We start from the raw sequence: 55976 nt of genomic DNA on the forward strand, positions 1-55976 counted from the left end.
CCGCCGGACCCACTCCCTTCATCGGAAGTTGCCGTATTGCACCAGATGAATGGTGCTTTTCTACGTCACAGGTCAGAAAACTAGGGTTTGCGTTGTTGACTGACAACAAAAAACAGGCATCACAGGATCGTCACATTTGGAGGAATTTCGCGTCCAGCTTCTAAACTCAGACCAATTCGCCACCCTTCAAGCAACCATGACCAGCCGCCCTTCACTCTCAAAAATAGACTCGATGCTGGTCAGCGTCGACCATGGTTTGAGGACCGTATTTGGCAAACCAGCCGCCGCTCGCCCATCGCCGGCCGCTTCTCCGAGCGCAGCCCCGGCCTTGAGCCAAGCGGAGGCGAAGCTCGCCGGCGCGCTGATGCGCGTCAATCATGTGGGCGAAATCTGCGCGCAGGCGCTTTATCAGTCTCAGGCGTTGATGACCCGCGACCCTGAGTTGCGCGACCACTTTGCCCAAGCCGCCAAGGAAGAGTTGGATCATCTGGCTTGGACGCAGCAACGCATCTCCGAACTGGGCAGCCATACCAGCCACTTGAGCCCGCTCTGGTACGGCGGCGCCTTTGCCATCGGATGCTTGGCCGGTTTGGCGGGAGACCGAATCAGCCTAGGCTTTGTGGTTGAAACCGAACGCCAAGTCGAACAGCACCTGGCCTCTCACTTGGACCGCTTGCCGCAGGACGACCGGGCTTCCCGCGCCATCGTGGCTCAAATGAAGGAAGAGGAAGCCCGCCACGCGGAAGAGGCGATGGCGGCGGGCGCTCAAGCCATACCCGCACCCATCAAGGGCTTGATGCGCTTGGCCGCACATGTGATGACGCGCACCGCTCACTATATTTAACTAGCGGCTCGGCCCACTCAGATCTCGATCACTTCGACCGAAGTCGTCATCTCGGCGGTCTTGCCCAGCATGATGCTGGCCGAGCAGTATTTCTCATGCGATAGGGCCACCGCGCGCTCAACCACCTCTTGCTTGAGCCCGCGCCCCGTCACGACAAAGTGCATATGGATGGCGGTAAATACCTTGGGCTCGGTCTGCGCACGCTCGGCACTCAATTTGACCTGGCAGCCGGTCACATCGTGCCGCCCGCGCTTGAGAATCAACACCACATCGTAAGCAGTACAACCACCGGTGCCGGCCAACACCGTCTCCATCGGCCGCGGAGCCAAGTTATGTCCGCCGCCATCCGGCGCACCGTCCATAGCCAATAGATGACCACTGCCCGTTTCAGCGACAAAAGCCATGCCATCGACGCCCATCCAATTGATCGTGCACTCCATACAGACTCTCCAAAAATTTGGCCGCTTGAACGGCGGGTTTTTTACAATAATGATAATAATTCGCAAGGAAATATTGCAGCGCAGCATAACTTGCGGCTAAAATTGGTTCCAAGCGAAACACTCAAGTGGTCTGCAAGCGGTCTTGCACAAAAACCACTGGCCTCGCACCGATTGTCTCCTCCACCGCCTCCATGGTGGATTCAGCCCGAGCTTGCAAAAGCTTGGGCTTTTTTTTGCCCAAGCCCGGCGCCTGCGCGCTTCGACTGCTCGCTTATCATGCTGCACCGCAATACTTTCGCATCGGAGAATTCATGGCTGGCCCCGCTCGAGCAAAACCCCGGACCGCAAAGACCGCACATGCCGCCCTGCCAGCCTTGATTCCCAGCGACAACAGCTATTTGCAAAGGATTTTGAACGCCCGCGTCTATGACGTCGCCGTCGAAACCTCTCTGACCCCGGCCAAAAACCTGTCCAAACGATTGGGCAACAAGGTCTTGCTGAAACGCGAAGATGAGCAACCGGTGTTCAGCTTCAAGCTGCGCGGCGCCTACAACAAGATGGTGCACCTGAGCCCCGAAGCTCTGGCCAAGGGGGTGATCTGCGCCTCCGCCGGCAATCATGCGCAGGGCGTCGCGCTGTCGGCCAAAAAGCTCGGCTGCCGCGCCGTCATCGTGATGCCGGTGACAACGCCCAAAGTCAAGATCGATGCAGTGCTTTCCTTTGGCGGAGAAGTCATTCTGCATGGCGACAGTTTCACCGACGCTTACGGGCGCGCGCTGGAGTTGGAGCAAGAGCAAGGCCTGACTTTTGTCCACCCTTTCGATGACCCCGACGTGATCGCCGGTCAAGGCACGGTGGCCATGGAAATCTTGCGCCAGCACCAGGGTGCCATTGACGCGGTCTTTGTCGCCATCGGTGGCGGCGGGCTGATTTCGGGTGTGGCCGCCTACATCAAGGCGCTGCGCCCCGACATCAAGGTGATTGGCGTACAGACCAAGGATTCCGACGCCATGGTGCGTTCGGTCAAGGCCGGCAAGCGCATCACCCTGACCGACGTCGGCCTGTTCTCCGACGGCACCGCCGTCAAATTGGTAGGCGAAGAAACCTTCCGCATCACCCGCGAGTTGGTGGACGACTTCGTGCTGGTGGACACCGATGCCGTTTGCGCAGCCATCAAGGATGTCTTCGAGGACACGCGCAGCATTCTGGAGCCGGCCGGTGCCTTGGGCGTCGCCGCCATCAAGCAATATGCGGCCGAGCATGGCTGCAAGGGCCAGACTTTTATCGCCATCACCTGCGGCGCCAATATGAACTTCGACCGCCTGCGCTTTGTCGCCGAGCGCGCCGAGGTTGGCGAAAACCGCGAGGCCTTGTTCGCCATCACCATCCCCGAAGAGCGCGGCAGCTTCAAGCGCTTTTGTGAGTTGCTGGGCCCACGCAGCGTGACCGAGTTCAACTACCGGATTTCGGACGCCGACAAGGCCCATGTCTTCGTCGGCATCGCCACCCAAAAACGCGAGGAATCGTTGAAGCTGGCCAAGACCTTTGCCAAAAACGGCTTCGAGGCGCTTGATTTGACCGACGATGAGTTGGCCAAACTGCATGTGCGCCATATGGTCGGCGGGCGCTCTGAGTTGGCGCGCAACGAGCGCCTGTACCGGTTCATCTTTCCGGAACGGCCCGGCGCCTTGATGCGCTTTTTGAGCGAGATGCACCCGGACTGGAACATCAGCCTGTTTCACTACCGCAATCAAGGCGCGGACTACGGCCGCATCCTGGTCGGCATTCAGGTGCCGCGCGGTGACAGTGCGGCGCTGCGGGCATTCTTGGACTCGCTGAACTACCCCTTCGTCGACGAGACCAGCAACCCGGTTTACAAGCTCTTCTTGGCTTGAAATCGGCCCTGGGCAGAGGGGCAAGTGCGGATACACAAGGCCCCGCCGATTGTTCAGAATCCAGCCTCTTGCCAAGTTCACTAGGTTTCAATCAGTCTTTGCACGGCCCTTGCCGGCGCGCCCAAGTTCATGCCGATTCAACAGTCCTTGATCAGTCCCACGGCCAATCCCGAGCTGGAAAAAGCCCTGCGTGAAAGGGTTGACCGGCATGCAGCGATTGCCGGCGGCTTGGGTGAACTGGAACCCCTGGCGGTGCGATTGGGGCTGATTCAGAACAGCCTGACGCCGCGTTTTCGAGATCCGGTCTTGGCGATTTTCGCCGCCGATCACGGTTTGGCGGTCGATGGCATAGGCAGCCAATGGGGCCGCAGCACCCGGGAGCAAGCGCTGCTGGCGCTGCAGAATCGTCTGCCGGTGTCGGTCTTTGCACGGATGCAGGGCCTGCAACTGATGCTGATCGACTGCGGTATCGCCGAGCCCTTGGCTCCGCACGCCAAATTGCTGGCCCGCAAGATCGCCCACGGCACGCGCAACTCACGCGTTAGCTCCGCAATGAGCCTGGAGCAAGCCCATGCCGGCGTGCGCGTCGGCATGGAGATTGCCGACAAGCTGCCCGGCAATGTGTTGGCCTGCGCCGGCATGGGCCAAGGCTCGGCCGAGAGTGCTGCCCTGGTCTTGGCCCGCCTGATGGATTGCCCCTTGCGCGACTTTGTCGTCTCAGGCCCCGATATGCGTCAGGATGATTTGACCCATTTGCTCAACGTGCTGCAGGCGGCGCAGGCTCGCCACCGCGATGTCAGCGACCCGATGGAAGTCTTGGCGGCCTTTGGCGGCTTCGAGATCGCGGTGATGGTAGGTGCGATGTTGGTGGCAGCCTCCAAACGCTGCCTGATCATCGTCGACGGCATCACCGCCTGTTCGGCCTTAAAAATTGCCGCCAAGATCGCGCCACCCGTGACCGACTATGCGGTCTTTTGCCGCAGCCATGTGCATCGCGGCCTGGATGAAGCCCTGGCTCTGTTTCATGCTTCGGCCTTGCTTGAATTGGGCATGGACAGCGCCGATGGCACCGGCGCTGCGCTGGCCTGGCCAATGATTCGCAGCGCTGCCGCGTTGTTGACCGACCTGCATGAAGTGGCTGAGCCCGAAGCGCGCGGCCCCAGAACGCCCAGCCAAGAAATCAGCCTCTGAGGCTATAAGTATGAGCCGTGGCCTGCGGCCTCAGCGCGCCGGGGGGCCGGCCGGATCACTTAAGGGCGCCGGCTGGCTGTGCATCGGAGGCGGCGGCGCGTATGAGCCCAGCACCACCGGCGAGGCTTGAGCGGCCGGCAAACTGCCCGTCGCCGCGGACGCCTGCGGCGCAATCTGCAAAATCATGCTGACGACCCCAGCTTCACCCAGGCTGGCCGAACGGCCGTCCACGAGCAGTAGCTGCAAATTGCCGTCCACCAACGCTCCGACACGCACCGTGCGTGCGATGCCGTCAACCGCGATCAAGGCAACGCCTTCGCCTGCTTGGGCGGCTCCCGCCATCTTGGGCGCCACCACGCCCAGCAGTTTGAAGCGACTCTCGGCCACCGGCGCCGCTTCGGCCACTGCGGCCGCAGCAGCGCCGAACAAGCGCGTTAGGTCGGCTTGGCCGCTGCGCAACTCAAGCGCGGGCTGCGCCTGGCTTGGCGCGGGAATAGGCCGCGCCAGCAATTGGATCAACCAATAGCCGCCGCTGCAGGCCAGCAAACCCCACACCACAAAAGCAATCATTCGTGCAAGCATGAGCAGATTATGATTCATGCGCTGCATCACTCACGAGGTGAGCAGTTAGTAGTTTCAATTTTCGCCACAACAAGCTCACGCTCAAATGCATATCCAAGCCACGCCGCTATCACCTCGCAGCCGCAGCAAGCGCAGCAGCTCCGGATTTACCCTGATCGAATTGCTGGTCGTTCTGGTCATCATTGGTGTGCTGGCCGCGCTGGTGGTGCCCAATGTGCTGGACCGGGCCGACGAGGCGCGCGTTACCGCCGCCCGCACCGATGTCAATAATTTGATGCAGGCCTTGAAGCTGTACAAGCTCGACAACCAACGCTATCCGAGCGCCGAGCAAGGCCTCGAAGCGCTGGTGCGCAAGCCCACTACCGGCACGCCGCCACCGAACTGGAAGCCTTATGTTGAGAAGCTGCCGACCGACCCGTGGAAGCAGCCCTACCAATATGCCAACCCAGGCATCAAGGGAGAGATCGACGTCTACAGCTTCGGCGCCGACGGCCGCGCCGGCGGCGAAGGCAATGACGCCGACATTGGTTCGTGGCAGTGATTCCGTGATCCCAGAGAGCCGCCGTCGTGGGGCGCACGGTTTTACCTTGATAGAGTTGCTGGTGGTGGTGGCCCTGATTGCAATCGCGACGGCCACCGTCAGCCTGTCTCTGCGCGACCCGGCTGCGGCCCAGCTGGAACGTGAGGCGGAGCGCCTGACGGCCCTGTTCGAGACCGCCCGCGCCGAAAGCCGCGCCGCCGGTCTACCGGTGCAATGGGCGCCGACCAAGCGAGACAGCGCCGACCACTTCCAATTTATCGGCCTGCCCAAACGCATCAAGCTGCCGCAGCGCTGGTTGGGTGAGCCGGTGACGGTACAAATCGCCGGCGCGAATTTCATCATCCTGGGGCCGGAGCCGATGATTGGTGCGCAGCGCCTGCAACTCAGTCTGGGCTCACAGCAAATCGTCTTGGCCACCGACGGGCTGTCGGCCTTTGAAGTTTCGACAAGCCCCACGCCATGACCCGGCAGCGCGGTTTCACCCTGATCGAAGTCTTGGTTGCCCTGGTGATCGTGGCGATTGCCCTGACCGCCGGCATCAAGGCAGCCGGCGCGCTGACCCTGAACGCCGGTCGCCTGCGCACCATCAGCGCCGCCCAATGGTGTGCCGAGAATCAATTGACCGAGTTGCGCCTATCCAAACAATTCCCCAGCGTCGGCGACAGTGACTTCACCTGCGAACAATTCGGTGAAAGCTATAAAGGCCAAATCATGGTTCGGCCGACACCGAACCCAAGCTTTCGACGGGTCGACGCGGCCATTCGAGACGAGGCCGGCAATCAGATGCTGTCGCTGTCAACCATCATGGGGCGCTACTGAGATGCGGCGCGGCCGTGGCTTTACCCTGATCGAGGTCTTGGTCGCCCTGGTGGTGATGTCCACCATGGCCATGATGGCTTGGCGGGGGCTCGATGCTCTGATCAAAAGTCGCGAGATCGCGCAGACCAATTTGGATCAAAGCGCGCGCCTGCAAACCGTGCTGGCTCAATGGGAACAGGATTTGCGCTCGATTCAAGACAGCGGCAGCGTCGAAGCATTGAACTTCGATGGCGCCAGCCTGCGCCTGACCCGCCAACATCCGCTGGGGCTGCAGGTGGTCGTCTGGGTCGTCCGAGGTGGGGCCCTGCACCGTTGGGAAAGCAAGCCCGCCCAGACGGTCGGTGCGCTGGAAGACAACTTCAAGCGCGGCGCCCAGCTATTGGCCCAAGACAGTGGCCAACTGCGCGCGCTGGAGGGCGTCACTGGCTGGCAGTTGTATTGCTACCGGGGCAATAGCTGGAGCAATTGCCTCTCCAGCGGCAATGAAGAAGCCGCCGCACCTCCAGCGCCACCCGCCTCCCCGGCCTCCGGCGCGGCGCCGCCTGACAAGCAACGCACCACCCTGCCCAGCGGCATCCGCATGCTGCTTCAGTTCGGCCCTGGCAGCGGTTTCGGCGGCCCCTTGACGCGGCAGGTTGAGCTGAGGCCGCAAGCATGATGAAGACTCCGCGCGACGCTAACCGACAAAGCCAGCGGGGCGCGGCCTTGCTGACCGCGATGATCATCGTCACTCTGGTCGCCACCTTGGCCTCGGCGATGGTCTGGCGACAGTACCGTGCGGTGCAGATTGAGGCGGCGGAGCGTGCCCGCGCTCAAGCCAGCTGGATTTTGCAGGGCTCGCTCGACTGGGCGCGACTGATACTGCGCGAAGACGCGCGCGCCGACCGCGACGCACTACGGCGCGGCGAACAGGCCGTCGATCATCTGGGCGAAGTCTGGGCCGTGCCCTTGGCCGAAGCAAGGCTGTCGACCTTTTTGGCGGCCGACAAAAGCAATGCCGACGAAGGCCCCGAAGCCTTTTTGTCCGGCAGCTTGGAAGATGCCCAGTCCCGCTACAACCTGCGCCACCTGCTGGGCGGCAAGGTGGTGCCGCCGCTGGAGCAAAAAGTGCTGGAACGATTGACCGTCAGCGCCGGCACACCGCCGGGCACGGCGGCATTGATCATTGCCAAGCTGCGCCGCGCCTACGCCGGCAAAAGCGAGTCAGACGCTCCCGGCGACGCGGCAGCTACCCCCTTACAACCCCGGAATATCGATCAACTGAGCTGGTTTGGCCTCAGTGCCGACGCGATCGACCGCCTGCGGCCGCTGATCACCCTGTTGCCCATCGCCACGCCGGTCAATTTGAATACCGCCCCGCGCGAAGTCATTGCCGCGCTCTTCGACGGCATGGATCTGGCGTCGGCCGAACGTTTGGTCCAGGCCAGACAGTCCAAACCCTTGACCAAGTTGGAAGAAAGCGCCAATTTCTTTCCAAATGGCGTGGTCGTCGCAGCCGACCGGGCCTCGGTCAACTCGGCCTTTTTCATCGTCAACGGGCGGCTGCGCCTGGAAGAACGCGTGCTGGATGAGCGCTCTTTGGTACAAAGGCGCAACTTGGAAATGCTGGTGCTGGACCGTCAACGCGTAGTGCCCCCAATTGAAACGAAACCTTGATGCCTCAGAATCGCCGCGAAAGGACTACAAATAGCCGCTCTAAGTCTTTGATTTCAGAGCAATTGACATTTTCAGACTTCTAGAATGCGCTAGGCTACACCGCTTCCATGAGTACGCTACTCCTCTTTTTACCCGCCCGCAGTCGACTGCATGCCCAGGGCCGCAGCACCCAGACCATCGAAGGACTGGGGCGCGGCGTGCCTGGGCGTGACTACGACTATGTGCTGACCAACGACGGCAGCAGCATCTCGGCGCAAGGCAGTCGCGCCGCCGCCCAACTTCCGCATGCCGATTTGGTGATTGCCATTCCGGCCGAATCCGATCTGTCGTGGCAACGCGTGACGCTGCCCCGCGCCGGCCGACAAATGCGCTCCGCCCTGGCCGGCATGATGGAAGAGTCGCTGCTCGACGACGCCGAAGGCTTGCACTTTGCGATCGAGTCGGAGGCCTCCGGCGGCGATGTTGCCTGGGTCGCCATCACCTCGCGGGCCTGGCTGCAACAGCACTTGAGCGCGCTGGAAGCCGCGCAGGTCTTTGTCGACCGTGTGACGCCGCTGGCCTGGCCCGATGCACCGCCGCGCGGGCATTTTTACGAAACCGACAATGAGCTGAGCCCGATCGGCCTGCGTTGGAGCCACCCCGAAGGCGTGACCAATTTGCCGCTCGACGGCAGCCTGCCACGCCAATTATTCCCCGCCTCCTTGGTGCAAATGTCCCAATGGACAGCGACACCCGAGGTGGCCGCCCAATCCGAGCGCTGGCTGGGCACCGCAGTCAACGTGCTCACGCCCGCCGAACGGGCGCTGACCGTCATCGACTGCCCGTGGAATTTACGCCAATTCGAATTGGCGCCGCGCACCCGCGGCATTCGGGCTTTGCGCCATCTGCTGCGCGGCTTGATGCGCCGCAACTGGCAGCCGGTTCGCTGGGGTTTGGCAGGCTTGGTGACCGTGCAATTGCTGGGTTTGAACCTGCTCGCCTGGCAGCAAAATCACCAACTGAAAGCCAAGCGACAGGCGATGGACAGCACCCTCACTGCCAGCTTCCCGCAGGTGCGCGCCATTCGTGATGCGCCGGTTCAAATGCAGCGTGAAACCGATTTGCTGCGCGCCATTGCCGGGCGCAGCAGCGACCAGGATCTGGAAGCCTTGTTGGCCGCAGCGGCGACCGCTTGGCCGGCCGAACGCGGCCCGGTGGATTCCCTGTCATTCGAAGCCGGCAAACTGCTGCTGTCCTCCACTGGTTGGAGCGATGCCCAAATTCAACAATTCCGCAGCCAATTGCACAGTGAAGGCTGGCAGCTAGATGCCAGCGAAGGTCGCATGACGCTCAGCCGCGCGCAAAGCCCGGCCTTGGTCGGCGGCAACAAAACATGAATCAGCCCAAACTCCCCAACTGGCAAGCGCTGAAGGCACAGGCGCAAACACGCTGGCAAGCCATGGCCGACCGCGAGCAGCTTGCGCTGCAATTTGTCGCATGGATCTTGGCCCTGCTGATGGTCTGGCTGCTCGGCATCCAACCCGGCTTGCGTACCCTTCGCCAAGCCCCCGCTCAGCTGGAGGCGCTTGAGCTGCAACTGCAGGAGATGCAAGCGCTGGCCGCCGAAACCCGCGAGTTGCGCGCCACGCCGCCGGTGCCGATAGCGCTCGCCGCCCAAGCCTTGCAGGCCGCCAGCGAACACCTCGGTGCCGGCGCCAAACTGAGCGTCAATGGTGACCGGGCGGTGTTGAGCGTCAACGGCGTTGCCGCCGAACCGCTGCAGGCCTGGCTCGGCGAGGTGCGCAGCGCCGCACGCGCCCGGCCCCTCGAGGCCAAGCTGCAGCGCAGCGCCAATGGCTATTCCGGCACCATTGTGCTGATGCTCAGCGGGGCGGCACCATGAGTAGTTTTTCACTTAAATCCTGGTTCAACCGGCGCCGCCGCGTTGACGCACCCTTGACCGAGCTGGCCCCGACGCAGTGGCAAGACTCGCGCCAGGTGGAGCCCAGCTGGCGCGGTCGCAATCAAAGCACCTTGCGCTGGAGCATTGCCGGCGCCTTGCTCGGTGGCCTGCTATCGCTGGTGTTATTTGCCCCGGCCAGCTGGCTCGCCCATGGCCTGGCCTCGGCCAGCAATGGCCATCTCTTGATCACCGACACGCGCGGCAGCATCTGGGACGGCAGCGGCGTGCTGGTGCTGACCGGCGGCGCAGACAGTCGCGACGCCAGCCTGTTGCCGGGGCGTTTGCGCTGGTCCATGCATGTCAAAGGCATGGCGCTGGACTTGCGGGCACGCCAAGACTGCTGCATCAACGGCGAGCTGCAATTGCAAATCCGCCCCGGTTGGGGGCGTTTCGAAGTCGCGTTGATCAGCCACGCCGATTGGCTGGCGCGCTGGCCGGCCGGTTTGTTGGCGGGCCTGGGTACGCCGTGGAATACCCTGCAGCTCGGCGGCTCGATCCGTTTGACGACACGGGACTTCAAGCTTGAGTGGGTGCAAGGGCGCTGGCGCCAATTTGGTCAACTCGACCTGGAGCTGATCAATTTGTCCTCGCGCATTTCCACCTTGGCGCCCTTGGGCAGCTACCGCTTCACGCTGGCGGCGCAGTCCAGCGACGAATCCAAGGCAGGGGTCAGCACCATCAAATTGATCACGCTGGATGGCGCCTTGCTGCTGTCCGGCGAGGGCACCATTGGTTCCGGCAAGGCCCGCTTCCTGGGTGAGGCCTCGGCCGCGCCCGGCCGCGAGGCAGCCTTGAACAATTTACTGAATATCATCGGACGGCGCCAAGGCGCACGCTCCGTCATTTCGATCGGATGAGTATGAAAATGCGCCCGCAAATTGCGTTAAAAAAGAGAAGGGCCGCCCCGAGCTTTTTTGCCCCCCTCGGGGGGCGGACGGCGTACCTCGCCGGCCTGGGGGCTTTCAGTGGTCGGCAGCTTGGCCTCTCCATCTTGGCCTTGGCGATTGCTAATCCGGTTTGGGCTCAGCCCGCTGCGTCCCAAGCCCCCGCCGGCAATCGCTCACGCGGCCCGGCCTTGAAAGCCCAAACGCCGGTGACGCTGAACTTCGTCAACGCCGACATCGAGGCCGTCACCCGCGCCATCGGCGTGATGATGGACCGCCAGTTCATCATCGACCCGCGCGTCAAGGGCCAGATCACGCTCTATAGCGAACAGCCCCTGACCGTGCGCGAGGCTTATCTGAACTATCTCGCGGCGCTGCGCGGCCTGGGCTTCACCGTGGTGGAGAACACCGGCATGTACAAGGTCGTGCCCGAGGCCGATGCCAAGCTGCAAGCCAGCTCGGTCGAAGTCGGTGCCAACAGCACGCGTGGCGATCAAATCATCACGCAGATCTTCCGCCTCAACCACGAGAACGCCAACAATTTGGTGGCCGTGTTGCGCCCGCTGATCAGCCCCAACAACACCATCAATGCCAACCCGGGCAATAACAGCCTGGTGATCACCGACTACGCCGAAAACCTGCAGCGCCTGGGCCGCATCATCGCGACCATGGACACCCCCGGCAGCACCGACCTCGAGGTGGTACCGCTCAAACATGCCGTCGCCTCCGACCTCGCCGCCTTGGTCCAAAAGCTCGCCGATGGCGGCGCAGCCACGGTACCGGGCCAGGCCGGCGGGACCTTGAGCGTGCTGGTCGATCCACGCAGCAATGCCTTGATCCTGCGGGCCTCCAATCCGGCCCGGATGGCGATGGCCCGCGCGATGATAGACAAGCTTGATCAGCCTGCCAGCGACGGCGGCAGCGGTAGCAATATCCATGTCGTTTACCTGAAGAACGCCGACGCGACCAAGCTGGCCACGGTGCTGCGGGCCGCTTTTGCCACAGGTGCCGGTGGCGCCGCTGGCAGCGGCACGAGCAGCGGAACTGGTTCAAGCAGCAGCATTGGCGGCTCACCGCTGACCGGCGCGCCGCAAGGCGGCAACAGCAGCGGCCAGTCCACCGCCGCCACCACCCCGGTGGCGCAAAGCCAAGGGCCGTCGACCGGCGGTTTTGTACAGGCCGACCCGTCGACCAACTCGCTGATCATCACCGCCAGCGCACCGTTCTACCGCCAGATCCGCGGCGTCATCGACCAACTCGACTCGCGTCGTGCGCAGGTCTATGTGGAGACCATGATCGTCAAAGTCGACGCCACCAAGGCGGCGCAATTCGGCGTGCAATGGCAGAACCTGTTCAACGGAAACGTCGGCGTCGGTACGAATTTCCGCAACAATCCGGGCAATATTCTCGACCAGTCGGGTGGGCTCGCGTCCGCCATTACGCCAGCACAAACCAGCACCATCGTCAGCAATGGGGTTGTCACCAGCACGTCTACCCCGAGGCAAATCGACGTCAAGTCGGCGGCATCCTTGCTGGGCTCGGTCGGCGCCGGTCTCAATGTCGGCGTCGTCAAAAAGATCGCCGGTTTCCTGACGCTAGGCGCGGTCGCCAACTTCCTGGAGTCCGAGGCGGGCGCCAATGTGCTGTCGACACCGAATCTGGTGTCGCTGGACAACGAAGAAGCCAAGATCGTGATCGGCCAGAACGTGCCCTTCCTGACCGGCTCCTTCTCCAATACCGGCGGAGCCGGCGGAGCGGTCAATCCCTTTCAAACGGTTGATCGCAAGGACGTTGGTCTGACCCTGCGCATCCGCAGCCAGATCGGTGAAAACGGCACCGTGCGGATGACCGTGTTTCAAGAGAATTCATCCGTCGTGCCGGGCACGTCAAGTTTGGGACCTACCACCGACAAGGCTTCGATCGAAACCACGGTGGTGGTCGACGATGGTCAGATGATTGTCCTGGGTGGCCTGCTCAAGGATGAATACAGCGACGGTGACGACAAGGTGCCCGGCCTGGGGAATCTACCCCTGATCGGCAGCCTGTTCAAGAGCGAAAAGCGCTCCCGCATCAAGACCAATTTGATGGTTTTCTTGCGCCCGGTGGTGATGCGTGACCAGCAATCGGCCGACCAAATGACGCTGGACCGCTACGAGTCGATTCGCGCCGTTCAGCAAAAATCGCAGCCGGCGCCCAGCTGGGTGCTGCCCGATACCGGCGTGCCGGTGCTGCCGCCTTCAACCGCCACATCGGGCGGAGGGCAAAGCCTGACCCCGCCCAAAGCGGTGATCGCTCCGGCGCGCCAGCAGCCCTGATCGTTTTTTAAGATTGACATCCGATGGCCATCCGCCACCCCCTGCCCTACGCCTTCGCCAAGGCCAACTCCGTACTGATGGAGGACGACGGCAGCACCCTGGTGCTGTGGGCGCCGCCCGAGGTCAGCCTGGCCACCTTGTCCGAGGTGCAGCGGCTGTATGTTGTCGACCGTTTCGAGCAAGAACCGCGTAACACCTTGAGCGAGCGCATCAACGCGGCCTATGCCGGATCTGAGTCCAGCGCGGCGGTGGTGATCGGCGAGGTCGAGAGCGCCGTCGATCTGTCGCGCATGATGCAGGACCTGCCGGCGGTGGAGGATTTGCTGGAAGCCGCCAACGACGCGCCCATCATCCGCATGCTTAACGCATTACTGACGCAGGCCGCCAAGGACGGCGCCAGCGACATCCACATCGAACCCTATGAGCGCGCCAGCTCGGTTCGCTTCCGCGTCGACGGCACGCTGCGCGAGGTGGTGCAACCAAATCGGGGCCTGCACGCCGCACTGATCTCGCGGCTGAAGATCATGGCCGAGTTGGACATTGCCGAGAAGCGCCTGCCCCAAGACGGCCGTATCTCACTGCGCATCGGCGGCCGCGCCATCGATGTGCGGGTCTCGACGCTGCCCTCGGCGCATGGCGAACGCGCGGTGCTGCGCCTGCTGGACAAGAGCGAATCGAAGTTCACACTTGAAGGTCTCGGCATGAGCGGCGATGTGCTGACGAGCTTCAAGCGTTTGGTCCAGCAACCGCACGGCATCGTCTTGGTGACGGGCCCGACCGGCAGCGGCAAGACCACCAGCCTCTATGCCTCGCTGCAGACGGTGGACACCGGCACGACCAATGTGTTGACGGTGGAAGACCCGATCGAATATGAGCTGGGCGGCATCGGCCAGACGCAGGTCAACGCCAAGATCGACCTGACCTTCGCCAAGGCCTTGCGCGCGATCCTGCGGCAGGACCCGGACGTGATCATGATCGGTGAAATCCGCGACCATGAAACCGCGCAGATTGCCATCCAGGCCTCGCTGACCGGCCACTTGGTGCTGGCCACCTTGCACACCAATGACGCGGTCAGTGCGGTGACGCGTTTGACCGACATGGGGATTGAGCCCTTCTTGCTCAGTTCCAGCTTGTTGGGTGTGCTCGCGCAGCGCTTGGTTCGCAAGTTATGCCCGCTGTGCAAGCGGGTCGATGAAGACGGCAAATATCATCCGGTGGGTTGCGACGCCTGCAGCCAGACCGGCTACAAAGGCCGCACCGGCGTTTATGAGTTGATGATTGCTAACGACAAGGTGCGTGGCCTGATCCATGCCCAAGCGCCCGAGAGCGAATTGCTGGCGGCGGCGCAAGCGGGCGGTCTGCGCTCGATGCGCGACGACGGCGCCCGCCTCGTGGCCGCCGGCATCACCTCCGCCGAGGAAGTCTTGCGCGTGACTCGTGAATCATGACAACCCCCACGCTCACTTTGTTCGCTGCCCCCCGAGGGGGCGCTGGCCTGCCTTGGGGCGGCCCGGCGGCTGGCCACTCCCGATATTGGCTCTCTGAGCGGGTTTGAAATGCCGGCCTATAAATACGAAGCCCTCAATGCCTCCGGGCGCAGCGTCAGCGGTCTGATCGAGGCCGACACGCCACGTGCCGCGCGCGCTCTCTTGCGCACGCAAGGCCAGGTGCCCTTGACGCTGCAGACGGTGCAACAGCATGGCCAGGCCAGCGGCAGCCGCTTCACGCGGCGGGTTTTCAACGCCACGGCGCTGGCAGTCTGGACGCGGCAACTCGCCGGTCTGGTCGGCTCGGGCCTGCCGATCGAGCGTGCACTGACCGCCTTGACCGATGAATGCGAAGACCCGCGCCAGCGTGAGTTACTGTCGCAGCTGAAGGCCGAGGTCAACGCCGGCGCACCGTTCGCGCGCGCGCTGGCCAGCGCGCCGCGTGAGTTCGACGAGGTTTTCTGCGGCGTGGTCGCGGCGGGCGAACAAAGCGGCGCCTTGGGTGCCGTACTGGACAAGCTTGCCGACGACCTCGAAGAGCGCCAGGACCTGTCCGGCAAGCTCGTGGGCGCGATGGCCTACCCCGCCATCGTCTCCTTGATCTCGGTGATGATCGTGATTTTTCTGGTCACCTATGTGGTGCCACAGATCGCCACCGTCTTCACCAATTCCAAGCGTGCCTTGCCGTTTTTGACGGTGGCGATGCTGGCCATCAGTGCCTTCGTCAGGGAATGGGGTTGGCTGATGCTGTTGACCCTGGTTGCTGCCGGCACGGGTCTTTCGTTCGCCCTGCGCGATGAGGCCTTTCGTCAGCGTTTTGACGCCGGCATCTTGCAAGTCCCCTTGATCGGCCGGCTCGCGCGCGGCTATAACGCGGCACGTTTCGCCGGCACCTTGGCGATGCTGGCCGGCGCCGGTGTGCCGATTCTGAAGGCCTTGCAGGCCGCCGCCGAGACCCTGTCGAACCGCGCGATGCGGGCCGACGCGCTCGACGCGCTGGTGCAGGTGCGCGAAGGCGCGCCACTCGGCTCGGCGCTGGCCGGCAAGAAACGTTTCCCCGGCATCTTGGCCATGTTCGCACGCCTGGGCGAGCAGACCGGTCAGTTGCCGCAGATGCTGGAGCGCGCCGCCAAGCAACTCAGCGTCGAAGTGCAGCGCCGCGCAATGGCCGCCGCGACCTTGCTGGAACCCATCCTGATCGTGGTGATGGGCGCGATCGTCTTGATGATTGTGTTGGCCGTACTGATGCCCATTATTCAACTCAATACCTGGGTCAAGTAAGACATGGCGGCCAATCTGGACGGACAGTTGGTCGTTGCCATTTCGTCCCGCGCGCTGTTTGATTTTGAAGCCGAGAACTTGCTGTTCGAGGCCGGCGATGACCGCGCTTATATGGCGCTGCAAGAAAGCCGGCTCGACCTGCCGGCCAAGCCGGGCGTCGCGTTTTCGCTGGTCAACAAGCTCTTGGCCTTCAACCAGCCGGCGCATCCGAGGGTCGAAATCGTCGTGCTATCGCGCAACGACCCCGTGTCGGGCATGCGGGTATTCCGCTCGGCGGCGCATTACGGCCTGGGCATTCAACGCGGCGTGTTCACGCGCGGCGAGTCGCCCTGGCGCTATTTGCGCCCCCTGAAGGCGCAGCTCTTCTTGTCCACCAACGAGACCGATGTGCGCTCGGCGCTGGCGGCCGGCGTGGCCGCAGCAAGAGTGTTGCCGCTGTCGGCGCGGGCCTCGGGCGAGCATCCGTTTGAAGTGCGCATCGCTTTTGACGGCGACGCCGTGCTGTTCTCCGACGAGGCCGAACAGGTATTCCAGCGCGACGGACTGAATGCGTTTCAAAGTCACGAGAGGACGCACGCCAACACACCCTTGGCGGCCGGACCGTTCAAGCCGGTGCTCGAAGCCTTGCAGCGTTTGCAACAAAACCCCAGCGGCCCGATGCGGGTGCGTACCGCGCTGGTGACGGCGCGCAGCGCACCAGCCCATGAGCGCGCCATTCGCACGCTGATGGACTGGCAGATCGAGGTCGATGAGGCGATGTTCCTGGGCGGCCTGGCCAAAGGCGAATTCCTGCGCGAATTCGAGCCGGACTTCTTCTTTGATGACCAAGCCGGCCATGTCGCTAACGCCTCGCCGCATGTGCCGGCCGGCCATGTGGCCTCGGGCATCTCGAATCTTTAAACCCGACCGGCACTGCTGAACAAACCGCGCTGCCGGCGCTCTGACATTCCCACAAGGAAGATGATGAAGAAGCTACGTCTACTGGCTGCGGCCTGTCTGGTCGCAATGCATGCCCCGCTGCTGGCGCAAGCCGAGGGCTTCTACCGCCAACCTGCGCTGCGCGGCAATCAGCTCTATTTTGTCGCCGAGGGCGATATCTGGCGCGCCCAGGCCCAAGGTGGCCAGGCCCAAAGGCTGACCACCCACCCCGGCGCCGAGAGCATGCCGGCGGTCTCGGCGGATGGCCAATGGCTGGCCTTTGTCGCCCAGTACGATGGCCCCGGTGATGTCTATGTGATGCCGGCGCAGGGCGGCCTGCCCAAGCGCCTGAGCTGGGAAGGTTCGGCACAGCGCGTCTGGGGCTTCAGCTCGGCGGGCGAGGTGATCTATAGCGGCCCGTCCCAGTCGGGCCAGCCGATCAGCCAGCTTTACGCCGTTGACCCGAAAACCCAGCAACGCCGCGCCTTGCCGGTCGGTCAGGCCAGCGATGGTGCGCTCAGCGCCGACGGCAAACGCCTCTACTTCACCCGCAACGGCCTGCGCGGTGACAACGCTCGCCAGTACCGTGGCGGCGCGATTGCCAGGCTCTGGTCGCTGGAGCTGAATGGCGCGGCCGAGGCCAAGCCCTTGATCGCCGAGGGCGCCAATGATTCGCGCCCAATGCCTTACCGCATTGCCGGACCCGAGCGCATTGCTTTCCTGTCCGACCGCGACGGCACGGTCAACCTCTGGTCGGTCAATGCCGAGGGTCAGGACTTGCGTCAACACAGCCGCTTCAAGGGCTGGGACATTCGCCACGCGTCAATTGACGGCACAAAAGTCAGCGTCGCCGTCGGCGCGGACATCTATCTTCTCGACTTCGAAGGCGCCACAGCCGGCCAAGGCGAGCGCCTAAAGCTGAGTTTGAGCGGTGACTTTGACCAACAGCGTGAACGCTGGATCAAGAAACCGCAAGACTTCTTGACCGATACCGCGATGGCCCCCAATGGCGAGCGCGTGCTGCTGGCCAGCCGCGGCCGCCTGGCCACACAAGGCATCGGGGCCTTGCGCCGTGCCGAGCTGATGCAGCCGGCCGACGGCCGCTGCCGCAAGGGCGTATTCAGTGCCGACAGCACCCAAGTGTTCGCGCTCTGCGACTTCAGCGGCGAGCGCGAGATCTGGCGCTTGCCGGCCAATGGCCTCGCGGCTGCCGAGCAAATCACCTTTGGCGCCAAGGCCATGCGCACCCAGCTGCTGCCTTCGCCCGATGGCCGCTTTCTGGCGCATACGGACAAAGAAGGGCAACTTTTCCTGACCGACCTGAAGGCCAGTGGCGCCGCAGCCACCAGCCTGATCGGCCATGACAAGCTGTCCGCCGACATCAAAAATCTGACTTGGTCGCCCGACAGCCAGGTACTGGCCTTCACGCAGCCGATGCGCGCCAACGGCCGCGACCAAGTGCGCCTCTACAAGCTGGCCGACGGCAAGACCCATACCGTCAGCAGTGACCGTTACGAGAGCGAGGCCTTGGCCTTCACGCCGGATGGGCGCTGGCTCTACTTTGCCTCGCAGCGCAGCTTCGCGGTCACCGGCAACGGTGGCCCTTGGGGCGACCGGAATATGGGGCCCTTCTTCGACAAGCGCAGCAAGCTCTATGCCTTGGCGCTACAGCCGGGCCTGAGCTTTCCGTTTGCACCCAAGGATGAGCTCACGCCGGCCGAAGCGAAGGCAGACAGCAAACCGGACACAAAGACCGAGGCCAAACCGGCCACCAAGCCTGCCATCGTCTGGGCCGGCCTGGCCGAGCGCCTGTTCGAAGTACCGCTGCCGGCCGCTAACTACAGCGCCCTGCGCAGCGACGGCAAACGCCTGTGGTGGTTGGAGAGCGAGCTCGGCGCCGAGCGCAAGAGCAGCCTCAAGACGGTCAGCATCGACCGCCTGGGGGCCAGCCCCGAGACCGTCGCCACCGATGTGCGTGAGTTCGACCTCAGCGTCGATGGCAAGAAGCTGATGTTGGTTCGCGCGGCAATGTCCAATTCAGCGGGAGCGGCGCCGGAGATCTTGCTGGTCGAGGCGGCGCCCAAATTGCCCACCGAGACGGCCAAGTTCCAGGTCAAGTGGAGCGACTGGCAAATCGCCACCGACCCCAAGCTGGAATGGCAGCAAATGTTTGCCGACGGCTGGCGCATGCACCGCGACTACTTCTACGACAAGGCCATGCACGGCGTTGATTGGCTAGCCATGCGGGCCAAGTACGAACCGCTGGTCGCCCGCGTGACCGACCGCCTTGAGTTGGCCGAGTTGATGGCACAGATGGTCGGCGAGTTGAGCGCCTTGCACAGCCAGGTCAATGCCGGCGATGTGCGGGCCGCCGCCGAGGAGCCCGGCCTGGCCGGCCTGGGCGCCCAACTCATGCGCGCGCCAAACGGCTGGCGCATCGATCAGATCTACCGCAGCGACCCCGAACTGCCGAGCGAAGCCTCGCCCTTGGCCGCGCCCGGCCTGAACATTCAGCTCGGCGACGTGATCACCGCCATCAACGGCCGCAAGGCGCTGGACGCCGCCCACCCGTCCGAGTTACTGCGCGGTCAGGCCGGCAAGCAGGTCTTGCTGCAACTGCGCAGCGCCGATGGCAAGGACAAGCAGGCCGTCGTCACCCCGGTGGCGCAGCGGCGCGAACAGCAAATGCGCTTCGGCGATTGGCGCTATGCGCGCGGCCGCGCCGTGGAGGCCGCATCAGAGGGTCGGATTGGCTATTTGCACCTGCGTGCGATGGGCCGTGACGATATTGCCGACTTCGCGCGCGAGTTCTACGCCCAGGCCGACCGCGAGGGGCTGATCATCGACGTACGCTTCAACGGCGGCGGCAATATCGACAGCTGGATTCTGGAAAAACTCTTACGCCGGGCCTGGGCTTATTGGCAGCGCCGCTCGCCCGATGGCGCACCGGCCAGCTCGAATATGCAGCACGCCTTCCGAGGCCATTTGGTGGTCCTGGCCAACGAGGAAACCTACTCGGACGGCGAGACCTTTGCCGAGGGCATCAAACGCTTGGGGCTGGCACCGGTGATAGGCAAGACCACCTCGGGCGCGGGTGTCTGGCTGTCGGATCAGAATCGCTTGATGGACAACGGCATCATCCGGGCCGCCGAAACCGGCCAGATGACGGCCGAAGGGCAGTTCATCATCGAGGGCGTCGGCGTCAAGCCGGACATCGAGGTCGACAACCCTCCGCGGGCCACCTTCCTCGGCGGCGATGCGCAACTGGACGCGGCGATCGCGCATTTGAAGCAGGCGATGGCAGCCAAACCGCGAGTCTTGCCAAAGCCGGGTGCTTATCCACGCCCCATCCAGTTGCCTTAGCTGAGTTCGACCCGGGCAAACTTGCGTTTGCCCACTTGCGCGACAAAGCTGCCGGCTTGTAACTTCAAGGCCTTGTCGCTGATGGTGACGCCGTCGATCTTGACGCCGCCCTGCTCGATCATGCGGGTGGCCTCGCCGCCCGAGGCGACCAGGCCGGCTGCTTTGAGCATCGCGCCGACGCCCAGCGGCGCGCCGCTCAAGGCGACTTCGGGGATGTCATCCGGAATGCCGCCGCGCGCGCGATTATTGAAGTCGGCCTCGGCCGCCTCGGCCGCCTCGGCGCTGTGGAAGCGCGCGGTGATCTCCTTGGCCAGCAAGACCTTGGCTTCCTTGGGGTTGCGCCCCGCCTCGACCTCGACCTTGAGCGCGGCAATCTCGGCCTCGCTCCTGAAGCTCAGCAGCGCAAACCATTTCCACATCAGCACATCGCTGATCGACAAGACCTTGGCGAACATGCTGTTCGCCGGCTCGCTGATGCCGATGTAGTTGTTCTTGGACTTGGACATCTTCTCGATGCCGTCCAGGCCTTCGAGCAGCGGCATGGTCAGGATGCACTGCGGCTCCTGGCCGAACTCTTGCTGCAGATGCCTGCCCATCAAGAGATTGAACTTCTGATCGGTGCCGCCCAACTCGATATCACTCTTCAAGGCCACCGAGTCATAACCCTGCATCAGCGGGTACAAAAACTCATGTACAGAGATCGGCGTCTGCGCGGCGAAGCGCTTGGTGAAGTCATCGCGCTCCATCATCCGCGCGACCGTGTATTTGGCCGCCAGTTGAATCATGCCGCGCGCGCCCAGCGGGTCGCTCCACTCCGAGTTGTAGCGGATCTCGGTCTTGGCCGGGTCCAGCACCAAGCTGGCCTGCGCGTAATAGGTCTCGGCATTGGCCTTGATCTGCTCCTGCGTCAGCGGCGGGCGCGTCGCGTTGCGCCCCGACGGGTCGCCGATCATCGAGGTGAAGTCACCAATCAGGAAGATGACCTGATGACCCAAGTCCTGCAACTGGCGCAGCTTGTTGAGCACGACGGTGTGGCCGAGGTGGATGTCGGGCGCGGTCGGGTCCAGGCCCAGCTTGATGCGCAGCGGCACGCCGGTCGCTTCGGACTTGGCCAGCTTCTGCAGCCAATCGGCCTCCGGCAAGAGCTCATCACAGGCGCGCTTGCTTACGGCGAAGGCCTCACGCACGCGGTCGGTGACGGGGAAAACAGGCGCGACGGGAGTTCGAATTTCGGACATGGCAGCAGTCTGGCCTCGGCTAAAGCCTTGATGTATGGGGTTTTCTAGGATTTGACGCACCGATCGACTCGGTATACTCGCGCCTAGTTTTTAGCAAACACCCCCAAAAGCAGGGGTGTCGCGACAAAGATATTAATTCTAGTGGACGCGACTCGAGCAGAGTCGCGCCGCTTTTGTCAGGCGCAGGCCTAAACGGCTTCGCCCTGAGCAACGAGGGATTCGACAACGTGACCGACCGGATGATTGAAGTGAAAGTGGCTCTGGCGCGAGCCGAAGCCTTTGCCGCCAAGCATCCGCGTGCGCTGACCGGCACCGTGGTGGGTCTGTTGACCGGCTTTGCCATCACCGCCTTTGGTATCGCACCACTCGCGCCCGATGCGCGCGATCTGCCCCAGCGCATGCTGGCCGAGACGGTGCAAACCAACGATCTGGAAGCGCAGTTGACGGCCTTGGCCGAACACCAGATTGGCCTCAGCCGCAGTGAGTTGACCCGCAGCAGCGACACCGTCGAAAGCCTGTTCAAACGCCTCGGCGCGTTTGACCCGGTGGCCGCTCAATTCCTGCGCAACGACCCGCTCGCTCGCCGCACATTGCAAGGCCGCGCCGGTAAATCGGTGCAGTTGACCGCCGATGCCTCGGGCGTTGTGCAGGCGATGGTGGTGCGCTTTCCGGCCGAAAAATCCGAACAGCAGGCGACGCATTTCAGCCGCTTGAGCATCACGCGCGAAGGCAAGGCCTTTGTTTCCAAGCTCGAAACCGCGCCGCTGCAGGCGCAGATCCGCTTGGGCAGCGGAACCATCCAAAGCTCCTTGTTTGCCGCCACCGACGAAGCACGCATCCCGGATGCCATCGCCTCGCAGATGGCCGACATGTTCTCCGGCGAAATCGACTTTCACCGCGAACTGCGCAAGGGCGACCGTTTTTCCGTCGTCTACGAAAGCCTCACCGCCGATGGCGAGAGCATCAACTGGGACAGCGCGGCCGGCCGCGTGATTGCCGGCGAGTTCGTCAACAACGGCCGCAGCCATTCGGCCGTCTGGTTCAAGGACAGCGTCACCGGCAAGGGCAATTTCTACGCCTTCGACGGCCAAAGCAAGCGCCGCGCGTTTTTGGCCAGCCCGATGGAGTTCTCGCGCATCACCTCGGGTTTTGCGATGCGCTTCCACCCTATTCTGCAAAGCTGGCGCCAGCACCTTGGCGTTGACTACGGCGCACCGACCGGCACGCCGGTTCGCACCGTCGGCGATGGCGCGGTTGAATTCGCCGGTTGGCAAAATGGCTTCGGCAATGTTGTCCATGTGCGCCACAACGGCGATCGCACGACGGTCTATGCCCACCTGAGCCGCATCGACGTCAAAAAGGGCCAACGTATCGAACAGGGCCAAAAGATTGGTGCCGTGGGCGCCACCGGCTGGGCGACCGGCCCGCATCTGCACTTCGAGTTTCGCGTCAAGGGCAGCCATCAAGATCCGCGCGTGATTGCGCGTGCGTCCGAAGCTGTGACCCTGCCCAATTACGCTCGCAATCAGTTCCGTCAAACCGTCGCCAGCGTGCAGTCGCAGCTGAGTGTCGCGCAATCGATGGACGGCGGCGTCAGCGGCGCCGACTGAAACCCTCGACCGCCTTCTCGCCGCAGATGGGCAGCGAGCTCTTCATTGGCCTGATGTCCGGCACCTCGCTGGACGGGGTTGACGCGCTGCTGGCGCGCTTTCCCGCAGGCGACACAGGCATGCATGTGCTTGGCCACCTGCACCGCCCTTTTTGCCCGTCCTTGCGCGAGGAATTGCTGGCACTCAACAGCCCCGGCGACAACGAATTGCACCGGGCCGCCCTGGCCGGCAACGCAGTCGCGAGAGACTATGCGGATCTGGTTTCCCAGCTGCTGGAGCTTTGCGGCGTCAAAGCGGGCGAAGTGGCCGCACTCGGTGCCCATGGGCAAACCGTCAGACACCGCCCCGGCGAATTCGATGGCTGCGGCTACAGCATTCAACTCTTGAACGGCGCCCTGCTGGCCGAACAGAGCGGCATTGCCGTGGTGTGCGATCTGCGCAGCCGCGATGTGGCGGCGGGCGGCCAAGGCGCGCCGTTGGTGCCGGCTTTTCACCGTGCCCAATTCGCTCAACCCGGCCGCGACATTGCCGTCGTCAATATCGGCGGCATCAGCAATATCAGCCTGCTCAGCGGCGCCGGCGGCACGCTGGGCTTTGACTGCGGGCCCGGCAACTGCCTGATGGACGCTTGGGCCAAGCAGCATCTGGGCCATGAATTTGACGCCGGCGGCGCCTGGGCCGCCGAGGGTCAGGTCTTGCCAGGCTTGCTGGAGCAAATGCTCGGCGAGCCCTTCTTCGGCCTGACCCCACCGCGCAGCACCGGCCGCGACCTGTTCAACCGCGCCTGGCTGGACCGGTGCCTCGATGCGGGTATGCAGGCCGTCGATGTACAGGCCAGCTTGCTGGAGCTGAGCGTACAAGCGATTGTCCAGAGCCTCGGCCACCATGACCCACAGACGCGCGAGTTGCTGGTCTGCGGCGGCGGCGCCTTGAATACCCAGTTGATGCGCCGCCTGCAAGCATGCTTGCCCGGCATTCAGGTGATGCCGACCGATGCGCGTGGGCTGCCCGTGATGCAAGTGGAGGCCGCGGCATTCGCCTGGCTGGCGATGCGCCATCTGCGCCGGCTACCCGGCAATCTGGCTGGCGCCACCGGGGCTCTCGGTCCCAGGCTGCTGGGCGCACTCTATCCGGCCTAAAAGCAAAAAAGCCACCAGAACCTAGCGGCTTTTCTTGGGAGGCTAAAAATCAGGCCGAGAAGCTCGAGCCGCAACCGCAGGTCGTAGTGGCGTTCGGATTCTTGATCACGAACTGCGCACCCTGCAGGTCTTCCTTGTAATCGATCTCGGCACCGGCCAAGTATTGCAAGCTCATTGCATCGATCAGCAGGGTCACGCCGTTCTTGTGCATCTGCGTGTCATCTTCGTTGACGGCTTCGTCAAAGGTGAAGCCGTACTGAAAGCCCGAGCAACCGCCGCCTTGCACGAACACGCGCAGCTTCAACTCGGGGTTGCCCTCTTCGGCCACCAGGTCGGCAACCTTTTCGGCCGCACTGTCGGTGAAGATCAAGGGCACGGGCATTTCATCGGCATCGGCCGCTGGAGATTCAAGAACTGCGTTCATAGGGATTCCTGATGTAATTGCACTGCAGCCGCCATTGTCCACGCAAATACCGGACAAGTTTCAGGCTTATAACTCAATGATCCCACGCAAGATGAGACCGTGCTGGAACAGGGTTATTAGGAGACGGGACGAAAGGTCCAACTCAAAAAAACAAAGCCGCTCGAAAGCGGCTTTGTTGTGAATTCGCTGCCACTGAACAAAGCCCAGGGCAGCAAACCAGCGAGATCAGCGCTTGCTGAACTGCTTCCTGCGACGAGCACCGTGCAGACCGACCTTCTTACGCTCGACTTCACGCGCATCACGCGTGACGAAGCCGGCGCGGCTCAGTTCGGGCTTCAGGGTTGCGTCATAGTCGATCAGCGCGCGGGTGATGCCATGGCGCAAAGCACCAGCTTGGCCCGACTCGCCACCACCATGAACGTTCACCTTGATGTCAAACGTCTCGCCATGGTTCGTCAGCAGCAAAGGCTGCTTGGCGATCATGATCGATGTTTGACGACCAAAATAGTCAGCAATGGCTTTGCCATTGACAACGATCTGGCCAGTGCCCTTCTTGATGAAGACACGTGCGACCGACGACTTGCGGCGGCCTGTACCGTAGTTCCAGTTTCCGATCATCATCGTTCCTTAGATTTCCAGAGCCTTGGGCTGCTGAGCGGCATGCGGATGCGTGTCACCTGCGTAGACCTTCAGCTTCTTCACCATGGCATAGCCCAAAGGACCCTTGGGCAGCATGCCCTTGACAGCCTTCTCCAGCGCGCGGCCTGGATGCTTGGCTTGCATGTCCTTGAACTTCGTGGCGTGGATGCCGCCTGGGAAGCCCGAGTGGCGGTAATACACCTTGTCGTTGGCCTTGTTGCCAGTGACACGCAGTTTTTCTGCGTTGATGATGACGATGAAATCGCCGGTATCTACGTGAGGCGTATAAATGGCTTTATGCTTGCCGCGCAAACGGAGTGCCACTTCGCTGGCAACACGTCCGAGCACCTTATCGGTGGCGTCAATCACAAACCACTCGTGCGTCACTTCTGCCGGTTTGGCGCTGAAGGTCTTCATGAGTTACTTTCGAATGCTGAAATCCAAAACGGAATCCAGCGGTCGGATGGCTGATTCAAATTTTTGCGTCCGCTTACCTTCGACTACCGGTTTATCACCAGCAGATGAATCGACACCGCTCGGTGTTGCTTATTGGGAAGCAAGCCTTCGCTGCGGCATAAATCCGCATCAAAAACACCTGTTCTCGCAACCTCTCACGCCAGACGCAAAACGTCTTCCCCGCAGCCAAATACGGAAAAGCCGATCATTCTAGCAGAGAGCGTGCAAAGATGGCTAGTCTTTGCTTCCTAGCGACACGATCGCCGAACGTGGATGTCGTGAAGCTAAAATCAGGGTTACTACTTATGGCTCGGTTTCGAGTCCCTGCATGAAACCGACGCTCGACCCCAACAGCAGCACAGCACCGCCAGACCAAACCGACACCAAAATTGGCGGCTTGGCGATGTGGGGGCCGGCGTCTGCATTGAAGCGCATGTCTGCCTGGATTCCGATTCGCTCGCTGGGGCGGCGACATCGCAAGCGGATTGCGCTGCACTTGCTCGCTTTGGGCGAGCGAGACCGCTATTTACGCTTCGGCTACGCGGCCGCAAATGAGCAAGTCAGCCGTTACGCCATGTCGATAGACTTCGAGAGGGATGAGGTCTTCGGCATATTCAACCGCAGGTTGGAGCTCGTTGCCATGGCTCACCTGGCCTACTCGCCGGAGCCACAACGACCCGGCCAACCGGCGATGGCCGAGTTTGGCGTCTCGGTACTGAGCCAAGCTCGCGGCCGGGGCTTGGGCGCCCGCCTGTTCGAGCGCGCCGCCTTGCATGCCCGCAACCGCGGCATCGACACGCTATTCATTCACGCCCTGAGCGAAAACGGGGCGATGCTGAAAATTGCCCGCAATGCCGGCGCCACCGTGGAGCGCGAAGGCTCGGAATCAGAGGCTTGGTTGCGACTCCCGCCCGACACCGTCTCGTCCCATGTCGGCGAAGCCATCGAGCGCCATATGGCCGAACTGGACTTCCAGTTCAAAAGACATGTGCGCGTCATCGGACACATCATTGACGGGGTCGGCGAGGTGAAGTCCAAGTTCGAAGAGGCCGGCAAGGCCGCAAAACAATAGCCTTGCCCTAAATTATTTACACAAGCCACCACCCAGACCGGGGGTAGGTACGGGGCCCTTTTGTCACAGTGATGCGCTACATTGCTCGAATAAGCACTGGATATACGGTGCAATACCAATAACGGCGGACGAGGGCAATGCAAATTACCATTCCTTGGATAGTCGCGTTGATGACGGGCAGCAGTCTGTTAGCGCTTGCCGCAGCCTGGGCGCTGCGTCGACCAAGCGGCGCCAGCAACAAACCATTACCGACCGAATGGGCACTCACCGCTCGCCCGGTATTTAACGCCGATGAGCGCCGGGTTTACCGGCTCCTCAAAGAAGCGCTGCCTCATCACGTGATCCTCGCGAAGCTGCCGATGGTGCGGTTTTGCCAACCAACCGAAGCCCAGGAAGTGCGCTACTGGTTCGAATTGCTGGGGGCCATTCATGTGACCTTCGCGATTTGCAGCCCCAATGGCCGAGTGCTGGCCGCCGTTGACCTGGACAGCGAGCGTGGCATTTCCGGGCGCAGCCTGCAAATCAAACAGTCGGTATTGGGGGCTTGCCGAGTGCGCTATTTGCGCTGCCCGATCGACAAGCTGCCCAGCGCAGCCGAGTTGCAACTGCTGGTGCCATTTAGCAATAACAGTTCGCGCGGCCCACAACCGGCCCCCACACCCAGCAAAGCCACCTCCTCGCGCAGTGCCATCAACGGCGCTACGCCGCGCCGCAGTGGCCTAATGACGCCACACAAATCCAGCAACAACGCAGCTGCCGTGAAGGTAGGTCGCCATGGGCTTTGGCAGGATTCCGCCGTCTTCCACGACTCCTTCTTTGCCCCAGATAGTCGATTTGACACCGCAGCCGGCCAGGACCTGCCCCGCATGGCGCGCAGCAACTCGGCCGGCGCCCACAACGCAGCACCGTTTGGCGAGCCCCTAGGTACAGAGTCCCGTTATCCCGATGAGGCGCCGAACGACATCGTCGGACTGGTGGTTGACTCGCCTCGCTATGGTGGCCGCCTGCCCCGCTAAGCAAGGGTCTTTCTGAGAGTTTTACGCTGATACTACGGCGTCGGGCCATTCGGTTCGACGCCGTTTTCTTTCGCCATTCAATGACCCCAGACCTAGACCGCAGCTTCGGCAACTTGACACCCGAATTCATGCTGGACGCGCTCGACGCAGCCGGCCTTTACGGCGACGGCCGCATGCTGCAGCTGAACTCCTACGAGAACCGGGTGCTGCAATTGCATCTGGAGGACGGCCGCATCGCCGTGGCCAAGTTCTATAGGCCGGGCCGTTGGAGCGATGCACAAATTCTCGAAGAACATGACTTCGCCTTGGAACTGGCCGCAGCGGAAGTGCCGGTGGCCGCGCCTTGGACGCTCGACAACATCAAGGGCCTGTTGCAGCTGACCGGTACGCCGGCGACCCTGGCCCATTTCGGCGACCAACGCTTTGCCGTCACGCCGCGCCAAGGCGGGCGGGCGCCCGAGCTGGACGACCCGGAGGTGCTGACCTGGATAGGCCGACTGCTCGCCCGCTTGCACCTGGTCGGCCAACAGCGGCCGTTCCAGCACAGGCTGCGCTGGGTTGGCGCCGAGCCGGGCAGGATCGCTCGCGACTGGCTGCTTGAGCACGAGACGCTGCCAATTGAAATCGCGCCCGCATGGGGGGCCGTGGTCGAGGCCTGCCTGAGCCGTATTCAAAACGCTTTTGATGCCATTCCAGACTTGCAGCTGCTGCGTCTGCATGGCGACTGTCACCCCGGCAACATCCTCTGGACGCCCGACCATGGCCCGCATTTTGTCGATCTCGACGACGCCGTCACCGGCCCGGCGGTGCAGGATCTATGGATGCTCTTGTCGGGCGACGCCATCGCAACGCGCCAGCAACTCGCCTGTGTGTTGGAGGGTTATGAATCGGTGGCCAAGTTTGACCGCCGCGAGCTGAAGCTGATCGAGCCACTGCGCACGCTGCGCATGATTCACCACAGCGCCTGGCTGGCCAAGCGCTGGGGCGACCCGGCCTTCCCGCTCGCCTTTCCCTGGTTCGGCACGCCGAACTATTGGCACGACCAGGTCGCCAAGCTGGGAGAGCAACTTGAAGCGATGCGGCCTGCGGACGAAATCGTGCTGGACAACTTCAAAGACGAGGACGTCGGTTTCGACGAGGGCTTCAAATAGCGGCATGGGGCGCATCACCGGGCCACCTTGGCCTTGCGTCGCCGCCCAAAAGTCGTATTCTTGCGTGTCGGCTTACCACCTCTTGCACCGCCCCGGGGCTCTGGCCTACAGGGGATGCTCACGGAGTCAGCACATGCCCCTCGCCATCAGCTTCTGCGATCGGAAAAGCGCCCTCTGCGCAAGCCTGCGGGTTTTGGCACTGGGGGCGGCCGCCCTGCTATCGCCCGCAACGATGGCGAACAGCAGCGACGCCTACCCGGAGCGCCCGATCACGCTGATCGTCCCATTCGGTGTAAAAAGCGACTCGCAAACCTATGCACAGATTCTGGCCAAACACCTCAAAAAGTACTTGAACACCACCGAGTTGGTGATCGAGAACCGAGTCGGGGACTCCGGTGCCAAGGCTGCATCCGAGGTGAAGTTGATGCGGCCCGACGGCTACACCTTGCTACTGGCCCGGGTGGGCTCGCAAGTCGTTGCACCGGCGCTGAAGCCCAGCCTGCCCTATCGCCACACCGATTTCACGTTTCTGGGCGTCTTGTTGATCGAACCGCTGGTGTGCGCCGTGCGTGCCGATGCGCCCTTTAAAAGTCACCATGAATTGACGCAGGCACTGCGCAAGTCTCCCGGCACGCTCAAGTTCGGCCACGCCGGGCCAGGCACGATTCACAATATGAGCGCGCTCTATTTGATGCGTTTGGCCGGACTCAAACTGGACTCCGCCACGGGGGTGGGTTTCAACGGCGCGATCGAAGTGAAGGAGGCCTTGTTGAACGGCCAGATCGACTTCATGTGCATCAACGCCGGCAGCTTTATTTCATTGATCAAGGACGGCAAGATACGCGGGCTCCTCACGACCGCCCCGGGTCGCATGCCACAGCTGCCCGAGCTGCAAAATTCACGCGAAGTAGGCATGCGGGATTTGGGCTCGATTCTGGGATGGACCGCCTTGGTCGGACCGCCAGGCATGCCGCCCAAGCTTGTAGGCAAGTGGAGAGCCACCCTCCAGGCCTTGGGCAAAGACCCGCAATGGCTGGCAGACCTGGCCGCCATGGGCGCGATATCGGCCCTAGGCACCAGCAAGGATTCAGACAAATTCATGCAGGAGCAGTCCGAACTCTACCAGCGCCTGGTGCCCATCATGGGCCTGCAGGAATGAGCGCCGCGCGCCCGTCCGAAGCAGCCAGCGCGCCCGCCAACCCTGGCCTCGCCCGCGCCGGCGAGAACAGCAAGAACTGGCGCGACAACACCCTGGACACGCTGGTGCTGATCCTTATTCTGGCTCTTGGCGCGAGCGCGACCTGGTACGCCACCAAGACGATAGAGGCCGCCCAAACTCGCCAAAAGCAGGATCAGTTGAATGCGATCGGTCAGTCGGTCGTTGACAGCTTCTACCTTGATTTGGTGCGTTCGATCGAAGCCATCCGCGCCGTCGGACAATTGGTGGCCAATCACCCGCAACTGAGTCGCAGCGAGTTCTCGGATTTTTCTGAAGCGATGATGGCGGCGGCGCCCACGCTGAGTTCATTGCAATGGCAACCCACCGTCTCGGCGCAAGCACTCGCGTCTTTTGAGGCCAAGGCGCAATCGCAGGGTCTGATCGGTTTCCGGGTGCTTGAACTGGAAGGCAGTTTGGCGAACGAGCGAACCGTGCCGGTTCAGCCTCGCGCGGAGTACCTACCGGTCTTATTTGCCTTTCCGGAAGCCTCGGCCATCCTGGGCTTGGACCTGGCCTCCTTGCCGGGGCGCATGGAGTCCAAGCTCTTGGCCCGCAAGACCAAGCAGCCGGTGGCTTCGGCCACTTTCGAGTTGCTGGGCGACGCGGCACGCTCCGCCAGAAAAGATGGCCTCATCATCTCGACGGCAGTGAGCAACGCGGGGCAGCACCTCGGCTATGCGGCCGGCATCGTCCGGGTCGAGGATGTATTTCGCGAAGCCGCCTTTCGCGCCGATGCGGTCGAGCTTGACCTGCTGGTGTTTGACCAGGCTAACGAGCCCCCCAAGCTGATCTATAGCGCGCTGGACGAGCCCGCCAAACCGGCCGACCCAGCAGCACTGGCGAATTCACCCGACGTGCTGCGCCTGACCGTCGATGTGGCCAGCCGCCCCTGGGAGTTGGTGCTCGTCCCGCGTGGGCAGTTCACCAGCCATCGGGTCGGGCACGCTCGCCAATGGGCGTTATGGGGCGGCAGCGGCGCGACCCTTTTACTGCTGGCTGCCGTCGGCATTACCCAGCGCAGCCGCCGCATGACAGCACATATGCAGGCCAGCAGCGCCTTGGCCGAACAAAGGCTAAGCAATATCATCGACGGTACGCAGGCGGGCACATGGGAATTGCACTTTCCTAGCGGGCAGCGCTTCATCAATACACGCTGGGCCGACATGCTGGGGTATAGCCCCGCCGAGCTGGAACCCATGGACCTCAAGCAATGGGCTCGCCTGTGCCACCCGGATGACCTGCTGCGGTCCGACGCATCCTTGGCAAGCCTGCGGCGGGGCGAGAGCGAGAGCTATGACTGCGAGTTGCGATTGCGGCATAAGCTGGGCCACTGGGTCTGGGTCCTGGCGCGCGGCGGCCTGGTCTCCCATGAGCTCCAAAAAGCCGATTCGGATTGGGTCGTCGGAACCCATCAGGACGTCAGCGAAAAGAAGCAACAAGACGCGCAATTGCTGGCGGCCAAGGAGGCGGCGGAGTCGGCCAGTCGCGCCAAGAGTGACTTCCTCGCCACCATGAGCCATGAGATCCGCACGCCGATGAATGGCATCCTGGGCATGCTCAAGTTGCTCGAGCACACCGAACTCAGCCCCCGCCAACTCGACTACACCCAAAAAGCGCAATCGGCCACCTTGGCCTTGCTGGGCTTGATCAATGACATTCTGGATTTTTCGAAAATAGAAGCCGGCAAAATGGCGCTGGATGTCCATCCCTTCGTGCTCGGCGACATGATGCGCGATTTGTCGGTGATTGTGTCGGCAAACCTGGGCGCCAAGGATCTCGAAGTGCTGTTCGCCATCGACCCGCGCATCCCGCAGCGCTTGATGGGTGACGCCATGCGCCTGCGCCAAGTGCTCCTCAATCTCAGCGGCAACGCCATCAAGTTCACCCAAGAAGGAGAGGTGCTGATCAGCCTGCGGCTGCTTTCACAAACAGCTACCACGGCCGATTTGGAGTTCTCGGTACGCGACACCGGCATCGGCATTGCAAGCGACAAACTCGCCAGCATCTTCGAAAGCTTCAGCCAGGCCGAGACATCGACAACACGCCGCTTTGGCGGCAGCGGGCTTGGCCTGTCCATCTGCAAACGCATCATTGCGCTGATGGGCGGCGAGTTGCAGGTCGACAGCAGTCTGGGCCAAGGCAGTCGCTTCCACTTCAGCGCGCGGTTCGACATCGAGCCCACGCCCGAATCTGCGCCGGCCCTTGACGAGATCCATGAACAGCGTGTGCTGATCGTGGATGACAACGCCCTGGCGCGCGAGGTGCTGCAAGAAATGACCAAGGCCATGGGTTGGCAAAGTGTCTGCGTCGATAGCGGCGAGGCCGCGCTGAGGCATTTGCAAGAGCCTGCCGCCAGCGCGTACCAGATCATTCTGATGGACTGGCGGATGCCGAATCTGGATGGCTGGGAAACCACCAAACAAATTCGCCAACTCAAAGCCGGCGACCAAGCACCGGTGATCATCATGGTTAGCGTGCATGGTCGCGAGGTGCTCGCCGAAAAATCCAAGCACGAGACTCGCCTTTTAGACGGCTACCTGGTCAAGCCCGTGACCGCGTCAATGCTGTACGACGCTGTACTGATGGCCACGTTTGAGCGCAGCGGGAAATTGCCTCTCAAGCAAGGTGCCGTGAGCACCAGACAGTTGGAGGGTTTGCGTCTGCTGGTGGTGGAGGACAACGCCTTGAACCAGCAGGTGGCCAAGGAGTTACTCGGCAACAACGGCGCCGAAGTGGAGATTGCCGGCAATGGCCTGGACGGCGTGGCGCAGGCCTTGGCGGCAAGACCTCCGTTTGACGCCATCCTGATGGATCTGCAAATGCCCGATATTGACGGTTTTGAAGCGACCAAGCGTATCCGAGCTGCAGCAGGCATAACTGCCCCCCCCATCATTGCCATGACCGCCAATGCGATGGACTCCGATCGGGCCGCCTGTCTGGCCGCCGGGATGGTGGATCATTTGGGCAAGCCGGTGGACTGCGACGATTTGATCCGCGCCGTCTTGCGTCACACCCAGCGCAAGGGGCGAAGTCGGGCGCTCGCATGGTCGGCGTCTTCGCCGCAGCCAAGTGGCGGAGACCAAGTTATCGATATTGAGCTGGCCATCCAGCGACTGGGCGGCAACCGAGCCTTTTACGCCAAGGTGCTGGCGTCGTTTCGCGCCGACGCCATGAGCCATTTGGCGCAATGCAGGCAAGCCCTGGCCGAAGGCCGCCTTGCCGATGCCCAGCTGAATTTGCACACGATGCGGGGCATCGCCGGCACCGCAGGGGCGAGCGCGTTGCAACAAACGCTGGCCAATGCGGAGGCCATGCTGAGAAGCAATGATGGCGTCGGCTTGGCCAGTGAAGCGGCCGGAGTGGCTCGCTTCATGCTGGACATGGAGACTCAGTTGGCGCACACGCTAGGGCAGATAGACAACGTCCTCGCGTCGGCGGCCGGTCAGCCCCCGGCCACCGCCAAATTCGAAAACCTTGCCGCCAAAGCGCCAGAAGTTTTGCTGCAGCAATTGCGCGCCCTGCTGATCGGCCAAGACTTCATCCCGTCAGAAGCCATGAGTGAGCTCGAGCAAGCCATGGCGCCGATGAATTGCCAAGCGCAGTTGCTGCTTTTTCGGCAGCAAGTGGATAACATCCACACCGAAGATGCCTTGACGACCTTGTCAGAACTCGAGCGTATCTGCGCCGTACACGCCCCGAAAGACGAGGCCAACCATGCAAGAACCTGATGCCCGGCTGCTGGTCCTGATCGTCGATGACACGCCGGTCAACGTGAATGCATTGGCCGAACTCTTGCGCGCCGACTACCGCATCAAGGTGGCCACCTCGGGCCAAACGGCCATCGCGATTGCCAACAATCCCGAGACCCGCCCCGATCTGATTTTGCTCGACGTGATGATGCCGGGAATGGACGGGCATCAGGTCTGCCGGAGGCTGAAGGACGACGCCCAAACCTGCGGCATCCCGATCATCTTCGTCACCGGTCAAAACGACCCTTTGGATGAAGTGCTGGGATTGAAGCTCGGTGCGGTGGACTTCATTACCAAGCCGATCAACGCCGCCGTCGTGCAGGCGCGTGTGCACACTCACCTGCTCTTGCATCAACTCAAGCTCAATCTCGAGGCCAAGGTTCGTGAACGCACGGCGGAGTTCGAGTTGGCGCTGAGCTGCCTGGAGGAGTCTCGCCGTCAACTGACTCGCAGCGAAGCCAAAGCCACCCTCAGCACCTTGGTCGCCAGCGTCACACACGAACTGCGCAGCCCGCTCGGCAACGCGGTGATGACCGCCAGCACCTTGGCCAATCAAGCGCAGAAGCTTGATGTTGAAGCTCAATCGGGCACCCTGAAACGCAACGACTTGAGCGAATTCGTCAATTCAATGCAGGAGGGCTGTGGCCTGCTGTTGCGCAACCTCGAACGGGCGGAGCAATTGCTGTCTCAGTTCCAACATGTGGCGGCCGACCAGGCCAGCGAACAACGGCGCGAATTCGATCTGGCGGAGACGGTGCGGGAGGTGCTCGCCACCTTGGCGCCCAGTCTGAGCCGGCACGCGCATCGGGTGCTGGTCGAAATACCGGCCGGCATTCGAATGGAATCGCAGCCCGGACCGCTGGGGCAAATCGTCATCAACCTGGTCAACAACGCCTACCTGCACGCCTTCGACGGACGCGAGCAGGGACTGCTGACGATCAGCGGAGAACTCGTCGGCGACAGCGTACGACTGAGCTTTGTCGATAACGGCGTCGGCATTCCAGAAGAGAATTTCGCGCTGCTTTTCAAGCCATTTTTCAGCACCAAGATCGGCAAAGGCGGCACCGGCTTGGGCATGACCATCGTCTTGAACCTGGTCAAGAAAACTCTCGGCGGCGAGCTGCAAGTGAGCAGCAAGCTGGGCCAAGGAACTCGCGTCGATATTCGCTTGCCAAGGGTGATGACCGACAGCCAAAACGCTGCGACATAGAAAAGCCCACTCAGGCCGGACCTGAGTGGGCTTTGCAAGGCGCCTGACTTAGACCTTAGCCCAGCAACATCGCGTTGACCCGCCGCACATAGGCAGCCGGATCTTCCAGATGGCCGCCTTCGGCCAACACGGCCTGATCAAAGATCACGTTAGCGAGGTCGTCGAACTGGGCCTCGCTGTTGCTCAGCTTCTTCACCAGCGCATGCTCGGCGTTGATCTCCAGCGTCGGCAGGCTGCTCGGTGCGGCCTGGCCGGCTTGCTTGAGCAAGCGCGCCAAGTGGCCGCTCATATCGCCCTCTTCGACGACGATACAGGCGGGAGAATCGACCAGACGGGTCGACACGCGCACATCCTTGGCGCGGGCCTTGAGCGTCTCCTTCAGGCGGTCCAGCAGCGGCTTGAAGGTCTCGGCAACTTCCTCTGCTCGGCGCTTCTCGTCCTCGTCCTGCAGCTTGCCCAGATCGATCGAACCCTTGGCGACCGACTGCAGCGCCTTGCCTTCAAACTCATACAGATGCGAGAGCATCCACTCATCGACGCGGTCCACCAGCAGCAAGACCTCAATGCCCTTCTTGCGGAAGATCTCCAGCTGCGGACTGTTCTTGGCGGCGCTTAAAGAGTCGGCGGTGATGTAGTAGATCGCTTCCTGATCGTCCTTGGCGCGCTTCAGGTAATCGGCCAGCGACACGCCCTCGTCGGCATGCGTCGAGGCAAAGCGCAAGAGCTTGGCCAGGCGTTCCTGGTTGGCATGGTCTTCGCCAATGCCTTCCTTCAAGACCGAGCCGAAGTCCTTCCAGAAGTCGGCATACCTTGAGCGCTCGGCGGCGTCTTCGCTGTCGGCCAGCGTTTCCAGCATCGACAGCACGCGCTTGGTCGAACCCTCGCGGATCGCCTTCACGTCGCGGCTTTCTTGCAGCAACTCACGCGACACATTCAGCGGCAGGTCGGCCGAGTCGATCACGCCCTTAACAAAGCGCAGATAGACCGGCATCAGCGCCTCGGCATCGTCCATGATGAAGACGCGCTTCACATAGAGCTTGACGCCGCCGCGCTTGTCGCGGTTCCACAGATCAAACGGCGCCTTCTTGGGGATGTAGAGCAGCTGGGTGTACTCGCTGCGGCCTTCTACGCGGTTATGCGTGTGGGCCAGCGGCGCCTCGGTGTCGTAGCTGATCTGCTTGTAGAACTCGTCATACTGCTCTTGCGTGACTTCGCTCTTGGAGCGCGACCACAGCGCCGAGGCCTTGTTGACCGGCTCCCACTCGTCCTTCAAGACTTGGGTGGACTTCTCAGGATCCCATTCTTCCTTGCGCATCAGGATAGGCAGGGAGATGTGGTCCGAGTATTTGCTGATGACGGACTTGAGGCGCCAGGTCTTGAGGAATTCCTCCTCGCCTTCGCGCAGATGCAGGATCACATCGGTGCCACGGCCGGGCTTGCTGATGGTCTCGACCTCGTAGTCGCCGGTGCCTTCCGACGTCCAGCGCACCGCTGCATCGGCGGCCACGCCGGCACGGCGGGTCTCGACGGTGATGCGGTCGGCAACGATAAAGCCCGAGTAGAAACCGACGCCGAACTGGCCGATCAGGTTGGCGTCCTTCTTCTGGTCGCCTTCGAGCTTGGCCATGAACTCGCGCGTACCGCTCTTGGCGATGGTGCCCAGGTGCGAGATCGCCTCTTCCTCGCTCATGCCGATGCCGTTGTCGCTGATCGTGACGGTGCGGGCGGCCTCGTCAAAGCTGACGCGTACTTCCAGGTTAGGCGTGTCTTCGAACAAGGCGGCGTTGTCCAGCGCTTCGAAGCGCAGCTTGTCACAGGCGTCCGACGCGTTCGACACCAACTCGCGCAGGAAGATTTCCTTATTCGAGTAGAGCGAATGGGTGACCAGGTGCAGGATCTGCTTGACCTCGGCCTGGAAGGCATGGGTTTGCTTTGTCATGATTTGCGCTTCTTTCAAATGGCTGAAAACGATGATGAGCGGCCAAGAGCTTGCGGCCACCCACCTGAGCTTGCGCCCGTGCACACGATGTGGGGCCGCCTCGCCCAGCTTCAAGCCCTTTTTCAGCACTTGCCCACATCGCTGCCAGAATGCCGCCCATGAGCAATTCCCCCAATGAGTCGCTGACCCCCAAGGCGCGCATCGTTTTGTACTGGATGGACCTGGCCGGTGTGGCCGTTTTTGCCATCAGCGGTGCGCTGGCCGCCATGCAGTCGCGGCTTGACCTGTTCGGCGTGCTGGTGCTGGCCGCCATCACCGCAATCGGCGGCGGCACGTTGCGCGATCTGCTTTTGGGCCGCCACCCGATCTTCTGGATGCGCGATACCCGCTACATCAAGGTGATCGCCTTGACCGCCATGCTGACCGCGCTGGCCGCCAGCGGCTGGGGTCAGGTCTTGCAGAGCGGCAACGGCGCCCTGGTGATCGCCGACACTCTCGGCCTGGCCCTGTTTGCGCTATGCGGCGCCGAGATCGCCGAGGAGGCCGGCAAGCCGCGCCTGGTGGTCGTCTTGCTCGGCACCATCACCGCCAGCGGCGGCGGCGTGCTGCGCGATCTGCTGACCGGCCAGGTGCCGCTGCTGCTGCGCCGCGACATCTATGCGAGCGCAGCGATCGGCGGCATCGCCGCCTACTTGCTGCTGCGTGCCTTGGGGCTGCCGCGTCAAGTGGCCTTCATCGCCGGCATGCTGATGGTGGTGGCCTTGCGCTTGGCCGCCCTGCACTTTGGTTGGCAGTTACCGGCGCCACAGCTGAGCCAATAACAGCCAATCAGTAAGACAGCGTTCGCTTCGCCACATCCACCCGCAGCAAGGCCTTGCTCAAGGCGCCGCTGGTGGCGCGGGCGTAATCAAGCGCCCAAGCGGGGTCGGCAAAAGCCTCCGGCCCGGCGACCGAGGCAATGCCGAGGATCTTGTCCGCCAGCAAAACCTTGCCCGACCCCCGCATCGGCACGCAGTCATGCTTGACGAACTGCTCGTCCAGCCATTGACGGGCGGCCTCGAAACTCAAGACCTCCGCCCCATCAACGAGCAGATCGAACTGCTGAATCGGGCTGAATACCACCTTCACTTGACTGCGCATCGCTGGCCTTTCTGGCTGCTGATGCGCGGATTCTGACTTAGAAATCAGCCGCGCGCCGTTTTCACCGCCTCGCTCAAGACCTTCAAGACCTCGAGCGAATCATCCCAGCCCAGGCAGGCGTCGGTGATGCTCTTGCCGTATTCCAGCTTCTTGGCGTCGTCCTTGCCGGGGGTGAACTTCTGCGCGCCATCGACCAGATGGCTCTCGACCATCACGCCGAAAATGCTTTTGCCACCGGCCTTGATCTGCTCGGCCACATCGCGAGCCACATCGACCTGACGCAGATGCTGCTTGGAGCTATTGGCATGCGAGCAGTCCACCATCAGCGTCATGTCCAGCTTGGACGCGGCCAGGTCCTTGCAGGCGGCGGCCACATTCTCCGCGTCGTAATTGGGCGCCTTGCCGCCGCGCAGGATCACATGGCAATCCTTATTGCCCTTGGTCTCGACGATGGCGACCTGACCGTTTTTGTGCACCGACAAAAAGTGGTGCGGGCGGGCCGCCGCCTGGATCGCATCGGTGGCGATCTTGATATTGCCGTCGGTGCCATTCTTGAAGCCGATTGGTGCGGACAGGCCCGACGCCAACTCGCGGTGCACCTGGCTTTCGGTCGTGCGCGCGCCGATCGCGCCCCAAGAAATCAAGTCGCCAATGTATTGCGGCGAGATCACGTCGAGGAACTCGGAGCCGGCGGGCATGCCCAGCCGGTTGATCTCCAGCAGCAACTGGCGGGCGATGCGCAGGCCTTCGTCGATGCGATAGCTCTCGTCCAGGTAAGGGTCGTTGATCAAGCCCTTCCAGCCGACCGTGGTGCGCGGCTTCTCGAAGTAGACCCGCATCACGATCTCCAGCGTGTCGGCGTACTTCTCGCGCTGCACTTGCAGTTTGCGGGCGTACTCGATCGCGGCGGCCGGATCGTGAATCGAGCAGGGGCCGATGATGACCAAGAGGCGGTCATCCTTGCGCTGCATGATCTTGCGGATCTTGCCGCGCGTGCCGGCAATCAGCGGCTCCATCGGCGTGCCTCGAATCGGGAAGAAGCGAATCAGATGTTCGGGCGGCGGCAGCGGCGTAACGTCGACGATGCGCTCATCATCGGTCAGGCTGGTCTTGTCCTGCGGCGAGTACCAGCGTTCGGCGGCTTGTTCGGCTTTGGCGTTTTTGGCATTCATGTTTTGGGTCTCTTGCTAGATCTGATTCGAGGAGCAAAAAAAAACCGCCGGGGTGAACCCGGCGGTTTTCAGAAATTTGATTTGCGTTTTTGGTTTACGCGTTCGCCTCTCTGCCGCCGGTGCGGTGTGAGAACCAAAAGAAAGAATAAAACTTTGGTGAAGGCATGGCTTGAATGTAGCACGCGAATATTGCGTAGCCGCCGTACTGCTGCGGCCGAACAACAATCAGGCCGTGCCGCCGACCGTCAGCCCGTCGATCCGCAGCGTTGGCTGACCGACGCCGACCGGCACGCTCTGGCCCTCTTTGCCGCAGACGCCGACACCGGTGTCGAGCTGCATATCGTTGCCAATCATGGTCACGCGGGTCAGCGCCTCGGGGCCGCTGCCGATGATGGTCGCACCCTTGACCGGGTACTGGATCTGGCCGTTCTCGACCCAGAAGGCCTCGCTGGCCGAGAACACGAATTTGCCCGAGGTGATGTCGACCTGCCCGCCGCCGAAGTTGGTCGCGTAGATGCCGCGCTTGATGCTGGCGATGATTTCCTTCGGCTCCTTGTCGCCTCCGAGCATATAGGTGTTGGTCATGCGCGGCATCGGCACATGGGCATAACTCTCACGCCTGCCGTTACCGGTCGGCGCCACCTTCATCAGGCGCGCATTCATCGCGTCCTGGATATAGCCCTTCAGGATGCCGTCCTCGATCAAGACATTGCGCTGCGAGGCCCAACCTTCGTCGTCAACGTTCATCGAGCCGCGGCGGTCCGGCAGCGTGCCGTCGTCCAAAACCGTGACGCCCTTGGCCGCCACGCGCTGGCCGATGCGGCCGGCAAAAGCGCTCGAGCCCTTGCGGTTGAAGTCGCCTTCCAGGCCATGGCCGATCGCTTCGTGCAAGAGCACACCGGGCCAGCCGGGGCCGAGCACCACGGTCATCTCGCCGGCCGGGGCCGGGCGCGAGTCCAGATTCGTCAGCGCGGCATTGACGGCCTGATCGACATAGCTGGCAATCATCTCGTCGGTGAAATAGGCCAGGCCAAAGCGCCCGCCGCCACCGCCCGAGCCGACCTCGCGGCGGCCATTGCTCTCGGCAATCACCGTCACGCTCAGGCGCACCAGCGGCCGCACATCGGCGGCCAAGGTGCCGTCGGCGCGCGCCACCAGAATCACCTCATGCTCGGCGGCCAGGCCAGCCATCACCTGCGCCACACGCGGGTCTTTGCCGCGCGCCATGCGTTCGGTGCGCTCCAGCAAGGCGACCTTTTCGGTGCTGTCGAGGCTGGCGATCGGGTCGGCCGGGCCATAGAGCGAGCGGCTCTTTGACACGGTGGGATTGGCGGGCACCTTGACGCGGCGGCTCTGGCCGGCGGCAGCAATCGAGCGCACTGTCAAGGCGGCGTCGATGATGGCGGCCTCGGAGATATCGTCGGAATAGGCAAACGCGGTCTTCTCGCCGGCCACGGCGCGCACGCCCACGCCCTGATCGATGCTGAAGCTGCCGCTCTTGACGATGCCCTCTTCCAAGCTCCAGCCCTCGGAGCGGGTGTGCTGGAAATAGAGGTCGGCGTCATCAACGCGGTGCTCGGTGATCAATCGCAAGGCTTTGGCCAGCAAGGGCTCGCTGAGGCCGTAAGGCTCCAGCAATTGGCTACGGGCTGCTACCAGGCGGGCAAGGGTGGGTTCGCGCGAAATCATGACTTGATTGTAGGAGGGCTGGCGGGAGCCCGCTCGAAGCAAATTCAAGGGTTCGCACCGACCCAATCCGCCAAGGCATCAAACACCAAACGCAGGCGCGGCGTGTCGCGCAATTCGCGGTGGGCGGTCAGCCACAGTGGCAGCGGCGGGATCGGTATTTCGGGCAGCACCTGCTGCAGATTGAGGTCGCGTGCGGCCAGGCTTTGCAGGCCCACAGCGATGCCGCAGCCGGCCCGCATCGCCTCCCACATCGCCACATGGCTGTCACTGCGCAAGCAAAAAAACTCACGTTCGACGGCGAAGCCCGCAGCCGCGAAGCCGCGCAGCAACTGATCGGCCCGGTCGAAGCCCAACCAGTGATGCTGAGCCAGCGTCGCCACCGTCGGCACACCATGGCGGGCCAAATAACGTCTGTGCGCGTACATGCCGAGCGGCCAATCGGCCAGCTTGCGCGCTACCAGCATGCCCTGCTCGGGACGTACCATGCGCAGCGCGATGTCGGCGCTGCGGTCCAGCAGATTTTCGACCTCGTCGCTGGCGACAATCTCCAGCTGAATTTCTGGATGATCGAGCCGCATCCGCGCCAGGAACTCGGGCAAAAAGTAACAGCAGACGATCTCGCTGGCGGTCATGCGCACCGTGCCGGCCAGACTTGTTTCACGCGCAGCCAAGGCCAGGCTCAGCTCTTGCGCACCTTCGCGCATGCGCCTTGCGGCGGGCAGCAAGGCCTGGCCGGCCGCGGTCAAAGTGAGGCCACGCGGGTGGCGCTCAAACAGGCTTTGACCGAGTGAGGACTCCAAGGCCGTCAACTGCCGGCTCAGCGTCGGTTGGCTCTGGCTCAGCAGCGCAACGGCTCGGCTCAAGGAGCCCGCCTCGGCCAAGCCAAGAAATATCTGCACCTGCGACCAATCGAGCACTTTTCGCCCCGCTATTCATTTTTGAATATCCAGCGTTCATGATAGTCGCTTCCGAATTGCGGCAAAAACTTTGACACTTCAGCCCAAGCAATTGCAAGCAAAGGACCACACATGAAACCCTCCCTCTTGATTCTTGGCGCCGCCGGCCGCCTGGGCCTTTGTTTGACTCGCGCCTTCGCCGAAGCCGGCTGGCAGGTGATTGCGCAGGCTCGCAAGCCGCTGCCGGCCGATCTGCTCGGCCTGGACCATGTACGGGCGCTGAACTGCGACGCCTTGGACCGCGCCGCCCTGATCAAGGGCGCGCAAGGCGTCAGCGTCGTCATCAATGCCCTGAATCCGCCCTATACCGAGTGGCATCGACTGCTCTTGCCGATGGCCGACGCGGCGCAGGCGACGGCCAAGGCCTTAGGCGCTTTACTGATGCTGCCCGGCAATGTCTATAACTTCGGCAGCGAATTGCCCGCTGTGCTGACGCCCCACACGCCCGAGCGAGCCAACACGCCCAAGGCCGGCCTGCGTATCGAGATGGAAGCGCGCATGGCGGCCGAGCCGGGGCTGGATTCGGTGGTGCTGCGGGCGGGCGACTTCTTCGGCGGGCCGGGGCGCGGCACCTGGTTTGATCTGGCCCTGATCTCCAAGCTCAAGAGTGGCCGTTTCATCTACCCCGGCCCGCTGGATCAGACCCATGCCTGGGCCTATCTGCCCGATCTGGCCGAATGCTTTGTACGCATCGCCGAAAAGCGCGCCGAGTTGAAGGGCCATCACCGCCTTCATTTCGCCGGCCATTCGGTGGAGGGTCAGGTCTTGCACCAAGCTTTTGCGCAAGCCTGGGGCCAGCCCTTGAAGGCAGGCGACTTGCCTTGGTTCTTGATTCGCCTAGGCTCACCCTTTGTTGCCAGTTGGCGTGCCATCGCCGAGATGCGCTATCTGTGGCAGAAGCCGCACCGTTTGGACGACGCCGAACTGCGCCGGTTGATCGGCGAGCCGCCTCAGACACCGCTGGTCCCGGCGCTGCGCGCCAGCCTTGAGGCCTTGGCGCTTGTTGCGCCGACTTCTGCTGCTGCAAGCGCCGAGGTGCTGGCATGAGCGGCCCGGTGCTGCGCGAGCGCCTGACGGCCCGCCTGGACGGCGACTATGTGGTCTTCTTGATCGGCATGCGCATCAACAAGCCCTGGCTCGTCCACAAATGGTGGCCGGTGGTGAGCGCGATGCCGCGCATGCAACGCGAACTGCAGTCGCAGCCGGACTCAGGCCTGCTGCACGCCGAGACATGGTTCTCGCGCACTCTTATCCAGGTTCAGTATTGGCGTTCGATGGAGCAACTGATGGCTTATGCCAAAAACCGTGAGGCCCAGCACCTGCCCGCTTGGGCGGCCTTCAACAAGGCGATCGGCACCGATGGTTCAGTCGGCATCTGGCATGAAACCTACGCCGTCCGGCCGGGCAGCTCGGAGAGCGTCTACGTCAATATGCCCGCCTTCGGCCTGGGACGCGCTGGCGAACTGGTGCCGGTCAAGGGCCGGCTGGCGTCGGCCGCTCAACGCATGGCGGCAGGAAAGTGAACAAGCCCGCGTCGAAATCAGTCGGCGCGGGCATTCTTCAATGCCAAGGCATGGTCGTAGAGGCGGTTGCGCGAGCTACCGCTGATCTCGGCCGCCAGCGCCACCGCCTGCTTCAGCGGCAACTCGGCGCTCAGCAGCGCAAGCACCCGCAGCGCCTCGGCCGGCAACTCGCCCTCCGACGCCGCCTCGGGTTTGAGCGCATGCAGCACCAACACAAACTCACCGCGCTCGCGCTGCGCATCCGCCGCCATCCAAGCCGGCAACTCGGCCGCCAGCGCGGTGTGGACGGTTTCGAACTGCTTGGTCAACTCGCGGCTGACGGTCACCTTCTGCGTCGGGCAAACCTCGGCCAGCAGTTCGATCACCGCCTTGATGCGATGCGGCGCTTCAAACAAAACCTGGCTGCGCGGCCGGCCACAGAGCGTCAGCAAGACCGTGCGGCGCTCGGCCGCCTTGGTCGGCAAAAACCCGGCGAACTCGAAACCCTGCGCCACCGTGTCGCCGGCCACGCTGAGCGCCGTCACCGTGCTGCTGGCGCCGGGAACGGGGAACACTCGTAGGCCTGCGGCCGCCACGGCCGCCACCAAGACCGCGCCGGGGTCGGAGATGGCGGGCGTGCCGGCGTCGCTGATATAGGCGATGCGCTCGCCTTGTTGGAGCCTGGCGACCAGCGCTTCGCTGGCCTCATGCTCGTTGTGCTGATGCAGCTTGAGCAGCGGCTTGTGCAGGCCCAGATGGCGCAGCAAGCCGGCGCTGACCCGCGTGTCCTCGCAGGCCACCGCATCGACCAGTCCCAAGACATGGGCGGCGCGGAAGGTGATGTCGGCCAGATTGCCAATCGGCGTCGCCACCACATAGAGCGTGGACGCGGGATACTGCTGATTACCAGCCGCAGCTGCGGCGGCCTGTTGCATCAGCAGGGAGGCATCGGCGTTCATGTTCAAGTGGGGCTCTCCCAAGACTCTCGGATCGGAGGCGGAAGACCTTGCCTTGCAATACTTGCAGCGGCAGGGTCTGCGCCTGGTGGAGCGCAATTATCGGGTCGCCGCCGGCCCCCGAGCGCGCGGTGGCGAAGTCGATCTGATTCTGCGCGACGGCGCGGGCACGCTGGTGTTCGTCGAAGTGCGCGCCCGCGCCGGTCTTTCGCATGGCGGCGCGGCGGCCAGCGTGACGAAAACTAAGCAGCGCCGGCTGATCTATGCCGCCCAACATTACCTCCTCAACGTCGCCACGCCGCCGCCCTGCCGCTTCGATGTGCTGGCGATTGATGGCGATGTCATCGAATGGATTCAGGCGGCGTTTGATACCGGGCCTACTGGCTCCTGAGTGGGTTCGGGGTGGCTTCGGGGTGGCTTCGGGGTGGCTTCGGGGTGGGCAAGCCCCGGTCGCTTATGATCCGGCCCCATGCTAGAGCAACGCATCCAACAACAATTCTTCGAGAGCGCCGACCTGCTGTACCAGGCCGCCGAGACCCTGTCACGCCCACTGGCGACGGCCGCACAAATGCTGCTTGACGGCATCACCGGCGGTGGCCGCGTGCTCTGCTGCGGCCTCGGCCTGTCGGCGCTTGACGCCAGCTATATGGCCGCCTTGCTGGTCGGCCGCTTCGAGCAAGACCGGCCCGGCCTGGCCGCCTGGAGCCTGGACACCCAAGCCCATGGCAGCGACTCCGAGGTGGCGGCGCTAACGCGTCAAGTCCAGGCCCATGGACATCCAGGCGACCTGCTGCTGCTGTTCGAATCGCGGCAAGCCGGCTTGGGCAATTGGGCCGAGGTACTGGCCGCCGCGCACGAGCAAGACATGAGCGTGATCGCCATCACCGGCAGTCAGGGAGACGAGTTGCGCGGCCTGCTGCGCGACACCGATGTGCAGATTCGCGTTCAACACCCGCGCAGCGCCCGCGTCGCCGAGGCGCAGCGTTTGCTCGCCCATTGCCTATGCGATGCGGTCGATGTGCAGCTGCTGGGTGCGGGCGAATAAGCCTAAAAACAATTCAGGACGGATATGAGCACCTTCAACGATTTCCATAAGTTTTCACGCCTCTCGATCTTGCTGCTGAGCCTCGCGGGTGCCCTGGCCAGCACGGCCTGTGTGCCGCTGGCGGTTGGCGGCGCGATGGTCGGCGGCGGCTTGATGGCAACCGATCGGCGCACCTCCGGCACCCAAGTCGAAGACGAAGGGATCGAGTACAAGGCCGGCGCGCGCGTGCGCGAACAGCTCGGAGACCGCGTCCATGTCAACATCAATAGCTATAACCGCCTGGTCTTGATCACCGGCGAAACCAGGACCGAGGCCGACCGCCTCAAGCTCGAGCAAATCGTTGCCGGCGTCGAGAACGTCAGCCATGTGCTGAACGAGACTGCGGTGACCTTCCTGAGCTCCTACACCAGCCGCTCCACCGACGTCTTGATCGCCGCCAAGGTCAAGGCCAGCCTGGTCGACGCGCCGGACCTGATCTCGAATGCCTTCTACGTCGTGGTTGAACGCGGCGCCGTCTTCATCATGGGCCGGGTCACCGAACGCGAAGCGGCGCGGGCCGTCAATATTGCGCGCGGCGTCAGCGGTGTGAGCAAGGTGGTGCGCGCCGTCGAGATCATCAGTGAAGAAGAGCTGGCGCGGCTGGTACCACCGCAAAAGCCAGCCACCGACGCCGCCAAGTAGGCCTCAAGTCAATCGTTTGATCAGGCTGGAGGTGTCCAGCCTGCCGCCCCCAGCCGCCTGTACATCGGCGTAGAACTGGTCGACCAGGGCCGTCGCAGGTAGCCTTGCACCATTGCGCCGTGCCTCATCCAGCACCAGCCCCAGGTCCTTGCGCATCCAGTCGACGGCGAAGCCGAAGTCGAACTTGGCGTCGACCATGGTCTTGCCGCGGTTGTCCATCTGCCAGCTCTGCGCCGCGCCTTTGCCGATGACGTCGAGTACCTGCTTCATGTCCAGGCCGGCCTTGTCGCCAAAGGCGATCGCCTCGGCCAGACCTTGCACTAAGCCGGCAATGCAGATCTGATTGACCATCTTGGCCAGTTGCCCGGCGCCGGATTCACCGACGCGCGTGACCGCTTTTGCGTAGGCCATCGCGACCGGCTGCATGGTCTCGAACGGTGCCGGGTCGCCGCCGCACATCACCGTCAGCGCACCATTGACCGCTCCGGCCTGACCGCCCGACACCGGCGCGTCGACAAAATGCAGGCCGCGTTTCAGCGCCTCGGCATGTAGCTCGCGGGCGACTTCGGCCGAGGCGGTGGTGTGATCGACAAAGATGGCGCCCGGCTTCATGCCGGCAAAAGCGCCCTGCTCCCCCAGCACCACCGAACGCAAATCTGAATCATTGCCGACGCAGGCAAACACGATGTCGGCGCCCGCCGCCGCCTCGGCCGGCGTGCTGGCTATTGCGCCACCGTACTCAGTCACCCAAGCCTGCGCTTTGGCTGCCGTGCGGTTATAGACCGTCACCGCATGGCCGGCACGCTGCAAATGGCCGGCCATCGGGTAACCCATCACGCCGAGGCCGAGAAAGGCGAGCTTGAGGGGGGAGATCCCGTCGTAGCTTCTTGTATTCATAACTATTTAAACAATCGTGAAATGCTCGGTACCAGCGGACATATCTTCGGAGCGCGCGCGCTCGCTATTGAGCTTGATCTGCAGACGCAGATCGTTGACCGAATCGGCATTGCGCAGCGCGTCTTCATAGGTGACCTTGCCGGCCTCGTAGAGATCAAACAAGGCCTGGTCAAAGGTCTGCATGCCTTGCTCGCGCGAGCGCTTCATGATTTCCTTGATCTCGCCGATCTCGCCCTTGAAGATCAGGTCCGAAATCAGCGGCGAATTCAGCATGATCTCGACCGCCGCGACCCGCCCCTTGCCTTCGCGGCGCGGCAGCAGGCGCTGCGACACCAGCGCGCGCAGGTTCAGCGACAAATCCATCAGCAACTGAGCCCGCCGCTCCTCGGGAAAGAAATTGATGATGCGATCAAGCGCCTGGTTAGCGCTATTTGCATGCAGCGTGGCCATGCAAAGGTGGCCGGTCTCGGCAAAGGCGACCGCATGCTCCATCGTTTCGCGGTCGCGCACCTCGCCCATCAGGATCACATCGGGCGCCTGGCGCAGCGTGTTCTTCAGCGCCAGCTCCCAGCTGTCGGTGTCGATGCCGACCTCGCGCTGGGTGATGATGCAGTTCTTGTGCGGGTGAACGAATTCGATCGGGTCTTCGATCGTGATGATGTGGCCAAAGGTCGTCTGATTGCGCTCATCGACCATCGCCGCCAGCGAGGTTGACTTGCCCGAGCCGGTCGCGCCAACCACGATCACCAGTCCACGCTTGGCCTGCACCACCTCGCGCAATATCGGCGGCAGGTCGAGCGAGGCGATGGTCGGCACCTCGGCCGGAATCGTGCGCAGCACCAGCCCGACCGAGCCCTGCTGAATGAAGGCGTTAGCACGGAAGCGCCCGACGCCCTGCGGCGAGATGGCGAAGTTGCATTCCTTGCTGCGTTCGAACTCGGCCGCCTGCTTGTCGTTCATGATGGCGCGCGCCAACTGCAAGGTGTGCTGGCCGGTCAGCGGCTGAGGCGAAACCTTGGTGACCTTGCCGTCGACCTTGATGGCCGGCGGGAACTCGGCGGTCAAGAACAGGTCCGAGCCCTTGCGCGAAATCATCAGGCGCAAGAGGTCATTGATGAATTTCGTGGCTTGATCGCGTTCCATAGTTTTTGTTTCCTGAGCGAAGCATCAATAGACCCGCAACACTGTAGCGGCGCCGGCACGCGTCGGTCCTGCGATCAACCCGGGAAATTCTCCGGAAACTTTGCCTTCGAGCGCGCTTCGGACGGCGCAATGATGTTGCGCCGCACCAGGTCGGTCAGGTTCTGATCGAGGGTCTGCATGCCCAGGCTATTGCCGGTCTGTATCGACGAATACATCTGCGCCACCTTGTTCTCGCGGATCAGGTTGCGGATCGCCGAGGTGCCCAGCATGATCTCGTGCGCGGCCACCCGGCCCGAGCCGTCTTTGAGCTTGCAAAGGCTTTGCGAGATCACCGCCACCAACGACTCCGACACCATCGCCCGCACCATTTCTTTCTCGGCTGCGGGGAACACATCGACGATACGGTCGACCGTCTTGGCCGCCGAACTGGTGTGCAAGGTACCGAACACCAAGTGGCCGGTTTCGGCGGCGGTCAGCGCCAGCCTTATGGTCTCGAGGTCACGCATTTCGCCGACCAGCACCGCATCCGGGTCTTCGCGCAGCGCCGACTTCAGCGCGTTGGCAAAACTCATCGTGTGAGGCCCGACCTCGCGCTGATTGATCAGACTCTTCTTCGACTCATGCACGAACTCGATCGGGTCCTCGATGGTGAGGATGTGGCCGTACTCGTTTTCGTTCAGATGGTTGACCATGCCGGCCAGCGTGGTCGACTTGCCCGAACCGGTCGGCCCGGTCACCAGCACCAGGCCGCGCGGACGCAGCGCGAGCTCGGCAAATATCTTCGGCGCATTGAGCTGCTCAAGCGACAGAATCTTTGACGGAATGGTCCGGAACACCGCACCGGCGCCGCGATTCTGATTGAAAGCATTGACGCGAAAACGCGCCAAGCCCTGAATCTCGAACGAGAAGTCAACCTCCAGCGACTCTTCGTAAATCTTGCGCTGCGAGTCGTTCATGATGTCGTAGACCATATCGTGCACATCTTTGTGCTCGAGCGCTTCGACATTGATGCGGCGCACATCGCCGTTGACCCGGATCATCGGTGGCAAGCCGGCCGAGAGGTGCAGGTCGGAGGCCTTGTTCTTGACCGAGAATGCCAGTAGTTGAGTAATGTCCATGGGTACGGGGCAAATGAGCTGAGGGCCATTATGGCGACGATCGCAGAGAACATACAAGAACAGCACGAACGGATTGCCGCAGCCTGCGCCCAGGCCGGTCGCGCCGTGCAAAGCGTCACATTGCTGGTGGTTAGCAAGACTCAGCCCCCCGCCGCGATAGCAGAAGCCTTTGCGGCCGGCGAACACCGCTTCGGCGAGAACTATGTGCAGGAAGGTCTGGACAAGATTGCCGCGCTGAGCGCAATCAACACGCCACGCGGCCAACTTGAATGGCATTTGATCGGGCCCTTGCAAAGCAACAAGACCCGCCCTGTGGCCGAAAACTTCGACTGGGTGCACAGCGTCGACCGCTTGAAGACGGCGCAGCGCCTGGCCGAACAACGCCCCGCCGAGCTGCCTCCCTTGAACATCTGCCTGCAAGTCAACATCAGCGGCGAGGCCAGCAAAAGCGGCCTACTGCCGGGCGAAGTGGCTGCGCTTGCATTGGCCGTTAGCGCCCTGCCAAGATTGTGTTTGCGAGGCTTGATGGCCATCCCCGAGCCGGCCGCTGACTTCGAGTCTCAACGCCGCCCGCACCGCGCCCTGGCGTCCTTGTTGGCCGAGCTGAACCAGAGCCTGGGCCTGACCATGGACACCTTGTCGATGGGCATGAGCGCCGATCTGGAGGCCGCCATTGCCGAAGGCGCAACGCTGGTGCGCATCGGTACGGCAATCTTCGGTGCGCGCAACTACACATGAATATCGGGCCAGCCATTGCGGTGGCGCTCGGGCTGCTGATGTCGGCCCCGCATGCCGAGCCGGCCAAGGTCGAGGATTCGATCGCACAGCGCGCGCAAGCCTGCACGCTCTGCCATGGCAAAGAAGGCCGCGCCGCCGCCGACGGCTATTACCCGCGTCTGGCCGGCAAACCGCAGGGCTATTTGTACAAGCAGTTGCTGAATTTTCGCGACGGGCGGCGCCACTACGGTTTGATGAGCGATTTGATCGACCCCTTGAGCGACGCCTATCTGTCCGAGCTTGCCGGCTACTTCGCCGGCCTGAGCCTGCCCTATCCGCCGGCACAAAAAGCCGGCCTGCCGCCCGCAGCCTTGGCCAAGGGCAAGCAACTGATTTTCAACGGCGATGCAAGCCGCAAATTGCCGGCCTGCGTGCAATGCCATGGCCAGGCTTTGACGGGCGTGCAGCCCTTTATCCCCGGCCTTCTGGGCCTGCCGCGCGACTATCTGAACGGTCAACTCGGGGCCTGGCGCAGCGGCCAGCGCCGAGCAGTGGCGCCCGACTGCATGGCGCATATCGCCAAGACGCTGGACAGCGACGAGATCAACGCGATCTCGCATTGGCTGGCCGGGCAAGACCTGCCCCCGGGCGCAAAGCCGGCGCCGCATCTGCCGGCCCCCTTGCCGCTTGACTGCGGGGGGCTGCAATGAAGCGCCGCTTCGCAGTTGCTGCGGCCCTGCTGGCCAGCTTGACTCTGGCGGGCGGCGCGGTCTACCAACTCAACCATTTGGATGAGTCGATTGAGCCCAAACCGCCGGCGCTGGCGACCCCCGCCTTGCTCGCTCGGGGCGAGTACCTGGCCCGCGCCGGCAACTGCATGGGCTGCCACACCCGGCGCGGCGGCGTGCCTTATGCGGGAGGGCGGGCGATCCCGACGCCGTTTGGCGATGTTTTTGCGCCGAACCTGACGCCCGATCTCGCCACCGGGCTTGGCCAATGGAGCGAGGCCGACTTCTGGGCCGCGCTGCACAACGGCCGCAGCAAAGATGGCCGCCTGCTGACGCCGGCCTTCCCGTACACCAATTACACGCTGGTCACGCGCGACGACGCCGACGCCTTGTTCGCCTATTTGCGCAGTTTGCCCGCCACCGCCCAGGCAAACCCTGCGCATGAACTGCGCTTCCCCTACAACACCCAGCCCGCCTTGGCGCTTTGGCGCGCGCTCTATTTCCGGCCGGCCGTCTTCCAAGCCGAGCCCAGCCGTGGCGCCGAATGGAACCGCGGCGCCTACCTCAGCCAGGGCCTGGGCCACTGCAATGCCTGCCATGGCGCGCGCAACAGCCTGGGCGCCACGCAGGGCCCGGACGACTTCTCCGGCGGCATGTTGGAGTCCTTGGCTTGGTATGCGCCGTCCTTGCACGACCCGGCCGAAGCCAGCGTGGCCGCCTGGAGCCCATCGGCGCTGCGGCAATGGCTGAAGACCGGCAGCAGCCCCTCAGCCAGCGCCTTGGGGCCGATGGGCGAAGTGGTGCTGGGCAGCACGCAGCATTTGACCGATGCCGACCTGAAGGCGATGGCCGTCTATCTGCAAGGCCTGCCCCAGCACAGCGCCTCCGAGCCCGCGCCAAAGCGCCCCGACTTGGCTCTGCGCGAACAAGGCCAAGCCCTGTATGGCGACCATTGCGCGAGTTGCCATGGCGAGCAGGGCGAGGGGAAAGCGGCCGCCTACCCGGCGCTGGCCGGCAACCGCGCGCTGCTGATGCAAAATCCGGCCAACCTCTTGCGCATCATTCAGCGCGGCGGTTTTGCGCCGGCCACCGCGAGCAATCCGCGGCCCTACGGCATGCCGCCGTTTGCCGGCATCTTGAGCGACAAGGAACAAGCCGCATTGGCCAGCTTTGTGCGCAATGCATGGGGCAACAAGGCCGCCGATGTGCGGCCGCTTGATGTCCTGCAACTCAAGACCCAAAGAGTTGACTGAAGACCGCTGAGCGCCACCCCGGCAGGTATGCTTTGCTCGCCCTGGCAAGCCCCCATTCGGGGGTTTCCCCGGCCCAAACCAGGCACTTTGTCACGGCGCGCCCAAACGCAGCGAGACGAAAGTCGGGCAAAGCCGCCGACACTGCTTCTGCGCTGCGTTGGCGCAAGCGCCGAGCGTCCGGAATTGACTGTTTGGCACCTTGTGCGACAAATATCACGGCCCTGGCCGAGAGCAATCAATACCCCCCTTAAGTCCTGTCAAAGCCCGGCCGAAACCGCAACAGACGCTTTACGGCGCCGGCGTGACCCAACTTACGGCCCAAGCGCCAAGCTCGATGCAAAGCGCACAAAAAAACAAACATAGACGAGAAACAGCCCCAATGAACCTACTGACAAAACTACGCATCAGCCAGCGCTTGGCCGTCAGCTACGGCCTGCTGATCCTGCTGCTGATTGCCATCGGCAGCTACGGCGCCGCCACGGCCAGCCGCCTGGCCAAAGACCTGGACCACACAGCCAACACCAGCCTGGTCAAGATCGCCTCGGCCAATGGGCTGGAGAGCCAGGTCAATGTAATCGCGCGGGCCGCCCGTGACCTGTTGCTGCTCGACGAAGCACGCCAGATCAAGAAGCAAAAAGCCGCCATCGAAGGTGCGCTGCAGGAAAGCGAAAAACAGTTGAGCGCGCTGGAATCAACGTTGGACGGCGCCAAGGAAAAAGAGCTGATCACGCAAGTGCGCGCCGCCCAGACCAAGTTCATGACGGCAGTGGCCAAGTTTCAAGGCGTGCAAAAAGACGGCAGCCCGGATGAGGCACGTGAGAGCCTGATCACCGACGTTCGCCCCGCCCAGCAAAGCTATCAAGACGGCCTCAAGGGTCTGGTTGACCTGCAGTTCGACACTGCGCGTGATTTGGCCGTTAACGGCGGCGAGTTGGCGCGCAGTTCGGTGCTGCTGACCGCCGTTTTGGTGGTGGTGGCTGCGGTGATCGGCGTCGGCGGCGGTTTTGTGATCGCCCGCTCCATCGTGCTGCCGGCGCAGCAAGCGCAAGCCGCCGCCGAGGCCATTGCCGCCGGCGACCTGACCCAGGTGATCCATGCCGAAGGCCATGACGAATTGGCGCAAATGCTCAAGGCCATGAAGGAAATGCAGCGCGCCTTGTCCGGCGTGGTCAACAGCGTCAGCGAAGCCGCCGGCGAAGTGGTGCAGAACAGCTCCGACATCGCCGACAGCAATGTCAACTTGTCCGACCGCACCGCCCGCTCCGCCGCCAATCTGCAAAACACCGCTGCCTCGGTGGAACAAATCGCCGCCAACTTGAACGGCGCCAGCGACCTGACCCGCCGCGCCGCCGGCATCGCCACCAAAGCCCGCCAGTCGGCCCAGGCCGGTGGCGCCGTCGTCTCCAAGGTCGTCGCGACGATGGAAGACATCAGCGCCAGCTCCAAGAAAATCGGCGACATCATCGGCGTCATCGACGGCATCGCTTTCCAGACCAATATCCTCGCGCTGAACGCGGCCGTGGAAGCGGCCCGCGCCGGCGAACATGGCCGCGGCTTCGCGGTGGTGGCGTCCGAAGTGCGCGCCTTGGCTTCGCGCTCGGCCGCTGCGGCCAAGGAAATCAAGGTCTTGATCCAGGAGTCCTCGGTCAAGGTCGAGAACGGCACCGCCCTGGTCAACAACGCCGGCATCACCATCCGCAGCGTCGTCGACGAGGTCAACAATATGGGCCAGCTGATCGAGGAAATCTCGCACTCAGCCCATGAGCAAGCGGCCGGTGTCGGCGTGGTCAATAACGCGATGAACGAGCTGGACCGCGCCACCCAACAAAACACCACGCTGGTGGACGACCTGGGTCGCTCGACCGACGCACTGAAGAACAGCTCCTCGCGCCTGCTGGACGCCGTTGGCTTCTTCCGCGCGGCCGACGCGCTGGCTTGAAGCCTGCGCATTGCCTCTCTTATTTTTCCTTTTTTCCTTTTTCCTTCCTACTTCTCCCGTCCTAGTAAAACGCCATGATCACGACTTCAAGCTCCACCCTGACACGCGCCGCTGCCCTCTTCTGCACCGGCCTCGCTCTGGCCTTCAGCGCGCAAGCTGCTGCCCCGAAGATCATGAAAAAGGTACCGCCTGAGTTTCCGGCCGAAGCCGTCAAGGCCTCGGTCTCCAACGGCGTGGTCAAGGCCAAGATGTCAATCGACGCGGAAGGCGCCGTCACCGGCGTTGACATCCTCGAAGCGCAGCCACGCAAGGTCTTCGACAAAGCGGTCACGCGCGCGCTCATGGACTGGCGCTTTGAAGCCAGCGGCGAAAAGCAGTCACACGAAGTCAAGCTGGTCTTCAATAACGAAGACTGAGAGGCCGAGCACTTTCGACCCGCCTACCGCTCATGCCCGGTAGCTTGGAGGAATCTTCAAAGAAGCTAATTCAGGGTCAGCAGGAATTCAGGGCCAGGTCTCAAAAATTATCCCCTCTTCATGCCCTAACCTTCTGCCGCTGACGCTCTGCCCGCGCAATCAACTGGCTGACTCTGGCGACCGTCAAGCCGATCTCGGCCGCAAGGGCTGTCATCGTCAGACCACTCTCGCTGTAGGCCCGACGCAGAGCCTCTTCGCGGCTTGAGCATTGCGCTAGCCACCGGGTTAACGTCTGCGGGGAACTGCGCTGGGCCTTCGGAACCAGGCGGCTGAGCTTGGCCGGCGGGGTGGCCGCATCAAGCATCCGCACGACAAATTCATCATCACCCAGATAGATTTGCCGGTTCAGCGCCACGCCCCACAGATCACAGCCTCGCCCAGCCGCCACCAGCTCCGCGTATGCCCGCTGTGCTTTGGCGCGATCGTCGGCACCCAATATGTCGAGCCCCAACAAATAGCCCAGCAGCCCGGCGCTATCCAGCCAATCTGGCGGCGTCGCCTGCCCGATATGAGCTCGGTAGCTTGACCACGCCCAATCACCGGCTGCGTCCACCATGCGGGCCCGCACGGGATTGAGTTCCACATATCGGCAGACCTCCAGCAAATAGGCATCCCGATCCACCAAGATCGCCTTGAAGCGGCCCTGAAACAAATGACCCACCTTGTTGTGCCTGCGATTGAAGGCCTGGGTATAGACACCATTGATGTGGCGCATCAGCGCCGACAAATTACCCTGCCGCGTCTGCATCACGAAGTGGTAATGATTGCCCATCAAGCAATACGCCAACATCCCCGCGTCGAATCGCGACAAGCCCTGCGCCACAACCGCCAGCAGGCGCGCCCGGTCGGCGTCGTCAACAAAAATATCCTCCCGTCGGTCGCCTCGCGACGTGACGTGATACAGCGCGCCAGGAAATTCGATGCGAAGTGGGCGAGACATGGCTCAATGTAGCGGGGAATGGGAATGGCTGGGGTTTATATTTGAGACCTGACCCCGATTTTCATACTGTGCTTTGGCGCGATCATCGGCACCCAATATGTCGAGCCCCAACAAATAGCCCAGCAGTCCGGCGCTATCCAGCCAATCTGGCGGCGTCGCCTGCCCGATATGAGCTCGGTAGCTTGACCATGCCCAATCACCGGGTGCGTCCACCATGCGGGCCCGCACGGGATTGAGTTCCACATATCGGCAGACCTCCAGCAAATAGGCATCCCGATCCACCAAGATCGCCTTGAAGCGGCCCTGAAACAAATGACCCACCTTGTTGTGCCTGCGATTGAAGGCCTGGGTATAGACACCATTGATGTGGCGCATCAGCGCCGACAAATTACCCTGCCGCGTCTGCATCACGAAGTGGTAATGATTGCCCATCAAGCAATACGCCAACATCCCCGCGTCGAATCGCGACAAGCCCTGCGCCACAACCGCCAGCAGGCGCGCCCGGTCGGTGTCGTCCACAAAGATGTCCTCTCGCCGGTCGCCCCGCGAAGTGACGTGATACAGCGCGCCTGGAAATTCGATGCGAAGTGGGCGAGACATGGCT

52 protein-coding genes are annotated in these 55976 nt (G+C 62.8%); 35 read left to right on the forward strand and 17 right to left on the reverse strand.

Annotation, left to right across the window (positions count from 1 at the left end; all coding sequences use genetic code 11):
• Positions 1-196: 196 nt before the first annotated feature.
• Entirely contained in the window at positions 197-844 is a 648-nt protein-coding gene (coq7, locus tag LNV07_RS10625; protein WP_263571128.1) for a 2-polyprenyl-3-methyl-6-methoxy-1,4-benzoquinone monooxygenase, read from the forward strand.
• 17 nt (positions 845-861) lie between these two features.
• On the opposite strand, the gene LNV07_RS10630 is transcribed toward coq7, so the two are convergent.
• Complete coding sequence (locus LNV07_RS10630) at positions 862-1284, reverse strand: OsmC family protein (RefSeq protein WP_263571129.1); 423 nt, start codon at positions 1282-1284, stop codon at positions 862-864.
• Between the two features lie 311 nt (positions 1285-1595).
• Between LNV07_RS10630 and ilvA the strand changes: the two genes are divergently transcribed.
• Together ilvA and LNV07_RS10640 are read left to right on the forward strand one after the other, a co-directional pair.
• Positions 1596-3179 (forward strand): threonine ammonia-lyase, biosynthetic, encoded by a 1584-nt coding sequence (ilvA, locus tag LNV07_RS10635; RefSeq protein ID WP_263571130.1) that lies wholly within the window; start codon positions 1596-1598, stop codon positions 3177-3179.
• Between the two features lie 129 nt (positions 3180-3308).
• Positions 3309-4370, forward strand: coding sequence for a nicotinate-nucleotide--dimethylbenzimidazole phosphoribosyltransferase (locus LNV07_RS10640; protein WP_263571131.1), 1062 nt, complete (start codon positions 3309-3311; stop codon positions 4368-4370).
• A 30-nt stretch (positions 4371-4400) separates the two neighbouring features.
• Here the strand turns inward: LNV07_RS10640 and LNV07_RS10645 are convergent, their stop codons facing one another.
• On the reverse strand, positions 4401-4952 hold the full coding sequence (locus tag LNV07_RS10645) for a hypothetical protein (RefSeq protein WP_263571132.1): 552 nt from the start codon (positions 4950-4952) through the stop codon (positions 4401-4403).
• 85 nt (positions 4953-5037) lie between these two features.
• Here LNV07_RS10645 and gspG point away from each other — a divergent pair, with 85 nt between their 5' ends.
• The 13 genes from gspG (at position 5038) to LNV07_RS10710 (ending at position 20158) form a co-directional block, all read left to right on the forward strand.
• The gene (gene gspG / locus LNV07_RS10650) at positions 5038-5493 is read left to right on the forward strand and encodes a type II secretion system major pseudopilin GspG (RefSeq protein ID WP_263571133.1); all 456 of its coding nucleotides are present in this window, start codon (positions 5038-5040) and stop codon (positions 5491-5493) included.
• 4 nt (positions 5494-5497) lie between these two features.
• The gene (locus LNV07_RS10655) at positions 5498-5956 is read left to right on the forward strand and encodes a pilus assembly FimT family protein (RefSeq protein WP_263571134.1); all 459 of its coding nucleotides are present in this window, start codon (positions 5498-5500) and stop codon (positions 5954-5956) included.
• Positions 5953-6312, forward strand: a complete 360-nt coding sequence (gene gspI, locus LNV07_RS10660) for a type II secretion system minor pseudopilin GspI (protein WP_263571135.1) — start codon at positions 5953-5955, stop codon at positions 6310-6312. Before LNV07_RS10655 ends, gspI begins: the two co-directional genes overlap by 4 nt.
• 1 nt (position 6313) lies before the next feature.
• Positions 6314-6970, forward strand: coding sequence for a PulJ/GspJ family protein (locus tag LNV07_RS10665; RefSeq protein WP_263571136.1), 657 nt, complete (start codon positions 6314-6316; stop codon positions 6968-6970).
• Positions 6967-7968 (forward strand): type II secretion system minor pseudopilin GspK, encoded by a 1002-nt coding sequence (gene gspK / locus LNV07_RS10670; RefSeq protein WP_263571137.1) that lies wholly within the window; start codon positions 6967-6969, stop codon positions 7966-7968. The genes LNV07_RS10665 and gspK overlap by 4 nt, the downstream gene beginning before the upstream one ends.
• A gap of 107 nt (positions 7969-8075) precedes the next feature.
• A complete protein-coding gene (gene gspL / locus LNV07_RS10675; protein WP_263571138.1) occupies positions 8076-9344 on the forward strand; it encodes a type II secretion system protein GspL in 1269 nt (422 codons plus the stop codon).
• Positions 9341-9850 (forward strand): type II secretion system protein M, encoded by a 510-nt coding sequence (locus LNV07_RS10680; RefSeq protein ID WP_263571139.1) that lies wholly within the window; start codon positions 9341-9343, stop codon positions 9848-9850. Before gspL ends, LNV07_RS10680 begins: the two co-directional genes overlap by 4 nt.
• On the forward strand, positions 9847-10767 hold the full coding sequence (gspN, locus tag LNV07_RS10685; RefSeq protein WP_263571140.1) for a type II secretion system protein N: 921 nt from the start codon (positions 9847-9849) through the stop codon (positions 10765-10767). Before LNV07_RS10680 ends, gspN begins: the two co-directional genes overlap by 4 nt.
• A 134-nt stretch (positions 10768-10901) precedes the next feature.
• Positions 10902-13109: a type II secretion system secretin GspD gene (gspD, locus tag LNV07_RS10690; RefSeq protein ID WP_263571141.1), complete on the forward strand. Its 2208-nt coding sequence runs from the start codon at positions 10902-10904 to the stop codon at positions 13107-13109.
• A gap of 23 nt (positions 13110-13132) precedes the next feature.
• Positions 13133-14557 carry a type II secretion system ATPase GspE gene (gspE, locus tag LNV07_RS10695; protein WP_263571142.1) on the forward strand — a complete coding sequence of 475 codons (1425 nt, stop codon included), beginning with the start codon at positions 13133-13135 and terminating at the stop codon, positions 14555-14557.
• A 108-nt stretch (positions 14558-14665) separates the two neighbouring features.
• On the forward strand, positions 14666-15877 hold the full coding sequence (gene gspF / locus LNV07_RS10700; RefSeq protein WP_263571143.1) for a type II secretion system inner membrane protein GspF: 1212 nt from the start codon (positions 14666-14668) through the stop codon (positions 15875-15877).
• Positions 15878-15880: 3 nt separating this feature from the next.
• On the forward strand, positions 15881-16777 hold the full coding sequence (locus LNV07_RS10705; protein ID WP_263571144.1) for a 5'-nucleotidase: 897 nt from the start codon (positions 15881-15883) through the stop codon (positions 16775-16777).
• Between the two features lie 63 nt (positions 16778-16840).
• A complete protein-coding gene (locus LNV07_RS10710) occupies positions 16841-20158 on the forward strand; it encodes a S41 family peptidase (RefSeq protein ID WP_263571145.1) in 3318 nt (1105 codons plus the stop codon).
• On the opposite strand, the gene tyrS is transcribed toward LNV07_RS10710, so the two are convergent.
• Positions 20155-21396, reverse strand: coding sequence for a tyrosine--tRNA ligase (tyrS, locus tag LNV07_RS10715; protein WP_263571146.1), 1242 nt, complete (start codon positions 21394-21396; stop codon positions 20155-20157). The two genes, LNV07_RS10710 and tyrS, sit on opposite strands and share 4 nt — an antisense overlap.
• Positions 21397-21635: 239 nt before the next feature.
• On the opposite strand from tyrS, the gene LNV07_RS10720 reads away from it, so the two are divergent.
• Positions 21636-23006 (forward strand): M23 family metallopeptidase, encoded by a 1371-nt coding sequence (locus LNV07_RS10720; RefSeq protein WP_263571147.1) that lies wholly within the window; start codon positions 21636-21638, stop codon positions 23004-23006.
• A 26-nt stretch (positions 23007-23032) separates the two neighbouring features.
• Positions 23033-24145: an anhydro-N-acetylmuramic acid kinase gene (locus LNV07_RS10725; protein ID WP_263571148.1), complete on the forward strand. Its 1113-nt coding sequence runs from the start codon at positions 23033-23035 to the stop codon at positions 24143-24145.
• Positions 24146-24194: 49 nt separating this feature from the next.
• Here LNV07_RS10725 and erpA read toward each other — a convergent pair whose 3' ends face one another.
• The 3 genes from erpA to rplM all read right to left on the reverse strand — a co-directional run bounded on the left by erpA (position 24195) and on the right by rplM (position 25625).
• Positions 24195-24569 carry an iron-sulfur cluster insertion protein ErpA gene (gene erpA / locus LNV07_RS10730; protein ID WP_263571149.1) on the reverse strand — a complete coding sequence of 125 codons (375 nt, stop codon included), beginning with the start codon at positions 24567-24569 and terminating at the stop codon, positions 24195-24197.
• Positions 24570-24794: 225 nt separating this feature from the next.
• Positions 24795-25187, reverse strand: coding sequence for a 30S ribosomal protein S9 (gene rpsI / locus LNV07_RS10735; protein ID WP_263538349.1), 393 nt, complete (start codon positions 25185-25187; stop codon positions 24795-24797).
• Positions 25188-25196: 9 nt separating this feature from the next.
• Positions 25197-25625, reverse strand: a complete 429-nt coding sequence (rplM, locus tag LNV07_RS10740; RefSeq protein WP_263533701.1) for a 50S ribosomal protein L13 — start codon at positions 25623-25625, stop codon at positions 25197-25199.
• Positions 25626-25992: 367 nt separating this feature from the next.
• Between rplM and LNV07_RS10745 the strand changes: the two genes are divergently transcribed.
• The 6 genes from LNV07_RS10745 (at position 25993) to LNV07_RS10770 (ending at position 35081) form a co-directional block, all read left to right on the forward strand.
• The gene (locus tag LNV07_RS10745; protein WP_397545551.1) at positions 25993-26736 is read left to right on the forward strand and encodes a GNAT family N-acetyltransferase; all 744 of its coding nucleotides are present in this window, start codon (positions 25993-25995) and stop codon (positions 26734-26736) included.
• 137 nt (positions 26737-26873) lie between these two features.
• Positions 26874-27752 carry a DUF2726 domain-containing protein gene (locus LNV07_RS10750; RefSeq protein WP_263571150.1) on the forward strand — a complete coding sequence of 293 codons (879 nt, stop codon included), beginning with the start codon at positions 26874-26876 and terminating at the stop codon, positions 27750-27752.
• An 80-nt stretch (positions 27753-27832) separates the two neighbouring features.
• Positions 27833-28903, forward strand: coding sequence for a serine/threonine protein kinase (locus LNV07_RS10755; RefSeq protein ID WP_263571151.1), 1071 nt, complete (start codon positions 27833-27835; stop codon positions 28901-28903).
• A 232-nt stretch (positions 28904-29135) separates the two neighbouring features.
• A complete protein-coding gene (locus LNV07_RS10760; protein WP_263571152.1) occupies positions 29136-30062 on the forward strand; it encodes a tripartite tricarboxylate transporter substrate binding protein in 927 nt (308 codons plus the stop codon).
• A complete protein-coding gene (locus LNV07_RS10765) occupies positions 30059-33850 on the forward strand; it encodes a response regulator (RefSeq protein ID WP_263571153.1) in 3792 nt (1263 codons plus the stop codon). The genes LNV07_RS10760 and LNV07_RS10765 overlap by 4 nt, the downstream gene beginning before the upstream one ends.
• Positions 33837-35081, forward strand: a complete 1245-nt coding sequence (locus LNV07_RS10770; protein WP_263571154.1) for a hybrid sensor histidine kinase/response regulator — start codon at positions 33837-33839, stop codon at positions 35079-35081. Before LNV07_RS10765 ends, LNV07_RS10770 begins: the two co-directional genes overlap by 14 nt.
• 55 nt (positions 35082-35136) lie before the next feature.
• On the opposite strand, the gene htpG is transcribed toward LNV07_RS10770, so the two are convergent.
• Positions 35137-37020: a molecular chaperone HtpG gene (gene htpG, locus LNV07_RS10775; RefSeq protein ID WP_263571155.1), complete on the reverse strand. Its 1884-nt coding sequence runs from the start codon at positions 37018-37020 to the stop codon at positions 35137-35139.
• Positions 37021-37178: 158 nt separating this feature from the next.
• Here htpG and LNV07_RS10780 point away from each other — a divergent pair, with 158 nt between their 5' ends.
• Complete coding sequence (locus LNV07_RS10780; RefSeq protein WP_263571156.1) at positions 37179-37841, forward strand: trimeric intracellular cation channel family protein; 663 nt, start codon at positions 37179-37181, stop codon at positions 37839-37841.
• A 7-nt stretch (positions 37842-37848) separates the two neighbouring features.
• On the opposite strand, the gene LNV07_RS10785 is transcribed toward LNV07_RS10780, so the two are convergent.
• The 4 genes from LNV07_RS10785 to LNV07_RS10800 form a co-directional block, all read right to left on the reverse strand.
• Complete coding sequence (locus tag LNV07_RS10785) at positions 37849-38160, reverse strand: hypothetical protein (RefSeq protein WP_263571157.1); 312 nt, start codon at positions 38158-38160, stop codon at positions 37849-37851.
• Positions 38161-38204: 44 nt separating this feature from the next.
• Positions 38205-39332 (reverse strand): 3-deoxy-7-phosphoheptulonate synthase, encoded by a 1128-nt coding sequence (locus LNV07_RS10790; RefSeq protein ID WP_263571158.1) that lies wholly within the window; start codon positions 39330-39332, stop codon positions 38205-38207.
• Positions 39333-39557: 225 nt separating this feature from the next.
• Complete coding sequence (tldD, locus tag LNV07_RS10795; RefSeq protein ID WP_263571159.1) at positions 39558-41021, reverse strand: metalloprotease TldD; 1464 nt, start codon at positions 41019-41021, stop codon at positions 39558-39560.
• A gap of 44 nt (positions 41022-41065) precedes the next feature.
• A complete protein-coding gene (locus LNV07_RS10800) occupies positions 41066-41920 on the reverse strand; it encodes a LysR family transcriptional regulator (RefSeq protein ID WP_263571160.1) in 855 nt (284 codons plus the stop codon).
• Between the two features lie 129 nt (positions 41921-42049).
• Here LNV07_RS10800 and LNV07_RS10805 point away from each other — a divergent pair, with 129 nt between their 5' ends.
• On the forward strand, positions 42050-43024 hold the full coding sequence (locus tag LNV07_RS10805; protein ID WP_263571161.1) for an NAD-dependent epimerase/dehydratase family protein: 975 nt from the start codon (positions 42050-42052) through the stop codon (positions 43022-43024).
• The gene (locus tag LNV07_RS10810) at positions 43021-43500 is read left to right on the forward strand and encodes a DUF4188 domain-containing protein (RefSeq protein ID WP_263571162.1); all 480 of its coding nucleotides are present in this window, start codon (positions 43021-43023) and stop codon (positions 43498-43500) included. The genes LNV07_RS10805 and LNV07_RS10810 overlap by 4 nt, the downstream gene beginning before the upstream one ends.
• A 17-nt stretch (positions 43501-43517) precedes the next feature.
• Here LNV07_RS10810 and rsmI read toward each other — a convergent pair whose 3' ends face one another.
• On the reverse strand, positions 43518-44438 hold the full coding sequence (gene rsmI / locus LNV07_RS10815) for a 16S rRNA (cytidine(1402)-2'-O)-methyltransferase (protein ID WP_263571277.1): 921 nt from the start codon (positions 44436-44438) through the stop codon (positions 43518-43520).
• On the opposite strand from rsmI, the gene LNV07_RS10820 reads away from it, so the two are divergent.
• The 3 genes from LNV07_RS10820 to LNV07_RS10830 all read left to right on the forward strand — a co-directional run bounded on the left by LNV07_RS10820 (position 44437) and on the right by LNV07_RS10830 (position 46161).
• Positions 44437-44826: a YraN family protein gene (locus LNV07_RS10820; RefSeq protein WP_263571163.1), complete on the forward strand. Its 390-nt coding sequence runs from the start codon at positions 44437-44439 to the stop codon at positions 44824-44826. The genes rsmI and LNV07_RS10820 overlap by 2 nt on opposite strands.
• A 78-nt stretch (positions 44827-44904) precedes the next feature.
• Positions 44905-45480: an SIS domain-containing protein gene (locus tag LNV07_RS10825; protein WP_263571164.1), complete on the forward strand. Its 576-nt coding sequence runs from the start codon at positions 44905-44907 to the stop codon at positions 45478-45480.
• A 24-nt stretch (positions 45481-45504) separates the two neighbouring features.
• Entirely contained in the window at positions 45505-46161 is a 657-nt protein-coding gene (locus LNV07_RS10830) for a BON domain-containing protein (RefSeq protein WP_263571165.1), read from the forward strand.
• Between the two features lie 3 nt (positions 46162-46164).
• On the opposite strand, the gene LNV07_RS10835 is transcribed toward LNV07_RS10830, so the two are convergent.
• From LNV07_RS10835 to LNV07_RS10845, 3 genes are all read right to left on the reverse strand, one after another.
• Positions 46165-47058: an NAD(P)-dependent oxidoreductase gene (locus tag LNV07_RS10835; RefSeq protein ID WP_263571166.1), complete on the reverse strand. Its 894-nt coding sequence runs from the start codon at positions 47056-47058 to the stop codon at positions 46165-46167.
• A 6-nt stretch (positions 47059-47064) separates the two neighbouring features.
• Complete coding sequence (locus tag LNV07_RS10840; protein WP_263571167.1) at positions 47065-48201, reverse strand: PilT/PilU family type 4a pilus ATPase; 1137 nt, start codon at positions 48199-48201, stop codon at positions 47065-47067.
• Positions 48202-48275: 74 nt separating this feature from the next.
• On the reverse strand, positions 48276-49319 hold the full coding sequence (locus LNV07_RS10845) for a type IV pilus twitching motility protein PilT (protein ID WP_263571168.1): 1044 nt from the start codon (positions 49317-49319) through the stop codon (positions 48276-48278).
• Positions 49320-49349: 30 nt separating this feature from the next.
• Between LNV07_RS10845 and LNV07_RS10850 the strand changes: the two genes are divergently transcribed.
• From LNV07_RS10850 to LNV07_RS10870, 5 genes are all read left to right on the forward strand, one after another.
• Positions 49350-50057, forward strand: a complete 708-nt coding sequence (locus LNV07_RS10850; RefSeq protein ID WP_263571169.1) for a YggS family pyridoxal phosphate-dependent enzyme — start codon at positions 49350-49352, stop codon at positions 50055-50057.
• On the forward strand, positions 50054-50746 hold the full coding sequence (locus LNV07_RS10855) for a c-type cytochrome (protein ID WP_397545552.1): 693 nt from the start codon (positions 50054-50056) through the stop codon (positions 50744-50746). The genes LNV07_RS10850 and LNV07_RS10855 overlap by 4 nt, the downstream gene beginning before the upstream one ends.
• On the forward strand, positions 50743-52017 hold the full coding sequence (locus LNV07_RS10860) for a cytochrome c (protein ID WP_263571170.1): 1275 nt from the start codon (positions 50743-50745) through the stop codon (positions 52015-52017). The genes LNV07_RS10855 and LNV07_RS10860 overlap by 4 nt, the downstream gene beginning before the upstream one ends.
• Before the next feature lie 379 nt (positions 52018-52396).
• A complete protein-coding gene (locus tag LNV07_RS10865) occupies positions 52397-53956 on the forward strand; it encodes a methyl-accepting chemotaxis protein (RefSeq protein ID WP_263571171.1) in 1560 nt (519 codons plus the stop codon).
• 74 nt (positions 53957-54030) lie between these two features.
• A complete protein-coding gene (locus tag LNV07_RS10870; RefSeq protein WP_263571172.1) occupies positions 54031-54372 on the forward strand; it encodes a TonB family protein in 342 nt (113 codons plus the stop codon).
• Positions 54373-54490: 118 nt separating this feature from the next.
• Here the strand turns inward: LNV07_RS10870 and LNV07_RS10875 are convergent, their stop codons facing one another.
• Positions 54491-55372 carry a transposase gene (locus tag LNV07_RS10875; RefSeq protein ID WP_263571173.1) on the reverse strand — a complete coding sequence of 294 codons (882 nt, stop codon included), beginning with the start codon at positions 55370-55372 and terminating at the stop codon, positions 54491-54493.
• 3 nt (positions 55373-55375) lie between these two features.
• Positions 55376-55972 (reverse strand): REP-associated tyrosine transposase, encoded by a 597-nt coding sequence (locus LNV07_RS10880; protein ID WP_263571174.1) that lies wholly within the window; start codon positions 55970-55972, stop codon positions 55376-55378.
• Positions 55973-55976 lie beyond the last annotated feature (4 nt).

It is taken from the genome of Roseateles oligotrophus (assembly GCF_025717515.1).
In the GTDB taxonomy this organism is placed as follows: domain Bacteria; phylum Pseudomonadota; class Gammaproteobacteria; order Burkholderiales; family Burkholderiaceae_C; genus Paucibacter_A; species Paucibacter_A oligotrophus.

Excerpts from the sequence above, each read along its gene's own strand:
- coq7 (WP_263571128.1), top strand. The coding sequence starts at position 197 with ATGACCAGCCGCCCTTCACTCTCAAAAATAGACTCGATGCTGGTCAGC.
- LNV07_RS10630 (WP_263571129.1), bottom strand. The coding sequence starts at position 1,284 with ATGGAGTGCACGATCAATTGGATGGGCGTCGATGGCATGGCTTTTGTC.
- ilvA (WP_263571130.1), top strand. The coding sequence starts at position 1,596 with ATGGCTGGCCCCGCTCGAGCAAAACCCCGGACCGCAAAGACCGCACAT.
- LNV07_RS10640 (WP_263571131.1), top strand. The coding sequence starts at position 3,309 with ATGCCGATTCAACAGTCCTTGATCAGTCCCACGGCCAATCCCGAGCTG.
- LNV07_RS10645 (WP_263571132.1), bottom strand. The coding sequence starts at position 4,952 with ATGCTTGCACGAATGATTGCTTTTGTGGTGTGGGGTTTGCTGGCCTGC.
- gspG (WP_263571133.1), top strand. The coding sequence starts at position 5,038 with ATGCATATCCAAGCCACGCCGCTATCACCTCGCAGCCGCAGCAAGCGC.
- gspI (WP_263571135.1), top strand. The coding sequence starts at position 5,953 with ATGACCCGGCAGCGCGGTTTCACCCTGATCGAAGTCTTGGTTGCCCTG.
- LNV07_RS10665 (WP_263571136.1), top strand. The coding sequence starts at position 6,314 with ATGCGGCGCGGCCGTGGCTTTACCCTGATCGAGGTCTTGGTCGCCCTG.
- gspK (WP_263571137.1), top strand. The coding sequence starts at position 6,967 with ATGATGAAGACTCCGCGCGACGCTAACCGACAAAGCCAGCGGGGCGCG.
- gspL (WP_263571138.1), top strand. The coding sequence starts at position 8,076 with ATGAGTACGCTACTCCTCTTTTTACCCGCCCGCAGTCGACTGCATGCC.
- LNV07_RS10680 (WP_263571139.1), top strand. The coding sequence starts at position 9,341 with ATGAATCAGCCCAAACTCCCCAACTGGCAAGCGCTGAAGGCACAGGCG.
- gspN (WP_263571140.1), top strand. The coding sequence starts at position 9,847 with ATGAGTAGTTTTTCACTTAAATCCTGGTTCAACCGGCGCCGCCGCGTT.
- gspE (WP_263571142.1), top strand. The coding sequence starts at position 13,133 with ATGGCCATCCGCCACCCCCTGCCCTACGCCTTCGCCAAGGCCAACTCC.
- gspF (WP_263571143.1), top strand. The coding sequence starts at position 14,666 with ATGCCGGCCTATAAATACGAAGCCCTCAATGCCTCCGGGCGCAGCGTC.
- LNV07_RS10705 (WP_263571144.1), top strand. The coding sequence starts at position 15,881 with ATGGCGGCCAATCTGGACGGACAGTTGGTCGTTGCCATTTCGTCCCGC.
- LNV07_RS10710 (WP_263571145.1), top strand. The coding sequence starts at position 16,841 with ATGAAGAAGCTACGTCTACTGGCTGCGGCCTGTCTGGTCGCAATGCAT.
- tyrS (WP_263571146.1), bottom strand. The coding sequence starts at position 21,396 with ATGTCCGAAATTCGAACTCCCGTCGCGCCTGTTTTCCCCGTCACCGAC.
- LNV07_RS10720 (WP_263571147.1), top strand. The coding sequence starts at position 21,636 with ATGATTGAAGTGAAAGTGGCTCTGGCGCGAGCCGAAGCCTTTGCCGCC.
- LNV07_RS10725 (WP_263571148.1), top strand. The coding sequence starts at position 23,033 with ATGGGCAGCGAGCTCTTCATTGGCCTGATGTCCGGCACCTCGCTGGAC.
- erpA (WP_263571149.1), bottom strand. The coding sequence starts at position 24,569 with ATGAACGCAGTTCTTGAATCTCCAGCGGCCGATGCCGATGAAATGCCC.
- rpsI (WP_263538349.1), bottom strand. The coding sequence starts at position 25,187 with ATGATCGGAAACTGGAACTACGGTACAGGCCGCCGCAAGTCGTCGGTC.
- rplM (WP_263533701.1), bottom strand. The coding sequence starts at position 25,625 with ATGAAGACCTTCAGCGCCAAACCGGCAGAAGTGACGCACGAGTGGTTT.
- LNV07_RS10745 (WP_397545551.1), top strand. The coding sequence starts at position 25,993 with ATGAAACCGACGCTCGACCCCAACAGCAGCACAGCACCGCCAGACCAA.
- LNV07_RS10750 (WP_263571150.1), top strand. The coding sequence starts at position 26,874 with ATGCAAATTACCATTCCTTGGATAGTCGCGTTGATGACGGGCAGCAGT.
- LNV07_RS10755 (WP_263571151.1), top strand. The coding sequence starts at position 27,833 with ATGACCCCAGACCTAGACCGCAGCTTCGGCAACTTGACACCCGAATTC.
- LNV07_RS10760 (WP_263571152.1), top strand. The coding sequence starts at position 29,136 with ATGGCGAACAGCAGCGACGCCTACCCGGAGCGCCCGATCACGCTGATC.
- LNV07_RS10765 (WP_263571153.1), top strand. The coding sequence starts at position 30,059 with ATGAGCGCCGCGCGCCCGTCCGAAGCAGCCAGCGCGCCCGCCAACCCT.
- LNV07_RS10770 (WP_263571154.1), top strand. The coding sequence starts at position 33,837 with ATGCAAGAACCTGATGCCCGGCTGCTGGTCCTGATCGTCGATGACACG.
- htpG (WP_263571155.1), bottom strand. The coding sequence starts at position 37,020 with ATGACAAAGCAAACCCATGCCTTCCAGGCCGAGGTCAAGCAGATCCTG.
- LNV07_RS10780 (WP_263571156.1), top strand. The coding sequence starts at position 37,179 with ATGAGCAATTCCCCCAATGAGTCGCTGACCCCCAAGGCGCGCATCGTT.
- LNV07_RS10785 (WP_263571157.1), bottom strand. The coding sequence starts at position 38,160 with ATGCGCAGTCAAGTGAAGGTGGTATTCAGCCCGATTCAGCAGTTCGAT.
- LNV07_RS10790 (WP_263571158.1), bottom strand. The coding sequence starts at position 39,332 with ATGAATGCCAAAAACGCCAAAGCCGAACAAGCCGCCGAACGCTGGTAC.
- tldD (WP_263571159.1), bottom strand. The coding sequence starts at position 41,021 with ATGATTTCGCGCGAACCCACCCTTGCCCGCCTGGTAGCAGCCCGTAGC.
- LNV07_RS10805 (WP_263571161.1), top strand. The coding sequence starts at position 42,050 with ATGAAACCCTCCCTCTTGATTCTTGGCGCCGCCGGCCGCCTGGGCCTT.
- LNV07_RS10810 (WP_263571162.1), top strand. The coding sequence starts at position 43,021 with ATGAGCGGCCCGGTGCTGCGCGAGCGCCTGACGGCCCGCCTGGACGGC.
- LNV07_RS10820 (WP_263571163.1), top strand. The coding sequence starts at position 44,437 with ATGTTCAAGTGGGGCTCTCCCAAGACTCTCGGATCGGAGGCGGAAGAC.
- rsmI (WP_263571277.1), bottom strand. The coding sequence starts at position 44,438 with ATGAACGCCGATGCCTCCCTGCTGATGCAACAGGCCGCCGCAGCTGCG.
- LNV07_RS10825 (WP_263571164.1), top strand. The coding sequence starts at position 44,905 with ATGCTAGAGCAACGCATCCAACAACAATTCTTCGAGAGCGCCGACCTG.
- LNV07_RS10830 (WP_263571165.1), top strand. The coding sequence starts at position 45,505 with ATGAGCACCTTCAACGATTTCCATAAGTTTTCACGCCTCTCGATCTTG.
- LNV07_RS10835 (WP_263571166.1), bottom strand. The coding sequence starts at position 47,058 with ATGAATACAAGAAGCTACGACGGGATCTCCCCCCTCAAGCTCGCCTTT.
- LNV07_RS10840 (WP_263571167.1), bottom strand. The coding sequence starts at position 48,201 with ATGGAACGCGATCAAGCCACGAAATTCATCAATGACCTCTTGCGCCTG.
- LNV07_RS10845 (WP_263571168.1), bottom strand. The coding sequence starts at position 49,319 with ATGGACATTACTCAACTACTGGCATTCTCGGTCAAGAACAAGGCCTCC.
- LNV07_RS10850 (WP_263571169.1), top strand. The coding sequence starts at position 49,350 with ATGGCGACGATCGCAGAGAACATACAAGAACAGCACGAACGGATTGCC.
- LNV07_RS10855 (WP_397545552.1), top strand. The coding sequence starts at position 50,054 with ATGAATATCGGGCCAGCCATTGCGGTGGCGCTCGGGCTGCTGATGTCG.
- LNV07_RS10860 (WP_263571170.1), top strand. The coding sequence starts at position 50,743 with ATGAAGCGCCGCTTCGCAGTTGCTGCGGCCCTGCTGGCCAGCTTGACT.
- LNV07_RS10865 (WP_263571171.1), top strand. The coding sequence starts at position 52,397 with ATGAACCTACTGACAAAACTACGCATCAGCCAGCGCTTGGCCGTCAGC.
- LNV07_RS10870 (WP_263571172.1), top strand. The coding sequence starts at position 54,031 with ATGATCACGACTTCAAGCTCCACCCTGACACGCGCCGCTGCCCTCTTC.
- LNV07_RS10875 (WP_263571173.1), bottom strand. The coding sequence starts at position 55,372 with ATGTCTCGCCCACTTCGCATCGAATTTCCTGGCGCGCTGTATCACGTC.
- LNV07_RS10880 (WP_263571174.1), bottom strand. The coding sequence starts at position 55,972 with ATGTCTCGCCCACTTCGCATCGAATTTCCAGGCGCGCTGTATCACGTC.